Source organism: Chthonomonas sp., assembly GCF_035294505.1.
In the GTDB taxonomy this organism is placed as follows: Bacteria; Armatimonadota; Chthonomonadetes; order Chthonomonadales; family Chthonomonadaceae; genus Chthonomonas.
Window position 1 is genome coordinate 1 of record NZ_DATGKU010000078.1, and the last position, 48,442, is coordinate 48,442.

Annotated in this window: 39 protein-coding genes and 1 tRNA gene; 17 read left to right on the top strand and 23 right to left on the bottom strand. The window is 54.5% G+C overall.

Annotated features, from left to right (window positions below; all coding sequences use genetic code 11):
- Window positions 1–225 precede the first annotated feature (225 nt).
- From VKV18_RS04110 to nadB, 3 genes are all read left to right on the top strand, one after another.
- Window positions 226–1,296 (top strand): M42 family metallopeptidase, encoded by a 1,071-nt coding sequence (locus VKV18_RS04110; protein ID WP_324202957.1) that lies wholly within the window; start codon window positions 226–228, stop codon window positions 1,294–1,296.
- Window positions 1,297–1,360: 64 nt separating this feature from the next.
- On the top strand, window positions 1,361–2,296 hold the full coding sequence (hemC, locus tag VKV18_RS04115; RefSeq protein WP_324202958.1) for a hydroxymethylbilane synthase: 936 nt from the start codon (window positions 1,361–1,363) through the stop codon (window positions 2,294–2,296).
- Between the two features lie 90 nt (window positions 2,297–2,386).
- Window positions 2,387–3,982, top strand: coding sequence for an L-aspartate oxidase (gene nadB, locus VKV18_RS04120; RefSeq protein ID WP_324202959.1), 1,596 nt, complete (start codon window positions 2,387–2,389; stop codon window positions 3,980–3,982).
- Window positions 3,983–4,686: 704 nt separating this feature from the next.
- Here the strand turns inward: nadB and VKV18_RS04125 are convergent.
- Window positions 4,687–4,947: a hypothetical protein gene (locus VKV18_RS04125; protein ID WP_324202960.1), complete on the bottom strand. Its 261-nt coding sequence runs from the start codon at window positions 4,945–4,947 to the stop codon at window positions 4,687–4,689.
- Window positions 4,948–5,295: 348 nt separating this feature from the next.
- On the opposite strand from VKV18_RS04125, the gene VKV18_RS04130 reads away from it, so the two are divergent.
- From VKV18_RS04130 to VKV18_RS04160, 7 genes are read left to right on the top strand one after another with little or no spacing between them, the layout of a single operon-like run.
- Window positions 5,296–6,105 (top strand): hypothetical protein, encoded by an 810-nt coding sequence (locus tag VKV18_RS04130; protein WP_324202961.1) that lies wholly within the window; start codon window positions 5,296–5,298, stop codon window positions 6,103–6,105.
- 24 nt (window positions 6,106–6,129) lie between these two features.
- Window positions 6,130–7,392, top strand: a complete 1,263-nt coding sequence (locus tag VKV18_RS04135; protein ID WP_324202962.1) for a radical SAM protein — start codon at window positions 6,130–6,132, stop codon at window positions 7,390–7,392.
- 12 nt (window positions 7,393–7,404) lie between these two features.
- Window positions 7,405–8,346 carry a hypothetical protein gene (locus tag VKV18_RS04140; protein WP_324202963.1) on the top strand — a complete coding sequence of 314 codons (942 nt, stop codon included), beginning with the start codon at window positions 7,405–7,407 and terminating at the stop codon, window positions 8,344–8,346.
- Between the two features lie 14 nt (window positions 8,347–8,360).
- On the top strand, window positions 8,361–9,038 hold the full coding sequence (locus tag VKV18_RS04145) for a DUF1559 domain-containing protein (protein ID WP_324202964.1): 678 nt from the start codon (window positions 8,361–8,363) through the stop codon (window positions 9,036–9,038).
- A 13-nt stretch (window positions 9,039–9,051) separates the two neighbouring features.
- Window positions 9,052–10,107: a hypothetical protein gene (locus VKV18_RS04150; protein WP_324202965.1), complete on the top strand. Its 1,056-nt coding sequence runs from the start codon at window positions 9,052–9,054 to the stop codon at window positions 10,105–10,107.
- Window positions 10,108–10,115: 8 nt separating this feature from the next.
- Window positions 10,116–10,799 carry a DUF1559 domain-containing protein gene (locus VKV18_RS04155; RefSeq protein ID WP_324202966.1) on the top strand — a complete coding sequence of 228 codons (684 nt, stop codon included), beginning with the start codon at window positions 10,116–10,118 and terminating at the stop codon, window positions 10,797–10,799.
- Window positions 10,800–10,848: 49 nt separating this feature from the next.
- Window positions 10,849–11,430 carry a hypothetical protein gene (locus tag VKV18_RS04160; RefSeq protein ID WP_324202967.1) on the top strand — a complete coding sequence of 194 codons (582 nt, stop codon included), beginning with the start codon at window positions 10,849–10,851 and terminating at the stop codon, window positions 11,428–11,430.
- Between the two features lie 61 nt (window positions 11,431–11,491).
- Here VKV18_RS04160 and VKV18_RS04165 read toward each other — a convergent pair whose 3' ends face one another.
- Window positions 11,492–13,783, bottom strand: coding sequence for a GH116 family glycosyl-hydrolase (locus VKV18_RS04165; protein ID WP_324202968.1), 2,292 nt, complete (start codon window positions 13,781–13,783; stop codon window positions 11,492–11,494).
- Window positions 13,784–13,785: 2 nt separating this feature from the next.
- Complete coding sequence (locus tag VKV18_RS04170) at window positions 13,786–15,177, bottom strand: putative glycoside hydrolase (RefSeq protein ID WP_324202969.1); 1,392 nt, start codon at window positions 15,175–15,177, stop codon at window positions 13,786–13,788.
- A gap of 212 nt (window positions 15,178–15,389) precedes the next feature.
- Between VKV18_RS04170 and VKV18_RS04175 the strand changes: the two genes are divergently transcribed.
- Window positions 15,390–15,863: a hypothetical protein gene (locus VKV18_RS04175; RefSeq protein ID WP_324202970.1), complete on the top strand. Its 474-nt coding sequence runs from the start codon at window positions 15,390–15,392 to the stop codon at window positions 15,861–15,863.
- Between the two features lie 154 nt (window positions 15,864–16,017).
- Here VKV18_RS04175 and VKV18_RS04180 read toward each other — a convergent pair whose 3' ends face one another.
- The 9 genes from VKV18_RS04180 to VKV18_RS04220 all read right to left on the bottom strand — a co-directional run bounded on the left by VKV18_RS04180 (window position 16,018) and on the right by VKV18_RS04220 (window position 25,065).
- Window positions 16,018–17,346, bottom strand: a complete 1,329-nt coding sequence (locus tag VKV18_RS04180; protein WP_324202971.1) for a glucoamylase family protein — start codon at window positions 17,344–17,346, stop codon at window positions 16,018–16,020.
- 86 nt (window positions 17,347–17,432) lie between these two features.
- Entirely contained in the window at window positions 17,433–18,275 is an 843-nt protein-coding gene (locus VKV18_RS04185; RefSeq protein ID WP_324199898.1) for a DUF1559 domain-containing protein, read from the bottom strand.
- 54 nt (window positions 18,276–18,329) lie between these two features.
- Window positions 18,330–18,521, bottom strand: coding sequence for a hypothetical protein (locus VKV18_RS04190; RefSeq protein WP_324202972.1), 192 nt, complete (start codon window positions 18,519–18,521; stop codon window positions 18,330–18,332).
- Window positions 18,522–18,532: 11 nt separating this feature from the next.
- Window positions 18,533–19,594: a LacI family DNA-binding transcriptional regulator gene (locus tag VKV18_RS04195; protein WP_324202973.1), complete on the bottom strand. Its 1,062-nt coding sequence runs from the start codon at window positions 19,592–19,594 to the stop codon at window positions 18,533–18,535.
- 127 nt (window positions 19,595–19,721) lie between these two features.
- Window positions 19,722–22,976 (bottom strand): FtsW/RodA/SpoVE family cell cycle protein, encoded by a 3,255-nt coding sequence (locus VKV18_RS04200; RefSeq protein WP_324202974.1) that lies wholly within the window; start codon window positions 22,974–22,976, stop codon window positions 19,722–19,724.
- Window positions 22,977–23,028: 52 nt separating this feature from the next.
- Window positions 23,029–23,265, bottom strand: a complete 237-nt coding sequence (gene secG, locus VKV18_RS04205) for a preprotein translocase subunit SecG (protein WP_324202975.1) — start codon at window positions 23,263–23,265, stop codon at window positions 23,029–23,031.
- Between the two features lie 52 nt (window positions 23,266–23,317).
- On the bottom strand, window positions 23,318–23,554 hold the full coding sequence (tatA, locus tag VKV18_RS04210; protein ID WP_324202976.1) for a twin-arginine translocase TatA/TatE family subunit: 237 nt from the start codon (window positions 23,552–23,554) through the stop codon (window positions 23,318–23,320).
- A 78-nt stretch (window positions 23,555–23,632) separates the two neighbouring features.
- Window positions 23,633–24,106: a twin-arginine translocase TatA/TatE family subunit gene (locus tag VKV18_RS04215; protein WP_324202977.1), complete on the bottom strand. Its 474-nt coding sequence runs from the start codon at window positions 24,104–24,106 to the stop codon at window positions 23,633–23,635.
- Between the two features lie 17 nt (window positions 24,107–24,123).
- Complete coding sequence (locus tag VKV18_RS04220; protein WP_324202978.1) at window positions 24,124–25,065, bottom strand: 1-phosphofructokinase family hexose kinase; 942 nt, start codon at window positions 25,063–25,065, stop codon at window positions 24,124–24,126.
- 99 nt (window positions 25,066–25,164) lie between these two features.
- Between VKV18_RS04220 and VKV18_RS04225 the strand changes: the two genes are divergently transcribed.
- The 3 genes from VKV18_RS04225 to VKV18_RS04235 all read left to right on the top strand — a co-directional run bounded on the left by VKV18_RS04225 (window position 25,165) and on the right by VKV18_RS04235 (window position 27,399).
- Window positions 25,165–25,247 (top strand) — tRNA-Leu (locus VKV18_RS04225).
- Window positions 25,248–25,562: 315 nt separating this feature from the next.
- Window positions 25,563–26,582, top strand: a complete 1,020-nt coding sequence (locus tag VKV18_RS04230) for a PDDEXK nuclease domain-containing protein (protein WP_324202979.1) — start codon at window positions 25,563–25,565, stop codon at window positions 26,580–26,582.
- 43 nt (window positions 26,583–26,625) lie between these two features.
- Window positions 26,626–27,399 (top strand): class I SAM-dependent methyltransferase, encoded by a 774-nt coding sequence (locus tag VKV18_RS04235; protein WP_324202980.1) that lies wholly within the window; start codon window positions 26,626–26,628, stop codon window positions 27,397–27,399.
- A 94-nt stretch (window positions 27,400–27,493) separates the two neighbouring features.
- Here the strand turns inward: VKV18_RS04235 and leuS are convergent, their stop codons facing one another.
- The 10 genes from leuS to VKV18_RS04285 all read right to left on the bottom strand — a co-directional run bounded on the left by leuS (window position 27,494) and on the right by VKV18_RS04285 (window position 42,311).
- Window positions 27,494–30,151, bottom strand: coding sequence for a leucine--tRNA ligase (gene leuS, locus VKV18_RS04240; RefSeq protein WP_324202981.1), 2,658 nt, complete (start codon window positions 30,149–30,151; stop codon window positions 27,494–27,496).
- Between the two features lie 491 nt (window positions 30,152–30,642).
- Window positions 30,643–32,724 carry an excinuclease ABC subunit UvrB gene (gene uvrB, locus VKV18_RS04245; protein ID WP_324202982.1) on the bottom strand — a complete coding sequence of 694 codons (2,082 nt, stop codon included), beginning with the start codon at window positions 32,722–32,724 and terminating at the stop codon, window positions 30,643–30,645.
- 114 nt (window positions 32,725–32,838) lie between these two features.
- Window positions 32,839–33,573 carry a basic secretory protein-like protein gene (locus VKV18_RS04250; RefSeq protein ID WP_324202983.1) on the bottom strand — a complete coding sequence of 245 codons (735 nt, stop codon included), beginning with the start codon at window positions 33,571–33,573 and terminating at the stop codon, window positions 32,839–32,841.
- Between the two features lie 218 nt (window positions 33,574–33,791).
- Window positions 33,792–35,447 carry a CRTAC1 family protein gene (locus VKV18_RS04255; protein ID WP_324202984.1) on the bottom strand — a complete coding sequence of 552 codons (1,656 nt, stop codon included), beginning with the start codon at window positions 35,445–35,447 and terminating at the stop codon, window positions 33,792–33,794.
- Between the two features lie 2 nt (window positions 35,448–35,449).
- Entirely contained in the window at window positions 35,450–36,724 is a 1,275-nt protein-coding gene (locus VKV18_RS04260; RefSeq protein ID WP_324202985.1) for a tetratricopeptide repeat protein, read from the bottom strand.
- A 61-nt stretch (window positions 36,725–36,785) separates the two neighbouring features.
- Complete coding sequence (locus tag VKV18_RS04265; RefSeq protein WP_324202986.1) at window positions 36,786–37,772, bottom strand: tetratricopeptide repeat protein; 987 nt, start codon at window positions 37,770–37,772, stop codon at window positions 36,786–36,788.
- Window positions 37,773–38,062: 290 nt separating this feature from the next.
- Window positions 38,063–39,691: a CRTAC1 family protein gene (locus VKV18_RS04270; protein ID WP_324202987.1), complete on the bottom strand. Its 1,629-nt coding sequence runs from the start codon at window positions 39,689–39,691 to the stop codon at window positions 38,063–38,065.
- A 43-nt stretch (window positions 39,692–39,734) separates the two neighbouring features.
- The gene (locus tag VKV18_RS04275) at window positions 39,735–40,979 is read right to left on the bottom strand and encodes a tetratricopeptide repeat protein (RefSeq protein WP_324202988.1); all 1,245 of its coding nucleotides are present in this window, start codon (window positions 40,977–40,979) and stop codon (window positions 39,735–39,737) included.
- Window positions 40,980–41,078: 99 nt separating this feature from the next.
- Window positions 41,079–41,972 (bottom strand): DUF1559 domain-containing protein, encoded by an 894-nt coding sequence (locus tag VKV18_RS04280; protein ID WP_324202989.1) that lies wholly within the window; start codon window positions 41,970–41,972, stop codon window positions 41,079–41,081.
- Between the two features lie 111 nt (window positions 41,973–42,083).
- Window positions 42,084–42,311: a hypothetical protein gene (locus tag VKV18_RS04285; RefSeq protein WP_324202990.1), complete on the bottom strand. Its 228-nt coding sequence runs from the start codon at window positions 42,309–42,311 to the stop codon at window positions 42,084–42,086.
- Between the two features lie 389 nt (window positions 42,312–42,700).
- On the opposite strand from VKV18_RS04285, the gene trpE reads away from it, so the two are divergent.
- Window positions 42,701–44,209: an anthranilate synthase component I gene (trpE, locus tag VKV18_RS04290; RefSeq protein WP_324202991.1), complete on the top strand. Its 1,509-nt coding sequence runs from the start codon at window positions 42,701–42,703 to the stop codon at window positions 44,207–44,209.
- A 1,196-nt stretch (window positions 44,210–45,405) separates the two neighbouring features.
- Window positions 45,406–46,305: a prepilin-type N-terminal cleavage/methylation domain-containing protein gene (locus tag VKV18_RS04295; RefSeq protein WP_324202992.1), complete on the top strand. Its 900-nt coding sequence runs from the start codon at window positions 45,406–45,408 to the stop codon at window positions 46,303–46,305.
- A gap of 13 nt (window positions 46,306–46,318) precedes the next feature.
- Here VKV18_RS04295 and VKV18_RS04300 read toward each other — a convergent pair whose 3' ends face one another.
- A complete protein-coding gene (locus VKV18_RS04300) occupies window positions 46,319–47,635 on the bottom strand; it encodes a hypothetical protein (RefSeq protein WP_324202993.1) in 1,317 nt (438 codons plus the stop codon).
- Window positions 47,636–47,771: 136 nt separating this feature from the next.
- On the opposite strand from VKV18_RS04300, the gene VKV18_RS04305 reads away from it, so the two are divergent.
- A complete protein-coding gene (locus VKV18_RS04305; RefSeq protein ID WP_324202994.1) occupies window positions 47,772–48,329 on the top strand; it encodes a nitroreductase family protein in 558 nt (185 codons plus the stop codon).
- Window positions 48,330–48,442: the final 113 nt, after the last annotated feature.

The following is a 48,442-nucleotide window of genomic DNA, read 5'->3' on the forward strand; positions in this document are numbered from 1 at the left end:
ATGGCTTCCGGGCCAAGCTCGTTGCGTATCTGCGTGAGACACTCCTTTAGGGAGTTGGCTTCATACTCTCTAATGAGCATCGAATGGGATCGCCTCCGTGGGAGGATTCAGGCCAGAGATGGCTTTCCCCTCTATTATCGGCGTCCTGAAGGGCAAACTATAGGGCACATCGGTTGAATGCGGGTACTATAGTTCAAATTTTCAAAGAAAGGGAGGAAAAAGCCCTTGAATTTCGAACTGCTAAAAACGCTATGCGAAACACCGGGAATTCCAAGTCGTGAGGAGCCGATACGGCAAGTGGTTGCCGAATCGCTCAGGCCTCTGGTAGACACTCTCGATGTGGATGCCATGGGCAATCTCATCGGTCATAGACTCGGTGAGGATGGAGGGCCGCGCGTGATGATCGCGGCACATATGGATGAGATAGGCTTTATGGTGAAGCATATTGATAACCGTGGCTTCCTGAAACTACTGCCGGTAGGCGGTTGGGACCCTCGTAATTTAGTGTCGCAACGTGTCTTTGTGCACAGTCGTTCAGGGCAGCGGTTGCCGGGGGTACTGATGCCGGGCACCAAGCCGCCCCACCTGCAGACACCGGAGGAGAGCAACAAAGCCTTGAAAATAGAGGATATGTTCGTGGATTTAGGTCTCCCCGGTGAGAAGGTGAAGGAGTTGGTGGAGATCGGCGATATGGTGACGATGGACCGCACCTGCACGCAAATGGGCGACATGGTCGTGAGCAAAACCTTAGATGATCGTCTCATGGTTTTTGTGATGATCGAAGCTCTTCGTAAACTGGAAAGGCGCGTGCCTGCCCATATCTTCGCGGTAGCCACCACGCAAGAGGAGGTGGGTCTGCGAGGCGCCACCACGGCGGCCTTCGCCCTAGAGCCGGATATTGGGATCGCTTTGGACGTTACGCTGGCCGTTGATTTTCCAGGCGCTCCCGAATCGGAGCAGGTGACCCGTTTGGGCGAGGGGGTCGCCATCAAGATCGTTGACTCCTCCCTGATCTGTCATCCAAAGCTCGTGCGCCATTTTCGGGATGTGGCCGAAAAACGGCAAATTAAGTATCAGCTGGAGATGCTACCGAGAGGAGGAACGGATGCCGGTGGCATACAACGCAGCCGAGGTGGAGTGCCTTCCTTTACGCTTTCGGTGCCGGTGCGCTATGTTCACACGGTGAACGAGATGGCGCATGTGGAGGACATTCAGGGTGCTATCGATCTGCTGGCCGCTTACCTGGAGGAAGCGCATACGCGCCACTACGACTATCGTGATGAGTTAAACCGTTAGTTGTCTCTCTCCGAAGCTTCCGAGCTAAGCGATGCGTAGTAAAAGGTAAGGTGGAAGAAGTCCGGTGGAAACGCCCGTTCAAAAGGTGCGGTTTGGCACTCGTGGCAGCCTCTTGGCACGAACACAAACGCGGTGGGTGGCGGATAGGTTACAACAGCTTCATCCTCAGATTGAGGTAGAGTTGGTTGTTATTGAAACCACCGGCGATAAGCAGCGTGACCGACCGTTTACGCAAGTGGGCACCAAAGGGATGTTTGTGAAGGAGATAGAGGAGGCGCTGCTGCAGGGTGCGATAGATGTGGGCGTGCACAGCGCAAAAGACCTACCGTCCGAACTACCGGACGGTCTTTCTCTTATCTGCGTTCCGCCTCGGGAGGCCGCCAACGATGTGTTGATCGCGCGGGAGGCCTGCCGTTTAGAGGCTTTGCCGAAGAACTCCGTTATCGGCACAAGCAGCGCACGACGGCGGGCACAACTGGCTTACATGCGGCCTGATCTTCGGTTCGTGGAGCTGCGCGGCAACCTCGATACGCGCTTGCGTAAATTGAAAGAGGGGCAGTGCGATGCTCTGATTTTGGCCTACGCCGGCCTCCATCGGCTGGGAGCGGAATGGGAGGGCTTGATCACGCAGATTCTCCCTAAAGAGGTCTGCCTGCCGGCCCCTGGACAGGGGGCTTTAGCCGTAGAAGCGAGGACAGATAGAGCAGACCTTATGGCTCTCTTTGCCTCGTTGCACTGCACCGACTCGGCCTGCAGCTTAGAGGCGGAACGGAGCTTCCAGGCGGCTTTGGGCGGCGGCTGCACGGTTCCGATGGGCGCCTCGGCCTATCTTGATGGGGATCGGGTAGTGCTCGACGCGGTTGTGATAAGCCCGGATGGAAGGCAGCGGCTCTTTGATACGCATGCCGGGCGTCGCTCTCAGGCCAGGGAGGTGGGAACGACGTTAGCTCGTCGGATGCTCGAACACGGGGCGAAGGCTCTGATGGAGGGACACGACTGATTTTTTCAAAGAGAGGGCGAAGGTGCTCTTGAAAGGCGCCCGATTCGAAGAATGATCGGGGCCGTGGAATGAGGTTTAGGAGAGAGGACGATGAAGGTTCTTGACACGGATTATCTGGTGATCGGCAGCGGTCTGGCCGGGCTAACCTACGCTTTGCGGTTGGCGCCCTACGGACACGTTACCCTATTGACCAAGAAATCGCGCACCGACGCCAACAGCAGCTGGGCGCAAGGGGGTATCGCGGGCGCCTTAGGTGAGGACGATTCTTTGGAGCTTCATCAGCACGATACGTTGGTGGCCGGGGCCGGCCTTTGCCATCCCGATGCGGTTGAGATTTTGGTGTGCGAGGGGCCGGAGCGCATTCGTGACCTTATTGCCTTAGGAGCTCACTTCAATACGGAGATAGGCCCGGATGGCGAGGAGATATTGGCGTTGGGTCGAGAGGGCGGCCACTCTCGGAATCGCATTGTACATACGGCCGACTACACGGGGTGGGAGTGTGAACGGACGTTGCTGGAGGCCGTGCGCAAGCAGCCCTCGGTGGAGATACTCGAACACTACTTTGCCTGTGAGTTGCTGGTACGCCGCCTTAGAGAACGCCGAGTTTGTGTTGGCGTATTGGCTCTGGATGAAGGGACTGGGAATTATGTTGCTTTCCGCGCTCGGGCCACTCTTTTGGCGACCGGTGGATGCGGACGAGTTTACGAACACACCACCAACCCGGAGGTCGCAACGGGCGATGGGGTGGCGATGGCATGGCGCGTTGGGGCGCCGATAGCCAACATGGAGTTCATCCAGTTTCATCCTACCACGCTGTATCACCCTAAGGCACGCGCCTTTCTCATTACCGAAGCGTTGCGTGGAGAGGGAGGAAGGCTTTGCCATAAGGATGGAGAGACGTTTATGGAGCGCTACCACCCCCTGAAAGAGTTGGCACCGCGCGATGTGGTGGCGAGGGCTATTGTCAGCGAGATGCAGCGTCGTGAAGTAGACTGTGTCTATCTCGATGCCACGCATATTCCGGAGGAGAAGCTCAAGAGTCACTTCCCAACCATCTATGCGCGCTGTTTGGAGGTGGGCATTGACATCACCCGCGATCTCATTCCCATAGCGCCGGCTCAACACTACCAGTGCGGTGGGGTTGTCACCGATCTGCACGGTGCCACGCCCATTAAGCGTCTCTATGCTGCCGGCGAGGTGGCCTGTACGGGCGTGCATGGGGCGAATCGGTTGGCCTCTAACTCGCTATTGGAGGCGATGGTTTTTGGGCATCGGGCGGCAACCCATAGCCTTCAATTTGCCTCTGAACCGCTGACGGAGGAGGAGAAGAACGAGGCTTTCGCGGAGATAGAGGGGCGGCTAGGGGGGCCGATGGCGGCGTCGGAGGGGCAAGAAGTCGTTCGACGCATAAGGAAGATCATGCAACGCAATGTGGGCATCGTGCGCACGACTGCCGGGCTGCTGCAGGCACGGGAGCAGATAGAGGCGATCTTAAATCGGCTTAAGGTGGGACTAGGTTCCGACATGGCATTGTGGGAGGCCCGCAACATTGCCCAGGTCGCTTGGTTAATTGTGGAATCGGCCTTGCAGCGGCATGAGAGCCGCGGTCTGCACTACGTTTTGGACTATCCGGAGCCTGTGGAGAACGAACGCCACGACACGGTGTTGGTGAACAACACAAACTAAAAGGTTCATCCACTTTGGAGTTTGAGCCGCAGCTGCGTATTAGATAGCAAAAAGCTATGTTAACAAGTTCTCGTCTGCTTCTGCAAAAAAGTTGTTGACAAGACTAGCTTGCCGTGTTATAATAGGTATAGTTCTAGATAGTTCCGATAGACTGCCTACTACGGAAAGTGGTAGAAAAGATGAAACTGGCGTTTTGGGTCGCAAAAAGCTCTCTAGAACAGGCGCGTACTAACTCCATTCGCCTGAGAGAGGCTTTTGTGTCGCCCAAATTGTCCGTTTTTGTTACCCCCCCCCCCCCATTTATAGCAACTATTTCGTCACATCCTACATCTAACCCTTGCCAGGGCTTCCTTCCTTACTCTATGTGCTCAGGGCTATTTGTGCCTGAGGGCACGAGAAGCGTTCACCTTTTTCGTTTTCATCTACTCCCGCTACTGCATTCGGCACATCACTTCATTTTCCACCGTTCCAAAGAGAGGGGCAGTGGAGATACCATTCTCAAATACATTACGAAAGGAGCTTAAATCATGTCTGATCGCAAACCGAAGTCGCACAATGATGAGCCGAATGCCCCCTCACGAGAAACTCGAGCAAGCCAAGCATGCGTCCCTATAAACAGGCGCGAACTTTTCTGCAGGTTTCTCGTCACGGTTACCGCCATCGTGGGGTTTGAAAGCTTGGCAATGGCCAAATCGGTAACCACCCTAGATAATGTGCCACTTCACAATGATGAGCGTTGGCACAGTGATAAGCCGCATCAGGATAATTCGCCACATACTGATCACACTAACCACACGGATCAAAATCCACATACAGACGTTGGGAGTGGAGCTCTTCATGTGGACACGAATCATGTGGATATACCCACCCCCATTGGCCATTCTGATTCGCATAGTGATCATACCGATGGTCACACGGATAATCATAACCACACCGATATAGGGCATACCGACAGCTATCCACATACGGATAGTAATCCTACACCGTATAGTAATCCCACACCGTCACGGTCTCAATAAGCTTGGCAGCAGAGTAAGATGGGGGGATACGAGCGGGAGAGGGTGTGCCTCTTTTCCCTCGTATCTCCTCTCTAAAAAACATTCAGGAGCATTTGAAACCCATTGATTAGAACCACGTCTATAATTTAGCTTCGTTCAGAGGGATAAAGCGACATGGCTTCTGGAAAGGTTATCAATGTTCATAAAGAACCTAAGTCGTTTCCGTTAGCCCTAAAAGACATTATTTTAGCAGTAATGCTGGGTCTTGCATTCTATATACTACCTGTAGTCACAAAAAGAGAAAATATAGGCCCCTTGCACCTACAGCTAGAAAATATCCTCTATGCGTACCTTGCCTACAGGGCCTATAAGAACTATGAGAAGGCTGGAGGGCGCCTAGATTTTCAAAACAACACAAGCTTCAGCCTGCTGCTTGCTATTATCCTTGCCTTCTATAGCTATTGGCTCTACTTTCACTGGATGTCCGACAAGCTCTTCCTCCCCGGCGCGGCGATCTATCTCTATTTGTTGGCACGCTACACTTTCTCTATTCGTAAACCGCATCTTCTGCCCTTTAGCCTGGCTGCAAGCTTCTTGATGCCGGTCGTTTCGACGCTCTTGTTCCTAAGAACCTTTTTCCCTCAGGTTTCCTACGAGTTTGCTGGAATACTTTACTTACTGGGGATGGTAGGGGTAGGCATTGGAGCGACGGCGGCTCTTTTAAAGGCCGTTGAGGCGAAGGTCGTAGAAGAAAAGCCCCGTTTGGTCTATCTGCCGGCAGCGGGGGTGGGTTTGGCCACGTTTTTGGGAGTGAGTTTGTTTGGAGCGGTGTGGAACTACCACGATGCGCCTATCCCGGTCTTTTACGACTATGTTTATTGGGGCATCTTGGCCTTTTTGGGTATGGTTTTAGCCGTTGTATTGCGTGGACGCATCTTGATAAAAGGGCTTTGTGTTGTGCTGGGGACGTTACTGATTTTTGTGGGATATATTCACTTAAACCTTCCGAAGATGGGCATAGAATATTATATTCAGACTTGGCTTAAGATGCTGTTGCCGGCGCTTCTTTTGTTGGCGTGGGCCGTATGGAGGGAATTGAAGCACATAGAGTGGAATGACCTTTAGGCGCAGCAAGGAGCAAAGTAGGAAATGGGAGTGGAATTACGTCCGTTAGGGGTAGCATGCAATATTATGTGCACCTACTGCTACCAAAATCCGCAGCGAGATGCGGGGGATATAGGTGCCTCCTACGACATGGCAAAGATGTTGGAGGCGTTAGAGCGGCTAAACAGTCCGTTTACCCTGTTTGGCGGGGAGCCGCTGCTGGTGCCTATAGAGGACTTAGAGGCGCTCTTTGCCTGGGGCTATCAAAAGTTCGGGCACAACACCATTCAGACCAACGGGACGCTCATTACCGAAAAGCACATTGCGTTGTTTAAAAAGTATCGCGTCTCTGTGGGAATCTCGATTGATGGCGATGAGGAGCTGAACGATGTTCGGTGGAACGGCACCCTCCCGCGCACGCGCGCGGCGACGCGCAAAACGATGGAAGCCATTGAACGGCTTTGTGCGGAGGGGCTGACGCCAGGCCTCATCATCACCCTGCATAGGTTCAATGCCAGCCGCCGACGTTTGCCCCGCCTTTTAGACTGGCTGAAACGTCTGGATGCGTTAGGCATTAAAAGCAGCCGGCTTCATCTGCTTGAAGTGGAGAACGAACTGCAGAAACGACTCTTGCAGCTCTCCACGGAGGAGTATGTTGAGGCACTTATCACCCTTTATCGGTTTGAGAAGGAGCTTCACTCCTTACGCTTCGATATCTTTACCGAGATGCGCAATCTGCTGCTGGCCCTCGATCAGAAAACGACCTGCATTTGGAACGGTTGCGACCCGCTGACCACAAAGGCGGTTCAAGGGGTTGAAGGGGATGGAGCTACGAGCAACTGCGGTAGAACCAACAAAGACGGTATAGACTTCCTAAAGGCGGAAGAGGAGGGGTTTGAACGCTACATTGCGCTCTACTTCACGCCCTACGAGTACAATGGCTGTAGAGGCTGTCGCTTTTTCTTGATGTGCAAGGGGCAATGCCCGGGCACGGCCATCGGGCACGATTGGCGCAATCGCTCCGAACAGTGCCCGGTGTGGATGCGCCTGTTTGAGGAGATCGAAAGCGATATGTTGGCGGAAGGGCTTGCCCCGCTCTCTTTACACCCATTGAGGGAGGTGCTGGAGAAAGCCCTGTTGAACGCTTGGATGCAGGGAACCAACAAAAACCTGTTTTCCTTGCTGTTTTCACGGGAACTGTCGAAGCCGGAGCGCCAGATAGTGCATGATTTCCTCCAAGCCAACGGAATTACCCACCGCTGGTGTGGCGAAACTTTGGAGCATATTGACCACGTTGGAACGCTTTAGGAGGGCCGCAGGGTGAGCAGATCGTCAAAGTTGAGTGGGCGATTACAGCCCTATCTTGAGGCTCGCGGCAGCTTTGTCCTACCTCCTTTTGTCCGCTATCACTGGGTGAGCCTATCGGCGCGCGATTTGTGGGAGCCGCGTTTCTTGAAAATAAGGGCGGCGCTCAAGCAGATGGAGATCGAATCGGTTCATCGCGGCCTGAAGGCTGTATCGGTCTTAACGGTTTTGCAGGCAGAACTGCCCTGTCTGTCCAGGATGTGTGTGGAGAGGCGGTTGGGGCTTCTCATAGACTACGAGGCGCCTATGGGAGAGGTGCGTGTTGTCATCGGTTCGCCGACGAGTTTAGAGGCTTATCAAAGCGCGCTTCAAAGCGACGACGCCACGCGGCTGGCGGGTTTGCTTGGAACGCCTGCATGTTGTCTGCGGTTTGCAGGGGAGGTGTATACCTCGATGGGGCTTTCCGATCTCACCGTACCGCTGTTTCTGAGGGGTGGCGCTCTGGATGAGCAACAACGCTGTACGGTACCGCAAAGTTGTTACGAGGTTGAGTTAAACCCGCTATGGCGATGTGTGGGGCTGTACACAACCCCTATGTACCCGTGCCGTCTGAAATGTAAACGGGCAAAACACCGCGCCGTTCGCTTTTTGCAGCTAGGACGTGAGCTGGGCTATGAGCGCGAAATGGAGTGGCTTGTTGCCATTCTCTCTTGGCCTCTGCTTTGGACGGCTCTGCACGGCATTGCGGAGATGAAAAGTCCGGTCATCAAAATTATCCACGCAACCGATGTCAGTCATCGTAAGGTCGAACTCGCGCTGGAAGGCTCGCTGTTTCCAGAGCAAGGAGCCGCGGGGCTTCAGTTTCCTTTTTATCTGTCGAAGCAAACCATCTCACACTCTCGTGCCTACCAGAAGGGAGTAGAGCACCTGGAGGAGGCACGAAATTCCATGGTATGAAGGAGAAGAGGACGATGTCCTACGCGCATCAAAAACGGGTTGCTTTCACCCTAATCGAGCTGCTTATTGTTATCGCCATCATCGCGCTGTTGGCGGCCCTGCTGTTTCCCGTGTTCAGCCGCGCGCGTGGAAAGGCGCGTCAATCGGCCTGCCTCTCCAACCTGCATCAGATAGGGTTGGCCGTCTCTATGTACTTGCAGGACTACGATGGCTACTTTCCGTATGCCATCAGCCCGATGGAGGTCTATCACAATTTCTGGCCTACATGTTCGCCCACTTTCGGTGCCCAGGTGCCCTATTTACCGCAGTTTCACGTGGTGCTTCAGCCCTACACGAAATCGCACCTGGTGTTCGACTGCCCTTCAGATACGGGATACGACATTCACGGGTTTGACGGTTGCATTTCGCCGAACTGCCCTTTACTAGACAGGCCGGCGGAGGCGCATCCTTCGAGTTTCATTCAGTGGGGCACGAGCTACTACTACCGAACGGAGTTGGCAGAAGGGCACTATAGCCTTGGCTCACTGACGGCGCCATCGGCGATATTGGTCGCTGCAGATGGGGCAGGAACATGGCATGGCCAAATGCCGGTGCAAGACAACTGGTACGACTGTCTGTTTGCAGATAATCATGTGAAAGTCATCAATGCGGTTAAGGTAAGAAGCTACCAGGCCAGTCTGGTCTGTAATTAGAAGGAGGGGTTCAATGAATTATTCAGAAGATATAAATCGGTGCCCATTCGGCCCGTTGCGTCACAACGGAGATGCTATGACGTGGTTCTTTATCAAAAAGCAGAGGAAGCCGATGCCTCAACCGATTTCGACCGTTTCGCAACAAAGGACACAACAGCAAACTCCCATCTTTCTGGAGATCATCTACGCTGTTCTATTTGCCGTCTTGACCGAGATAGGCCTGCAGTTTGATGAAGGATTAGACATTACCGGCCATCACCCGGTGCCCTTGCTCTCCATTGCAGCGGCCATCGCTGTTTATCTTCTCTTTAATCGCTCTGTGCAGGAGGGAACCGATGCGGTAAGCCTATCCCAAACCGGCCTCTTTCGCATAAGCCTGCTCTTGCTGGCCTTTTCGCTCTATAGCTGGGTGGGTAAAGACCCGGGTTTTGCCGCCGTTCTCTTCTTGATCATGCCGGTGGTCTATGCGCTTAGCGGGCCGTTCGCGCGCTCAAAGTCCGGAGGCAGCCTGCTCCCGCTCGGACTAAGCACTATGATGGTGGTGGAGTTTCTCCTATTCGAGATTCAAAATCCGCTGCCCATTCTCCATAAGACCTTTGATAATCTCCCATACTATTTTCTCATCGTGTTGATGATGCTGTTTGCCTATATCGCGGCAATAGGATGGGCGAAAGCATGGGAGGGGAAAAAGGGGGTGGAACTGCAGTTGCCTGGCCTGCTGCAACCGTTTGCCCTGAATGTTCTTTGTGGCCTCGTGGCCGGTTTAACCTACGTGTTATCGGGGCAAAAGCTGGATTCCATCACCCTCCAAAACGCCTTGTGCATCGGCCTATGGGTGTTCGCTATAGCGCTGGGGGTCGGACAACTCTCTGTAAAAACAAACTGGTTGTGGTGGGCTGGGCCGCTTCTCTCCGTTCTCTTTGTCCTTTTCATCGGCCGCCCTCAATATCAGCAGTTGGCTCAACCCTGGTACGCATTCGGAGTCCTGTTTTGGGGCGCCTCGCTATTGGGTGCTCTCGTTTTGCTGGCACAGCAAAACGAGGACAAACGTCTTAATGACAGGAGATGACTGAAGAGATGAGACGATGTGAAAGAACCGATCGGGGCTTTACGTTAATAGAGTTGCTCGTAGTCATAGCCATTATCGCGCTATTGGCGGCTCTGCTGTTTCCCGTGTTCAGCCGTGCGCGTGAAAAGGCGCGTCAATCGGCCTGCCTCTCCAACCTGCATCAGATAGGGTTGGCCGTCTCGATGTACCTGCAGGATTACGACGGCTACTTTCCGTATGCCATCAGCCCGATGGAGGTCTATCACAATTTCTGGGCGGAATTCTCTCCTTCCTTCGCCGCCCAGGTGCCCTATTTACCGCAGTTTCACGTGGTGCTTCAGCCCTACACGAAATCGCACCAGGTGTTCGACTGCCCTTCAGATGCGGGATACGACAAATACAGCTTGTCCGCATGTTCCCCCTCCGACTATTGCCTGTTAGACAGGCCGGCGGAGGCACATCCATCGAGTTTCATCCAGTGGGGCACGAGCTACTACTACCAAACGCAGTTGGCGGAGGGGAACTATTCGATTAACAGTCTCGACAGAAGCCCTGCTGAGGCCCTGGTTGCCGCAGATGGGGCGGGGATATGGCATGGACAGATGCCCGCCAAGGACAACTGGTACGACTGTCTGTTTGCAGATAACCATGTGAAGCCGGTGAACGCCACCAAGGTGAGAGCGTACCAAGTCTCTTATATCCACAAACCGTAGGTTTTTCCACGAGGAATGATAGCTCTAGAAATCTAAAGGAGATAACGATATGAGTTTTATATCGGATGATGAACAGAAAGATGAAAAGGCTTTGGGGGCTGGGGTATCGAACGAAGCCTCTGAGGACAGACGGGAGCCGGCTACATCAAGCCGCCGCACCTTTTGCAAGCTGCTGATCGCGTTGAGCGCTGTGACCGGATATGAGCTACTGAGCGCAGGCTCACAGCCGTTAGAGGCAGCGCCTCCATCCAAAACACATCATACCGATGGTCACAGCGGTGGAAAGGGGAAGAAGACTCCATCGAAGCAACATCTGCGGCACACCGACCTGCATTCCGATACAAGGAAACAGAAGGCTCACGGGCCTCATAAAGATACGCCTCACCAAGATCAACATCATAACGATAAGCCGAGTGTACATAGCGACACACCCGCCAAAACGGGCGAAGGGGGTTACGTTCCGCATCAAGATAGCTACCCAATCCCGCATACCGACGTCGAGCATAAGGATATAAACCACGTAGATAGTGGCTTCACCGATAACCACACGGATACTACCTACTATCTACCTCATCAATCGTCTGAGGCTCATTCTGAGAAGCAGCCACATAATCGAAAGCGGTCGCAGTGATCCTCTGCCACAGATAAGGCTTAAGTCAGCTCGTCTGCGCGACTTGCAGATGGGCTGCTTTTTATTTGTTCGACTGCTCCCAAGCTTTTAAAAGCGCCCAGGCGGCCATGCTGCGGGCGTAGTAGCTGCCGCATTCCGGCTCGTTGAAGGGGTTGCGTTTTTTGCCGTCATGCCGATTACGTACGGCCTCCACAACGCGTACGGCTTCATCGCGCATTCCGTAGTCCAGAAGCAGGACGGCAAACTGATATTCGAAGCCCGTCATGCACTCTCCAAAATAGGGGAAGGGGCGTTCCGGCCGATGGCCGAGAGGGTAGGAGCAGATAACCGTTCCGGCCTCCTCCGGCGTGGCGAAAGTGCGCATGTTGTTGTAGTGATCGCGCAAACTCTCATGGTGATTGTACCGAAAAATGGAAGCGAGCGTTTGGCGAATGTGGAAACGATCCAGCAGATCGCCCAGCCCACAGCGGTTTGCGCGGTATTGACCCACAAGCTGGTCAATAAGGCAGCCTTCACCGAGTTGAAACTGCGGGTGGGGGTTATGATACTCGCCGGTGACGGCGGTCATGGGGGCTGGCTGCGCAGGAGGGGTTGCGATCTTTTGTTGATAGTATTGGCCGTTGTAGAGGTTGTTATCTACCCAATAGGCGCCCTTCTTGCGCAGTTCGCGGCAGGTGTTGGCAAAATCGGTATCGCCGACGATCTCGGCCATGCGCGCTGTGGCCTCTAAGGCGGCAAGATACCAGCCGGTGCAGAGCGGGTTCGGACCGAAAAACTCGACGTCATAGGTGTTGTGTTGGGCGCCTTCCATTACGCCATCTTTATCCGCATCCCAGCCTCCGGGGAGCCACGCAAACGCCAGCATGCGTTTTACGGTGGGGTAGACCTTTCGCAGCCAGGCTTCGCCGTCGTGCTCCTTATCGTTGAGATATTGCGAGTAGACGCGAACGATAAGCCCCATCTGTCCATCGGCAGCGGCGCCATACCAGGTCGGGTTAATGAGGGGCAGGGAGAGACGAAATCGCTCTCCTCCATCCTGCACAACACCGTAGTTAAGATGCGATTCGAGCATGCTGCGATGGAGATCGGGGAAGAGGCTAAGAGTTGCTACCTCGTAGTTCCAAACATGCGTGCAGCTGCCGATGCAGCAGCCACTTTGGCCGGCGCAACCCTCCCAACCGAGGAAGGTGCCGTCGGCAAGCCGGAAGCAGGTATGGGTGCGCAGGGGGGTGAGGTTGAAAAGGGCTGCTTCACGCAGCGCATGAGGGGCAGGATGCTCCACAACGCTCTTCACGAACGCGATGGTTTTCTCGCGTAAATCCGTCAGGCGCGGAATCACGCGACGCGCCACATCCAGCGCATCCTGAAATTGGGTGGCGTACCAGTTGGTTTGGATGGGGTCTTGGCCCGCTTCAGGTGACCACCAGCCCTCCTCTTGAAGGTTGCGCAGCGGAAAGTGCCAGGTAATGAGGAGATGCACGGTGCGACTTTCGTTAGAAGCGAGAGGTGGCAGCACCATAGTGAGGGAGCTGTGCCAGGTGTCGTTAGGCGACGGCGGGCAGGGCGCGTTCGGATCGGCATCGGGTAGCCGGCCGGTTTGAAGCAGCGAGTCGATAATTCCCAATGCCTCGCCGTTCCATGGGCTACCCTGGAAGGGCCAACGGCGTGCAATGTGCACCTCCTGTACGTCGGTGAGGAAAGCCATGGTGCCGTTTTGGGCAGTGCGTAACTCGCGAGCTTTATAGAACTTCATCCCGCGCCAGCCGGCGGCCTCGGCCGTTTCCGTAACATTGTCTTTTAGGTCGGATACGATGCCGTCGGTGCCGATGATGTTGGTCATCAGGAGGGTGAGCGTAGTATGAACGGGCAGGGGAGTGATATTGGTAAGCCTGATGGTGAGAAGGCCGAAGGGGAGGCTGGAGCTGGGGGTGTCGTGGGGAATAAGCGGGTTAAAGGCCTCGATGACTGCGCGCACCGGCACATCGCTCTTATCTTCCAAGATCACGCGGCCGAAAGGATAGGCGGCTTCAAAACGAGCGCGAGGAAAGCGAGCAACGCCCATAAGCGTGCCGGGTGCGCCGAAATCGGCACCGAGATCGGCGTCGCTTTGCGCCTCCAGTACCCGCAGTTTGATCTCCTCTTTCTGCCCAATGTTGCGCTGAGTGCAAAGCAATAGGTGGGCATAGGGTGGGCGCCAACCGCGGTTGGGGCGGCTCATAAGCTGCCATTCGGTCAGCTGTCCGCGGCCACCGAGGGCGAAGAAGCCGGTGCCGATGCCGCCGACAGGCAGGGCAATAGCTTGTGTGTGTTCGTGATCATAACGAGAGAGAACCGGCCAAGCGTTGTTGTCCATTGTCAGTCTCCTGGAGGTTGGTAGAGTAGAATGGCGCCGCTGTGGGGCGGAAGAACGATTTTGCGTACGAGGCGGTTGTTGAGCCTACGCATCGGCGAGCCGAAGTTGAGGGTTACGGTGCGCGTGTCAGAGGGGTTCACATAGACGGCTCCGTTTTGGAACGTTCGGCGCCACACCATGCCACCGGTAGTAGGCACCTTGTGACGCTCTTGCAGTGGAAGCCCGAGGGGCACGTTGAAGTAGTTTGAATAGTGTTCCACTTCGTGGCGCATAATGCGCAGGCTAAAGCCGGCGTCGTTGCGTTGGCCTGGGTAGAGCGGCATCGGCTGAAAAGCGATGCGGCCCTGCCGATGCTCGATCAGCAGAAAGCTGGCCAAAGCGTACTCCAGCTCGGCAGGGTTATGGTAGGCCCCGGCAGCAATGAAGAAGAGGGTGTTCAGAGAGTAGCGTTCGGCGGCCTCCTGCTGGCGTTCCCATTCCGATTCTGAGAGCGGTTTGCCCGTCCAATAGGGTTCAACCCAATCTTCTACCCAAGCCCCATCAATATAGGGGAAGTAGTCGTCCCAGAGGCGATTTTTTAGGGCCGGTGCGTCGGCTTGGAGAGGGGGTGGAAGAGTGGGGTGACCGGCCGGCCTATCGAAGCCAAGGGCCTCCGGCACCATAAAGAACCTCCCTTTGGCACGAGCTGCCTGAAGCCAACGGAGGGTGGCTTCGGCGCGGGCGGCAAAATTTGGATATTTGCCGGGTGTTTCGGGTAGGAACGTGTTGTTGATGGGCAGTTCGGCCGCCACCACGCCATCGGCCCCATACTGGCTAACGAGCTGAAGCACCCGATCCCTCCACACGTGCGCCCAGGCGATGCTGCCGAAATCCATCCAGTGACCGCCTGGCGTAGGGTAGGGAATCTCTTTCCCTTTCGCGTCGGTAAGCACGTGCGCCTCCATCGTCGGCGTCCATCCGCCTACATTGCCTTCAGCGTTGGGGTTTTCCGATAGGCAGGAGGCGTAGACGTAGAGAAGGGGGCTAAAAAGCGGGTGTTCTTTTCTAATGGCAGGATAGGTATTCGGCTCTAAGCAGTTAGGGCTGATGGCCACAACGTCGCAGTTGTCCCCGATCCATTTGGCGTTATCCGGCGAAAGCTTTGTGCCGTTTTGTGCGGACGCCTCCAGGGAGTCTCGTGCTGTACCGAGACCCATGGTGAAAACACCTCCAAGTCGCACAGGGCAGGCGGAACGCACCGGGGTAAGGGGCTGAAAGCCGTTTTGAGCCTGCGCCGTGTTTTGAGAGAAGGGCGCCTCATAGGTCAGCCCCAACAGCAAGAGACCACCGAAAAGGCAGGCGCAGAATGTTCTTCTGGTGCTCTGAGCCTGCATAGAAGCATACTGTCTCAACATTTCTCTCCTCAATTCGGCAACCCGATGAGGAACTCCTGCCGGTAATGAAACCGCATTCCGATGGGGGCAGGGCACGCGAATCGCCGCTGTTTTGGCGGAACTTGAGGGAAGAGAAAATTTTTCCGAAAACTACTAGACAAAAAAAGACTTTATATTGTATCCTTCTCCTGTCGCTCTGAGGCGACATATATCCCTTTAAAAGGAATACACACATGCCGACGATCCAAGAACTGTTTGCCAAACTAGTTCAGCAAGGGGCCGATCTCCTCATCCGCCATGTCGAGGCCACCCCATCGGACAAACAAACCTGGAGCCCTCTGGATAAAGGCCGCACCATCCTCGATCAGGTTCAAGAGTGCGCGTACTTGAACGGCTTTGCCGCCAAAACGCTTACGGAAAGACGCCAGCCCGAATGGAGTCAGGTGCAGTTCGACCGATTTCGTGCGGAGTTTGACACCATGGAGAAAGCCCTAGCGCGCTTACGGGCCGAGACCGAGTCACTTGCCCATGCCATTCTGGCTTTCCCCTCAGAACACCTCGACGATCCGGTACAACTGCCGTGGGGAGAGAATGGCACCTTGACCAACTGGATCACCATTCCCTACTGGAACATGTGCTACCATCTCGGTCAGGTGTGCTACATTCAGACCCTCTATGGGGATCAGGGGTACTATTACGGCTTCTAGAGTCGTAAGCTCCCCCAAAATGGAGTAACGGGTAGGACACCTCATCCTACCCGTTCTTTTGCGCAAGCGATAGCTTTGCAGCAGACTATTCGAGCTTGACCTCGCATTTGGGAACAAAGTGACCGTCACTTCGCCTTTGATATGGAGGTAGAGCCTATTTGCCTTCGGTAATGTCGCTTCGGCTGAAGCCGATGCGCTGCCACGCTCGTTTCGTGGAGGGCAGTGCGGCAATACGTCGCCACTCAAAACCGGTGCGTGCATCTTCAATACCTAAAAGTGCCATGCCCAAGTCAATACCGATGACATCTTTATCAAACCAGTCTCTGTCCAGATTGAAGGCGTTGCTAAAACCGTAGCGCCCCCAAAGTCGCTCATGAAACTGCGAGTACATGGCGTGAGCGATGGCGCAGGCCTGGTCTGGCTCAAAAAGAACGGCGGCGATGGCCCCGGTCGGCGAGACCGTCCCGTCTTCCGGCTTAGGCACGCCGTAAGCATTGTAGCCGTCCGGGCCGTCGGAGGCGTTTAACCCCCACATGCCGGCGGCATAGGTTTTGCGCTCCGTCCTATGGTCAAAGCAAAACAACCGATTGATCTTCACGCCATTAGCGGCGTTTCTCCAATAGTCCCACCCATCGCGGTCGCGCCAACCGCGAAAATCGAAAAATTCATAGGGCATTTCGTGTAGGAAGATAGGCCCTCCTACGAAGGAGGTGAGGCCATGATAGGTATATCGTGGGCGTTTCCACGCCCACCAGCAGGCGGCCGGTAGCGGGTTCTTCGGGGCGCCGATTCCCAGGAGGTAGAGCATGATGCCCTCGGAGTAGCTATCCCAGTTGGCGTTCAAAAAACCGCTTTCTGGCTTCCAGCCCATGGAGAGCACCTGTTTTTGTGGATCCTGCCCTCCATTGGTCAGCATCCAATGCCAGTCGAGCCGGGCGTATAAGGTATTGGCAAGGTGCTGCACTTCCGTTCCCGGCCACTGCGCCCCGGCCGACAGGGCGCCAAGCAGCAGCAGTGCCGTATCTATGGAGGAAAGCTCACAGTTCCAGACCCGATTGCCTGTGTGCACATCCACGAAATGGTAGTACCAGCCGTGCACATTGGGCATGCGATTCACTACAAAGCGCAGCGTCGCCAAGGCGCGTTGATAGCCCTGCTGAGGTGTTATCCAGCGGTGTTGCACTGCGATGGGCAGAGCGGCGAGTGCATAGCCTGTGCTGGCGATACTGGCAACGGTATAGGTATCTGTAGGGCCTATGTTGGCGGCGCGATCCTTCACCAAACCGGTGTTCGGATCGGCCTGTTCCCAGAAAAAGAGAAAAGCCCGGTGCTCTACCTGCGTCAGGAGCGGATCGGAAAGTGAGAGGCTAATGCTCCATTGCTTCGTCGCTCTGTTGGGTTGATCGGCGGGGAGCGATTGCGCTTGCAACAGCAGGTTTGTGACGAAGAAGATGGCGACAAGATATCCTTTTGGAACTCTCAAAACGTTTTGCCCTCCTTATTTTTTCGTAGTGAAGGCTCCCTCGTTTCCCATAAACGAGGGAGCCTTCCTGAATCGCCGGTTTCCTTTTACTGCAGTTGACCGCTGCTTTCCGTCTGCTGCAAGGTGGTGCAGAAGGTATTGAGCCAACTTAAGTCCATCCCACCGAAGTTCATGTTGGTTGGGTTGTAGGCCCACATGTTGGTGCCGTCGGGATTAGATTGTTGGCAGGTAGCATCCCATGTGGTGAACTTGGCATGGCCGTCCATAAAGGTAAGGTTTACCGCCCGGTCGCTGCCACGGTGTTTAGCACCCCAGTTCGAGCCGCTCGGCCCCCAGGCATTCGGCCCCACATTGGGTATTACCGCCATCCACGGGCCATAGTCTGGATAGACATCCTTGTTCTCGCCCACAATGAGCGTATTGGCCGGATAGTCGAAAGCGACCGAGCTGTACTGGTTGCCTGCCCACCAATCGCCGGAGCCTATAGGCGCGGAGGATTTGAAGAAGGCTCGATAGTAGAAGTAGCCCCTATAGGTTTTTGGCAGGTTGGGGTTGTAGGGTGGAGTGGTGGGACCGGCCGATTCGTCATACACTTGAGAGGCCGGGTTGGAGGGACAACGGAATATCTGATAGTTTTTGATGTAGGGGTTGATGAGGTGTTTCCAGTTTCCCTCGATGTAGGTGGAGTCGACGTCACGCACGAGCGGTAAAAACTCGTCGTAGTCCTGCGAGTACATGGTTATCCCCAGCCCGATCTGTCGCATATTCGAGAGGCAGCTTGTGAGTCGGGCCGCTTCGCGCGCCTGGGCAAAGACGGGGAAGAGGATCGCCGCCAGAATGGCGATAATGGCGATAACCACGAGAAGTTCGATCAGCGTAAACCCATATCGCCCGAGCCTACGCTGCCTAGCTGTAGAAACGACTTTCATTGGTTTCATCTCCTTAGAGTTTGATTTAAGTTACGCGTAGAAGAAGTTTTTGCTTTAAGGTTGCCCTGTGCGGGCCGGTTGCGGCGGAATAGAGGGCAAAACCGGTTTGCCCAATCCGGCTTGTTGTGGTGTTAGCGCCTTGCCTGCCGCAGGGCTGTGAAACATGCGAAGCGCCAAAAACCCGATAACCACAACAAGCACGATCACGACGGCGGCAACAATGCCGGGATGTATCTCTTTTTGCATCTCTCACTCCCTCAGGACATCAGGTAGGCCCCGCACGACCTGCGAACATCGAGCGTAGGGGCTACCCGGATTTGAAACTGTTTTACACGCACTCCACGCAAGCGCGCATGCAGCAGCTCAACCGCCTTATGCGCCATATCGTAGACGGGTTGGCGCACGCTGGAGAGAGGCGGTTCCACGTGGTCGCACATGCCGGTGGAGTCGAAGCCCACAATGGCAACGTCTTGAGGTATCCGTAGTCCCAACGAACGCAGAATCTGCATGAGACGTACGGCCACATCGTCGCTCCAGGCGAACACTGCCGTTGGGCGCTCTTGGGGAGAGAGCTGAAAGAGGGCGGCAATCGGCGAGAAGTCGGCTGTTGGCGAAGTCGCCTCTTGAATCCACTCCTCTTTTATGGCGATACCGGCTCGTTCCATGGCGCAACGGTAGCCTTCGATGCGCTCTTGAGCGGCACCGGAATGGGGCGATCCAGATACGTGGAGAATCCTGCGATGCCCTAAACGTAGCAGATGCTCGACGGCTAAAACAGCGCCCGTTGTGTTGTCACAATCCACATACCAGATGTGCGGCTTGGTGGTGTGCGTAAACATGAGGACGGCAGGGAAGTTGTGCGCATAGAGAATCTCCGCAAGCGGGTCGTCTACATCCCGCAGCAAAAGTGCCCCATCCACACGACCGTCCATGAGACGAGCGGCCTCGGAGGAGACGGTATCTTGCTCTTCCCACTGCCAATCCGGTGTGGTTTTGCGCGTATGTAGCATGAGGTCGTACTCCAGAGTGATGGCAGCGTCTGTAACCCCGTGCAGCAGCTCATTGGTGAACCCTGACCACCCTGCGAAGAGGAGGGGATATTGCATCACCACGGCGATGGTGTAGGTTCGTTGGTGGGCCAGTCCGCGCGCCAAGGCGTTGGGGTGATAGCCTAACGAGCGTGCCACCTCGAAGATGCGTTTTTGAGTCTCCTTAGGAATGCGCACCGCATCTCCACGGCCGTTGAGCACATAGGAGACGGTAGATTTAGAAAGGCCTACCTTCTCCGCTATTTCTTGCATTGTGATTCTTCGTGCCATTGCTTTTTAAGCGTCCCTCCGAAGTCGCTTAACCGGTTGAGCTAACTGCATTATAACATACCGGCGTTCCTGTTGTCAACTTTTTCGGCATCATTTTGCAAAAATTTTATCTGCGCGCCAAAGCAACCTAATAGAGGCGGCGTAGAAAGTTGTGACAGACAACGGCCGCGGCCGAACGACCGTAGCCACCGTTTTCGATCACACAGGCAAAAGCATAGGGACGAACAAAACCGATGAACCAGGAGTGGGGCTTGGCGCCCGCAATACCCGTTTGCGCGGTGCCGGTCTTTCCGGCTACAGGCTCTGCGATATCGTTAAAAATTCCCGCTGCCGTGCCGTTTGTCACCACGCCTCGCATTAGCCCTTGAAGAGTGGCTGCGGTCTGGGGTGTCATAGCCTGTCCCACCTGCATCGGCGGCAGCTCCTCATTTTGCTCCTCTTGGTGAAATGTCTTGAGGCTCGCCACCAAGCGGGGTTTCATGCGCTTTCCCTCGTTCGCCACCGAGGCGGCCAGGACGGCCATCTCCATCGGAGAGGCCAACATGCGCCCCTGACCGTAGCCGAGGTCGGCCAAATCGGCGTAAAAATCGGTCAGTGGGGGCACGTGGCTGAACCCCATATCCTCTTGCAAACTATCGTGAAACATCTGCGGCCCGATGCGAGTGGCCAGGGTGGCGAAATAGATGTTGGACGACACCCGAAACGCCTCAGGCATGGTGATGGTGCCGAAGGCAGGGTCGTGCGGATCATCGTGAACGACTCGGGAATACACCTTCTTCCCCACGTGCCACCGAATTGTAGCCACTCGATTGCAAGGTATGGCGATGTGGAGGGCGTTTGGAAGATGATCCAACGCGCAGGCCGCTGTGGCGACCTTTAGTGTAGAACCCGGTGGATAAAAGCCGTCGAGCGCCCTATCGAAGAGGGGGCCTCCCGTCCCTCCGGCAAGCATCTGATGATAGGAGGTGGGCGTGAGCGCATTGGGGTTAAACGAAGGGAGCGTTACGGCCGCAAGCACATCGCCGGTTGTCGGCTGTAATACCACCAAAGCCCCCTTACCGCTCAACTTATCGGCCACGGCGGCCAGTGCGTTATAGGCGATGCTCTGCAGCGCCGCATCCACGGTGAGGTGCAGGTCACCGCCTCTGCGAGGCCGGTAGCCCGGAAGGTCTTTGGCACGATAGTCTTGGATAAGGTCTGAGAGATGGTTATAGCCGCGTAATACGGCGTCGTACGCCTTTTCCAAGCCGGATGGGCCTCCTATTGCCGGATTCACCACACCGATGAGGGAGGCCGCACACGGCCCAAGCGGGTAGAAGCGGCGGTGTTGGGCGATCAGCTGCACAGCGCGCTGCCGGTCGGGCACAAGCTTCAATATCTCGGTGGGGCGAGAGGTGGCCAAAACGCGGCCTTGCCGGTCGTAGATGGTACCTCGCGGAATGCGCTCGGCAATGGCCAACAGGCGTGGATTGTAGTGGGCGCGCACCACGCCATCTCGGTCGGGCGTGTAGATGGGGTGGGTCGCAAACCGATCGGCCTGCAACACCATTGTCTGCCCTAATCGTCCCAAGCCGATGACCCCTAGTAGCAAAAAGGCAACGCCTCGCTCCAGCTTTTTGGAAACGGAAAGCAGTGCAGGCCGCAAAGGCTCGGCCTCCTCGGCACGGCGAGGCGTTGCCGAGATGCCCAACAATAGCCCGATGAGGACAAAGCTGGAAAGGAGGGCGCTATCGCCATAGCAGAGGAAGGGAAGCGAAATGCCCGTGAGCGGTGTGAGGCCGGTGACCCCTCCTAAAATAAGCAGCACCTGCATGATCAGAATCGCGGTAAGGCCACAGGCAAGCGCCCGATCGGTGGAGTTTGCGACCTGGCGGGCGACGGCCAGTCCCCGCGCAATGAGCGCATAAAAGATCAGCACCACTAAGAAAGCCCCGATGAAGCCCGCCTCTTCGCTCCAGGCCACGAAGGCCAGATCGTCTTCCCCGCGAGGCAACACGCGCGGCATGCCAAGCCCCAAGCCGGTGCCACTCCATCCTCCGGAGCCGAAAGCCCATAGTGCCTGGCCGAGCTGCATTCCTTGAGGGTGTGTGTTTTTCCAGGGATGCAGCCACATATCCACCCTTACCGGAAAAACCCCAATTCGGAAATGATAGCCGATATAGCTACCGATGCCCATAAGGATAAGACCACTCCAAAGGTAGCCATTGCTTCCGGTAGTGAGCATCAGCATGAGAATAAAGGCTCCGAAGAGTAAAAGCCCCGGCCCGAGGTCTTTAATAACCAGGAAAAGAACCAGCGTGAACCCGAACAGCACCACAATGGGGCCGAGGTCGGCCAACGAGGGGAGTTGCCAGCCTCTTTTTTTAGAGGTCTTTTCCGCTAGATCGGTAGCGCGTTCGCCCAGATAGCTTGCAAGAAAGAAGACGACAAGCAGCCGCACGATCTCCACGGGTTGAAACCCAAACAAGGTTACCCTAACCCCGCCCGGCCCCCCTCCGAAGAGCCATAGGAGCAGCAGCAATAGGGCCGCCCCAAGCCCCCACAGATAGCGGTAGCGCTGCAGCCATTGGCGGCGGTGCTCTGGCGCGATTCGAGCGCAGAGAACCAACAGAACTATTCCCAAGAAGATGCCATAGGCGTGGTGCAGATAGTCTTCCGAGTCGCGCAAAGGATCGCGCAGGCTAAACAGAAGGGCCACTCCGAAACCGGACAGAAGCAAGACCAGAGGCACAAGGAAGGGATCGCCGAACACTCGAGCGCGATTGCGTAGCCAAGGGGGCAGAAGAAAGAGAAGGAGACAGAGCAGCCCGGCCACGATCCAGAAGTGCCAAAAAACGGTGGAGGGACGCCTTACGAGATAGTTTTTTAGAAGCGGCTTGGTGGTGGGGTCTAATAGGGTAGCTTTTTCGATGAGAAACGGAGGGGTGAGGCGTCCCACACGCTCTGGGGAGAGTTGGGTAAGCAGGGAATCGCGAAAGGCTGCAAGTCGTGCCGCTTGGAAGAGGGGAATGTGGAGCACGGCGGCGAACTGTGTCGGGTTCGCCGTATGCCAATCGAGGTGGGAGGCCGAAAGTCGTTCCTCTAACGAGGGCCACTGGCTCTTTGGAAAAAGCGGTATACCCAGCAACGCGTTCACGCTCGAAAACCCGCGGTGTACCTCGCGGTAGGCTACAATCTGTTGGGCAACGCCGATGTCTACGTTCAACGAAATGGCGAGGGTATCCGCGCTAACCTGGTTGACGAGCAAAGTATTGGCCGGAATCTCGGCACGCCAACGGGCAAAAAACACCAAAAGGAAAACACAGAGCAGCAGCACGCAAGCCGATAGACTAAGCCGTCGCTCAATCTGGCGTTGACGGCGTCTGCTCTGCTGCCCCTCCATGTATAACGGTTCCTACGGAGCCACCGATGCGGCTTCACCCTATCGCTTTGAGCTAACGCCCAAGAATGGCATACATCAGTAAGCAGATGCACAAGACAGCTGCCAGCCGCGCCGTTATCGAGTTTAGCAGCTCCTCTTTGCCGGCTTTCCCTTTGAAGGTCGAGACGGAGGCCGAGCCTATCTGGCCCTGCAGTCCATCAATTTTGCTCTCCTGAATGGTGATGACGTAGATGAGGGCCACCGAGAGCACAAAGATAAGCACACCCAACAAACCATGCACAATGGCCATGTTTTCTTCTTCAATCTCCTATGAAGGCTTTATTTGGTGTATGGAAAGGGCTTTAACGCCCTTCACGTCGCATCTCTTCTTCAACGCGGCGTCGGATTTCGGCTTCTCGCTCGCGCTCTCGGCGCAGCTCGTCATCCTCATCTTCGCCGCGAAGACCTTTCTCGAACTCGCGCTTGCCCCGTCCCAGGTTTCGCATCAACTCTGGAATGCGGGAGCCTCCGAAGAGTACCACAATGACTACGAGGACGATGAGCCATCCCCAGTCATTCGTAAAGATATTGGCGATCATCTCTCTATTCCCCTCTTCACAACGTTTTTAGCCTATTTTGTTTACGGAATTTTGGCACATTTCGGCCACAAACCCGATCTACTCCTTGCGCGGCACCGTTCCTTCTGCCGGGCGAATGGCAATCTGAGGGCCTTCCTGAAACGCCGTTCCCAGGGTGCCCTCTGTGATCCCTTGAGAGGCGTTCTCCTCTTCAGTCGGCGCCAGTGCGGGCGCGGCGGCATCGCCTTTTGGCGGCTCATTAATGTTGCTGTAGGCCGAATACATGTTCACTCCGTCGTACGGTGGCCGATACGAGGAGCTAGAATAGCCGTTGTTGTTATTCTGTTGATCCGAAATAGGGTTGCCGTAGCTGTCGTATCGGGTTGGTTGGTAAGAGCTATCGTAGTAGCTCGTATTCAGCGTATTGCTCAGCTCGGAGGTATAGCGCCGAAACTCGCGCATAGCCTTGCCAAGCTGCCCCAGTATTTCCGGCAACTTGTTAGGCCCAAAAACGATCAGCAGCACAACCGCCACGGCAATGAGTTGTACCGGACTATCTAGAAATGCAAGCATCTTTCCTTATCTCCCCACTACGCTAGCCGCGAAACCTGCGCCTGTTCGGCACATCTCTGCACGGTGGCTACATTGCAGAAGCCAGCACCTAAACCCTCGGCGTTGGCAGCGCCTGCCCCTGCAGCCAAGCGCAAGGCGTTCTCGACGGAATCGCCTTTTTCTAAGGCCAATAGCAGGCCGGCTAAAAAACTGTCGCCGGAGGCAACGGCGCTCATCACATTCACCTGTGGCGCCTTTACGTGATAGGCCTCCTTTTCCGTCATCCAGAGAGCGCCCTCTGCCCCTAACGTGCACAGAAAAACGTCAACTTCATATCTCTTCCGCAGCTCGGTTGCCGCGCGTCGAGCCGTTTCCACGCTCGATATCGGATGCCCCCAAAGCTCCTCCAGTTCCACGCGGTTTGGCTTTACCAACCAGGGGCCGGCCAAAACCCCTTCCTGCAGTGCCGCGCCACTGCTATCCAGTACGGTTTTGGCTCCAGCCTGTTGCGCATTTCTCAAAATCGTTTTCACCAAGTCGGCTTCGATGCCGGGCGGCAAACTGCCGCAGAAGGCCACAACCGCAAAAGAATGGCTTGCTAATAGCCATTCAAAACGTTCCATAAAACGGAGCATCTCCGATTCGGAAACGGGAGGCCCTATCTCGTTGATCTCCGTCTCTGTTTTGTGCAGAGGGTCCACGACTTTGATGCAGATTCGGGTCTCCTTACTGATCTCTACGAAATCGTGGGCGATGCCTTCACCCGCAAGGGCGGTTTGAACGATATGCCCGTTGTACCCGCCTAGTAGGCCGGTTGCGAGCGCCTTGCCACCCAGACGGGTGTAGACCCTGGCCACGTTCAGGCCTTTGCCGCCGGCAACGGTAAGCGCTTGCGAAGGCCGATTGAGCTTATGGATGGCAAAGTCCTCTATCAAATAGGTCTTATCCACACAGGGATTGAGCGTTACAGTGAGAATCAAACGGACTTTGCCCTCCCGGCCACCGATATTCCACTTGACAAATTTTACCCTATCTGGTTATACTAAAAACGTCTTCGGTCGTGCTCGTCTTGATCTTGTGCCCAGGTGGTGAAATGGTAAACACGCTGGTTTCAGGTACCAGTGCCCGAAAGGGCTTGGAGGTTCGACTCCTCTCCTGGGCATTATTGTAGTTTGCTTGGCAGCTCCATCGAACCGCTGCAGATAGGTTTGTTTCGTTCCCGTAGTAGCTAAATATCGGCCTCCTAACGAGGCGAGCCTGTTTGCCTTTTCCCTGTTATAGACTCTCTTCTCTTTCTAACGTTTGTTTCCGCCGTGAAAGCATGGCGTACTATGGGAACCTTTTGTGTTTTTGTGCACCCCTTACCAAAGCGGGCACAATGCCATGTAAGTCCCGATGGGACACTACAGGTCTTAGAGTAGGCCGAAAAGATCGTCTTTTCTGCATTCTACAGTGCGAAGCCACAGAAAGGAAAGAGATGGATAACGAGATCGTCCCGGCGCATTATCAGCAGCTTAAACAGCAAATCGGTACGTTGTTACGCCGGGGGAGAGAGCAGGCAGGCCGAACGGTCAACACGATTTTGCTGCAGACCTATTGGCATATCGGACGCCATATCGTGGAGTTTGAACAGAACGGAAATATCAAGGCCGAGTACGGTAGCGAACTTCTCGACCGTCTCTCTAAAGACCTCACCCTTGAGTTCGGCAAAGGGTTCAGCCGCTCTAACTTAGTCTATATGCGCAAATTTTACCTCGCCTTCCCAAAAAGTGAGACACTGTCTCACCAATTGACCTGGAGCCACTATTTTGAGATTCTGAAAGCCGACAGCGACCTGGAGATAAGTTTCTACGCCAGGCAATGCGAGAAGGAGAACTGGAGCGTGCGGGAGCTAAAGCGCCAGATGAAAAGCATGCTCTTTCATCGCTTGGCGTTGAGTAAGGACAAGGCGGAGGTGTTAGAGATCGCCCAAAAAGGCAGCGAGGTGCAACAGCCAGAGGACCTAATCCGAGACCCTTATGTGTTCGAGTTTCTGGGCATACGGCCCCAACAGCCCTATGTGGAGGGCGATTTAGAACAGAAGCTTATTCAGAACCTAGAGCTGTTCCTGTTGGAGCTGGGTAAGGGTTTTGCTTTTGTGGGCAGGCAGTATAAGATCACACTGGCGAACCGGCATTTTTGTGTGGACTTGGTGTTCTATCACCGCATTCTGAAGTGTTTTGTACTTATTGACCTCAAGAGCGGTGAGATAGAGCCTGCCGACATCGGGCAGATGAACATGTACTTAAACTACTTTGCAAGAGAGGAAAACGTCGAGGGCGATAACCCGCCTATTGGCATTGTGTTGGGAGCTTACCGAGACCACATTCTGGTAGAATATGCCACCGAGAACGTCAACAACCAGCTCTTCGTAAGTAAATATCAGCTCTATCTGCCCGACAAAGCGCAGCTACAGAGTGAGTTGGAAAGGCTTTTATCGGACGATCAGAATGGCTAAAAGAGAGGGTTCCTCTCCAAACGCCTTGCGGAGATTCACCAAAATGCCGGTCAACTTTGATCGCGTTGCCGAAGATTACGATGCCAGTCGCTATCTGCCTGCGCATGCCGCTCACCGTATTGCCGCCTTCCTCTGCCGCGCCGCGTCTCTCTCCCCACAAAGCCTGCTGCTCGACGCCGCTACCGGCACGGGACGCTTTGCACTGCCTTTGGCCGTACACGGAGTGCGGGTGGTTGGAGTAGACATTGCCGAACGAATGCTGGCCAGACTGCGCTCTAAAATGCCCTCTGCCTCCCTGCCCATTCGCCTTCTTCGTTCCGATCTCACCGCCCTTGGGCTAACCCATCAGGCTTTCGATGCTGTCCTCATGGCCCACATTCTACATCTTATTCCAAACTGGCAGCAGGCGCTGCAGGAGGCGTTTCGCGTGCTCAAGCCCAACGGGGTTTTGCTGCTCGTTTGGAACCAGGGGGAGCATTCGCGTATTCGTCATCAATACCATGAGCTGCTTAGAGGACGCTTTGAGATTCCAGGCTATCAGGGGGCCCATTCCAGTGAAATTGCACGGTGGCTGCAAGAGCAAGGAAAGGTCGTTGAGGTGTTGGACACCCGACATTTACACTGGCAGTGGCAAGCCCCGATTGCCCAAACTGTTGACTTCCTGCAAAAGCGTGTCTGGTCACGCTTATGGCGCGTTCCCGATGAGGTTCACGATTCGGTGATGAAGGAGCTACATGCTTGGGTGCTTGCGACCTACGGCTCTTTTGATGGTTTTGAAGTGATTGAAGGTGGGATAATGGTGCAGAAAGTCTCCTAAGGTCGCCTCGCCCTCCTCTGCCCATGGTCAGCCCCCGCGCCGTTCGCCTCAATCAGAACGACCCTATCGGAAGCCGCGATTTGTCTGCAATGTTCTATTTGCTTACCACGATGTTGACGAGCTTTTGTGGCACCACGATCACTTTTTGAGGAACGCGCCCATTCAGTTCGGATTGCACGCGGGCAGAGGCGAGCGCCAGGCGCTCTAGCTCGTCAGAGGGGGTTTCTGGGGCAACCTGCAGCTTGTCGCGAATCTTTCCGTTGATCTGCACCACCACCGTGATCTCCTCTTCTTTGGCGACTTCGGGATCGTATTCGGGCCAGCATTGGTTGAAGGTAAACCCTTCTTTCCCCAAACGTTCCCACCATTCATCGGCCATATGGGGGGTGATGGGAGAGAAGAGGATGGGTAGAGTCTCTAAAGCCTCCGATATAAGATAGGCTTGGACCGGGGTTGGCTCTCGATTCGCCACTGCATTGCGGTAGGCAGAAAGCTCATTGGTGTATTCCATGAGAGCCGCAACCGCCGTGTTAAAGCGGAAATGCTCGATATCGGTTTCAACCTTCCGAATCGTTTGATGCAGTTTCCGACGCAGAGTGCGATCGGCGGGAGACAACTCGCTTAATGGCGGCATATGTTGGCGCCAGTCAGCGCGATAGTGGGGGCGCAGTTCGTTCCAGATGCGCCAAATGCGGTTGACGAACCGATGGGCGCCCTCCATGCCCTTATCGGACCATTGCACGTTCTCCTCATAGGGAGCCACGAAAAGCAGGAACAGACGCAGGCTATCGCTTCCATAGCGCTCCGCCATCTCGTCGGGCGTTACCACGTTCCCTTTGCTTTTGCTCATGCGTACCCAACGCCAGACCCACTTTTCTGGGGGAATCGTCTCACGCTCTTCCGGCTTGAGGACTTTCCAGTTCTCAATGGGTTCATCGGCGCCGATCTCCTCTTCCTCACTGCTCTCCTCTTTCCCCACCTCCCGACCGGGCGTGTAAGCCAGTACGGCCCCTTGATTACGATAGGTGAGGAACGGCTCGTCGAAGTGCAGGTAGCCCATATCGTGGAGCGCCTTTGTCCAGAAACGGGCGTAGAGGAGATGGCCTACGGCGTGCTCTGCACCGCCGGCGTAGAGATCAACAGGAAGCCAGTAGCGCACAGCCTCTTGACTAAAGGCCTCCCTATCGTTATGCGGGTCGGCGAAGCGCAGATAGTACCAGGACGAGCAGGCCGAACCGCCCATCGTATCGGTCTCTCGACGGGCAGGCCCCTTACAGCGCGGGCAGGTGGTATTGACAAACTCCGGTATCCCTGCCAACGGAGATTCGCCGGTACCGGTCGGCTCGTAGCGCTCCACCGGAGGCAGCAGCACCGGCAGCTGGTCTTCCGGCACAGGCACCTCGCCACAGGTAGGACAGTGGACAATGGGAATAGGTGCTCCCCAGTAGCGCTGGCGCGAGATCAGCCAGTCGCGGAGTCGGTAGGTGACAACGCCGCGGCCGATGCCCTTCTCCTCTAGGTAGGCAATAACACGAGCAATAGTCTCCTTGGTGTTAGGCAAGCCTTCAAAGGGGCCGGTGTTTACCATCGTACCGCCGTCGGGCAGGGCCTCCGTCAAGGTTTCCGCCGTCTGCTCCTCGCTGATGCGATAGACCAGCCTTATAGGCAGCCCATAACGCTTGGCGAACTCGAAGTCGCGTTGGTCGTGAGCGGGAACGGCCATAATGGCTCCCGTGCCGTAGCCCATAAGCACATAGTCGGCAATGTAGATGGGAATACGTTCGCCATTGATGGGATTGATGCAATAAGACCCAATGAAGACCCCTGTTTTGGCCCGCTCGACGTTTTGGCGGTCTATCTCGGAGGTACGCTGGGCGCGTTCTTTATAGGCTTCTACTTGGGCGCGATATTCGGGCGTAGTGAGTTTATCTACCAGAGGATGTTCCGGCGCCAACACCATAAAGGTGGCGCCCCACAGCGTATCGGGGCGTGTTGTGAAGACGGAAATAGTCTCCGAATGCCCCTCCACAGGGAAGACGATTTCGGCCCCTTCGCTGCGCCCGATCCAGTTGGCCTGCAGCGCTTTTACCCCTTCGGGCCAGTTCACGCGCTGAAGTCCCTCGAGCAGCTTTTCGGCATAGGCTGTGATGCGAAAGAACCATTGGGGCACCTGGCGTTTTTCCACCGGGCTGCCACAGCGCCAACAGCGACCGTTCACAACCTCTTCGTTGGCCAGCACCGTTTTGCATTGCGGGCACCAGTTGACGGGCGCATTGGCCCGGTAGGCCAAGTTGTTTTTGTAGAGCTGCAGAAAAATCCATTGCGTCCAACGGTAGTATTCCGGGCTGCTAGAGTTGATCTCGCGGCTCCAGTCGTAGGAGATGCCAACGAGTTTTAATTGACGGCGGTAGTTAGCCGCATATTCCGGCACCATCTCTTTGGGGTTGCGGCCGCGTTTAATGGCTTCGTTTTCTGCTGGTTGCCCGAAAGCATCCCAGCCCATAGGGTGCAGCACGTTGTAGCCCTGCAGCACTTTGAGACGGCAAGCGACATCCAAGGGGATGTAGTTGCGGCAATGTCCCACGCTCAAGCCGGCACCCGACGGGTAAGGAAACATGTCAAGGCCATAAAATTTGGGGCGGTCGTGGCGAATCTCAACGCGGAAAAGCTGGGCCTCTTCCCAGCGCTGCTGCCACTTGCGCTCTATGGCTCGAAAATCGTACTGGCTGACACTGTTGTTCTCTGCGCTCATAGTGTCTATTATACGCGACTTGAGAGCGGTCTATCAAGCGACATGAAAACTATTTGGCGGCGACAGAGGTTCTGGCCTCTTCATGCATTCTATTCAGCTGTAGGTTCGCGTCGTGCATGGCGGTGGCTAAATCCCATCGTGGGCGGTCGGTAACATCTACGATGCCGAATGCATAGTTCTCTCCTTAGACCTTCCCCCTCAAAAACGATGCAGGGGCCCCAGAAAATCGCAAGATTTTCTGGGGTAGGGCGCCCTCCCCCTCAAGGCCCAACAGTCGAACAGCAAACGGTATCCAACTTGGTCGCCGGCCTGCACATACAAGACCGTATCAAGGCGACCGAGACCGTCAAGTCCGCCCTGACGCGATTGCGACAAGGACGAATGGTGAGATGTCCTCACAGCAAGAGGGCACAACCTATCAGTACGGATGCATAAAGCGTTCCTCTGAGTGCGTTTCGCCACATAGACCAAAACCTCTACGTTTAAGCCACCTATCGAGCGCGACGTCGGCCATTCTGTGGATAGGCAATGGAGTGCGAACGCTCTTTTGAAGGCGTGTCGTGGGTGAGTTTTTGAGCGGGCAGCAGTTTTTTCAGCGCGGCGATCTCGTCACGAAGTTCCGCGGCATACTCGAAATTAAGAGCACGCGCGGCCTCCTTCATCTCCTTTTCGAGCTGAGCGATTACCGTTTCAACCTCTTCCAGGCTCATGGTGTCGGCGTCCTTTTGGAGGCGGCTCAAGGCGTTTTGATGGGAATACTCCGCCTTCTCTTCCGCCAATCGCTCGGCTGCAATCAGCTCACGGACGGCCTTTTTCACCGTTTGGGGGGTGATGCCGTGCGCCTCGTTGTAGGCAAGCTGTTTTTGGCGGCGACGGTTTGTCTCCGCGATGGCGCGTTCCATAGAGCCGGTGATGTTATCGGCATACATGATCACCTGGCCCGATACGTTGCGTGCAGCACGGCCGATGGTCTGGATAAGTGAGGTTTCACTTCGAAGGAAGCCTTCCTTATCGGCATCGAGAATGGCCACAAGGGAGACCTCCGGCAGGTCTAGGCCTTCTCGAAGCAGGTTGATGCCCACTACCACATCGTGAACTCCGAGGCGGAGGTTACGTAATATCTCGTTGCGCTCCAACGTTTTGATGTCGGAGTGGAGGTAGTTCACCTTAATATTGAGGTCTTCAAGATACTGGGTAAGGTCTTCCGCCATGCGTTTGGTGAGGGTGGTTACGAGCACGCGCTCACCGAGCGCTACGCGTTTGCGAATCTCTCCGATAAGGTCATCAATTTGACCTCGTGTGGGGCGCACGATCACTTCGGGGTCTACCAGGCCGGTGGGGCGGATGATCTGCTCCACGATCTGCTCGCTATGTTCTCTTTCGAACGGACCCGGGGTTGCCGACACAAAGATGGCCTGATGGATACGGCTTTCAAACTCATGCCATTTTAACGGGCGGTTATCGGCCGCGGAGGGGAGGCGAAAACCGTAGTCAATCAGCACATCTTTGCGGGATTTATCGCCGTTATACATACCGCGAATTTGAGGCAAAGTCTGATGGCTTTCGTCTATTACGAGCAGGAAGTCGTCTGGGAAGTAGTTAAAAAGCGTGTTCGGTGGGGTGCCGGGTGCGCGGCCGTCGAGATGGCGGCTATAGTTTTCAATGCCGGAGCAGTAGCCAAGCTCCCGAATCATCTCTAGGTCGAATTTGGTGCGCATCTCGATGCGCTGCGCTTCAAGCAGTCTGCCCTGGCTCTTAAACCATGCGATGCGTTCGGCAAGCTCCTCTTCAATGGAGTGGATGGCCTTTTCAAGGCGTTCTCGCGAGGTAACGAAGTGGGAGGCCGGAAAGATGGTGATTCCATCCCGTGTCCCTATGATCTCCCCCGTTACGGGGTCTACGAGGGCGATCTTCTCGACCTCATCGCCGAAGAAGGAGACGCGAATGATGATCTCTTCATCGGCGGGTTGGATTTCGAGGGTATCGCCGCGTACTCGAAAGGTGGCGCGGGTAAGTTCGAGGTTATTTCGCGTAAACTGCATATCAATAAGGCGCCGAATGGCCACGTCGCGGTCTATGCACTCGCCGACACGGAAAGAGAGGATGATCTGGCGATACTCATCTGGGGAACCAAGACCGTAGATACAGGAGACAGAGGCCACCACAATAACATCGCGGCGTTCTAGCACCGCTTGCGTTGCGGAATGGCGTAGACGGTCTATTTCGTCGTTGATCTGCGCATCTTTTTCAATGTAGGTATCGGACTGGGGGATATAGGCTTCAGGCTGATAGTAGTCGTAGTAAGAGACGAAGAACTCGACGGCGTTATGCGGAAAGAACTCGCGGAACTCCGAACAGAGTTGAGCTGCGAGGGTTTTGTTATGGGCGATCACGAGGGTAGGGCGTTGTACCCGTTGAATGACGTTGGCGATGGTAAACGTTTTGCCGGTACCCGTAGCGCCCAGAAGAGTTTGGTAGCGCATGCCTCTGTTCAGTCCCTCTACGAGCTGCTCAATAGCCTGCGGTTGATCTCCAGCCGGCGCGTACTCGGAAACAAGCTGAAACCCACCCATCGTCTCCTTCTCCTTCCTGTCGCTTGAGCGGCGAACCTTATATCCTATACATAATTATACTAGGGTTGGTTTCCTCTTTGCTTACGGGTTCTAGGCGGAAGGGTATGACGAAAGCTACTTTATCATGTCTGGAGCATTAGAGACAAACCGGCTTGCTTTTCCCGCCTTGATGTCGGCGACGAACTCGTTCCAAAGGGTGTCCACATCTTTGCCGGTCAATTTTTGAAAGAGAGAGATGTCGAATTTCCCCTCACGAAGCGCTTGGTTCAGTTGTTGCACGAGGTGTTTGTTGTAGCGTGCCGAAGCCCACGCGAGAAAGGCTGCCGTGGTGCGGTATGCGTCGTGATAGGTAGCTTTTTGAAGGTCAATATAGGGCCTGGGCGCTTTCGGCTCATAGAAGAAGAAACGCACGTAGTCGGCGATCCCTTCCACAAGCCAACCGGCGTTGGAGGGTGGGTAGGATTGCACGACGTGAGTTAGCTCATGAATCACCATCCCAAGGTCGTCCGGGTGGTGGCGCACATAGTCGGCAGAGATAGTGATGACGTTACCGGATGTGTAGGCCACGCCGTTCATTATATGCAGCCGCAGGGTAACATGGTCGGGCGGTGTGAAACCGGGGCTTGCCAGTAGTTTGGTGATTTTGGGATACCACGCTTCACATAGGTCTTTTGCCTGCTGCAGCCAGGGGCCGAGATCAGGCGCTTCGGAGGCATCCACAGAGACATGAAGCGTAATTTTGTGGGCGCCGTGGGTTTCGGCGCTGCCCAAAGAGGCCTGTTGTGCTGTAGTCAAGAGAGGGGCGGAAAGAAGCCACAATCCGATCAAAACACCCAAGTATCGTCGCAAGTTTCTTTTTCTCCCTGAGTGAATATGTATTATCTTACCACGCCCGGAGAAAATATGGGTTAAAGCGGTCGAGAAGGTTATCCTTTCTACCCTTTATTTTTGGAGGCGCTTGCCCGGCCGTAAGCGCTCTGTTCGATGGACAAAGGGGCAACTATCCTGACCTTTCATTCGCCTTTTCCCTTGCCGGAGAGAAAGGGCAGTAGCTCGTTGTTCCTACTCTAAACGGAACGGACGATGGTAACCCGCCGGTCTACGCGCTCGATGGAATTGTGTTGTGTTTTGCCATCAGGCCAGCGAATATGTAGGGTAACCGGGCCGGAGTAGTCGCCGAGGCCAAAGTGGGCGATGGGTTCCCTGGCAGAGAGCACGCTTCCACTTGTGCGAATCTCGGCAATGCGGCGCAGAGAAGGAGCTTCCAGTGTCACCATCGCCCCTAGTGCGGCTCTGTTCATGCCGGGTTGGCTTAGCACCACTTCAAGCCAGTGATGGGCTTCGGAGACGTTTCTAAGCAGCACCGATCTCCCTTCGAGGTTACAGATCAACACGTCCTGGCGCCCATCGTGATCATAGTCTCCAATCGTCAAGCCACGTCCTACCAGGCGCAAGTTACCAACGCCACACTCCTGAGATATTTCGGTGAAGTAAGCGTTCTGATTATGAAATACTTGGACGGGTTGCGCGTAGGTTTGGGCTGCATCGAAGCTATGAACGTTGTCTCTCACATGGCCATTGGTGAGGATGAGATCGAGCCAACCGTCGTTATCGAAGTCTACGAAGGCGGTACCGAAATTGACATAGGGCATTGTCGGAGGCCCTATGCCACAGAGGCTGCTGACCACATGAAAAAGGCCATTTCCATCGTTATGGTAAAGCGAGGCAGGCTGGGCGAAGTAGGTGGTAACGATGAGATCGAGGCAGCCATCGTTATCGTAATCGGCCGAGTCGACGCCCATCCCTCCCTGTAGATTACCTTGGGCGTCGTAGGCCGTACCGGTGAGCACCCCTACATTTCGCCAGTGACCTTCCTGGTTGGTCCACAGGTCTCCCGGCATCATGTCGTTGGCGAGATAGAGGTCGGGATGAGGGCCATCGAGGAGGCGAGAGGCGAGGGCTCCCCACGTCTTGCCGGTATCTTTCCAGGGAATAGCACGGAATCGCCGTCCATCCACGTTCAAAAACAGGTGTCCAGATAGAGGTTGATATATCTCCGGGCCGCAAGCCGAATGCGCCCTGCCGACAGTACAGATTTGCGGGGTATCGCGGTTAAAAAGGACGTACTGTCCAATAAAGAGGTCTAGACGTCCGGAGCCGGTGAAGTCGGCAAAGGCAGCGCTCATACTCCAATCCAGCCCTTCGATTCCGCTCTCGGCGGTCACCTCACGAAAGCGTCCTTTTCCTTCGTTGTGGTAGAGCGCGTAGCAATGATAGCCGGAAAGAAAGACATCCGGCAGGCCGTCTCCATCGTAGTCGCCAACAGCACATCCCATCCAGTAACGGTGCGGATCAAGCCCGCTCTGCGCCGTAACATCCTCAAAAGTCCCGTCCCGCCGATTGCGATAGAGGGCGAGATTATAGGGGCCGACAAGCAGAATATCGGACCATCCATCGGCGTCATAATCTAGAAAGGCGCAGCCACCACCGGCCGTTTCTAAGATGGTTAACGGGCTACGTCCGCCATGTCCAAGGGAGAAGTGAATGCCGGCTTGTTCGGTGACTTCGGTGAGACGAATAGATGACCGGGAGGGATTTTGTGTGTTTTTGAAGGGCGCAATAGGGGTAGGGTCCTGCTGGGTGGAGGGTATAGGACGATGTATTCCACAGCCGGTTAGCAGACCTGAAAGCAGGAATAGACGACGTGAGATGCGATGTCTCATAGCTAAGGACCCACGGATACTTGGGCGTTTTGTAGCTGCTGAAGTTGTTGAAGGTGAGCCGTGATCGTGGGATCGTTTGGCGCTAACTCATGGGCATTCTGAAGGCTTTCGATAGCCCCGGCAAGGTCGGGTAACTGGAGTTGCAGTTTAGCAAGTTGGACGTAGAGTTTGGGATTATTCGTATTGCTTCCCAACTCGATCTGAAGGGCTTCAATACGTCGGCGTAGGTCTTGACGTTTTTGGTAGAGAGCGAAAAGCTTTGCGGCATCTGCCGTACGCCCAATATGCTGGAAGGCCTGACCAAGAGCATAGTAGCCGGCATCATAGGAAGGATTAAGTTGGATAGCCTGTTCAAAGTCGTGTACGGCCTCTTGCCAATGCCCCTGTTGTTCCGCCAGCAGGCCCTCTTGGTAGGGCAAGAGAGGCGCTGTGGGGGCATGTTGCCGTATATAGTCCAGCGTCTGAGCTGCCAATGCGATATCGGAGGGGTTGCGCGGACTTTGGAGAAGGATAGTCAACAGGTTCGACTGGATAGGTAGGTTTTGAGGGGCAAGAAGGGCCGCCTGGCGGGCTTCGGCAACGGCTCGGTCTATCTTACCCACCGCCGCATCCACACTGCTTGCCAAGGCGAGATAGTCGGGATTTTTAGGATCGAGTTGGAGGGCGTGTTGTACGGCTTGCTCGGCGTTGGCGGATTGTTGCATTTGGAGGTAACAGATGCCCAGCTCGCGCCACGCCACCGAGTCTTTGGGGTCGAGCTTGACGGCTGTTTTGAACTCATCGGCGGCATGGAGATAGGAAGCTTTATGGGTATAGATGCGCCCTAAATCCACGTGGGCAAGCTCATAGTTTGGGAAACGACTCGTGACCGATTTAAGAAGCTCAAAAGCCTCTTTATAATGTTTTTTGGCGATGTATATCTCCGCTAAGGCCGTGGGTGGTTCCGGATCGTTTGGGTTAAGGAGGGTGGCCTGGATGAGAGCCGGCTCAGCGAGTTGCGCATCGCCGTCGCGGGCCAATCGAAGGCCAAGCTCTCTCCAGGCATAGCCATCTTTAGGATGGCTTTCGGTATACCAGTGAAGCTCTAAAAAGCCCATATGGCGGATATGGAATTTATGGCTCCACGGGCCAAACCACCAAGTAAGTCCGGCAGCAAGGATGCTTAGCATAATCGCGATCAAAACTGCTTGCCAAACATTGATAGGCCAGAGATGGGGCCATTTTTTTTGTTGTGTAGAGGGCACCACTTTTGTTGGTGTGTCTATCTGGGTTCGCATCTCTATCTTGGCTCCAACCTGGTAAACCTCTCGATTTTTCCTGGCTGACGGATAGGGAGCATCATAGCTTACCTTGTTTGACGGCTATATCTAAAGAATCCAGAGCATTTTGTCGGCATAACAACAGTTGTTGCAAAGCCTCTTCATCATGTGGATGCCGTTGTAACACCTGTTGATAAACCTCTGCCGCTGCTGCATAATTTCCATGTTGTTGGAGAGCGCGCGCTAGCTGGAGTTCTAGGCCGATATCTTGTGGGTTCTGTGCGACGCGCTTTTGTAGGATCAGAATTTGAGGCGTGAAGCCCTCTTGATAGGCGATTTCATCGGAGATTTGGTGTGCGAGTGTCTGCTTGTGTTGCGTCTGGTAAATAGTCTCTTTAAGCTGTAGCAAAGCGATATCACCAGGATGTAGGGACAAGCCCTTGTTTACTAGTTTGAGTGCATGCGTGAGGTCATGGCACTGAAACAAGATCACGGCGCCCGCATAATATCGCATGGGCGCCCAAACCTCCTGTTGCGCTTCTTTGGCGGCTGCTAGGTAGTCTTGTGGCGTCTTAGCTTGAGAAACTTTGATAAGTGCAAGGTAGGCATGTATTCTAGAAGGAGGTTCTTCGTTCCCGATCTGAATACGAGTATGGAAGTATTCGGCAGCTTCTTGCAGTTTACCAAGGTGTCGTGCGATTCGATAGACGTAGGGGTAGAGATCGTCATAGGTGGGATTAACTTTCAGTATAGGTGTTATCCACTGCCATGCTTCTAACCACTGCGCACGTGCGATGAGACAGGAAATGTAGCTGATCGTGTCCACAGAGGCTTTTGGGTTAATGGCAAGTCCTTGCTGAATATGGTGCAATCCGTCGGTATAGAGGCCAGCTCTTGCCTCGATCTGCCCGATTGCGATGAGGGCGTCGGCATTATGGGGGTCGAAAGAGAGGACTCTTTGATAGGCATCGAAGGCTTTATGCAGATGATTACAATTTGCAGCACACCGTGCATAGCCAATCCAATCCTCAATGGAGTGTGGATGATAGGTTAGGAGGCGAGCCATGCGAGCTTCTGCTTCGGTCGTACGACCTTCGCCGATAAGTCTGTAACAAAGTGCCCGAACGGTATCTTCATTCCAAGGTTGGTCGTTAGCAACTGTTTCTAACTCTGCGATGGAAGCCTTTTGCACCCATTCTGCATGCGCAGAGATATTTTCGATATGAATAAAGTAAATAATGCCAGTAGCAAGCAGGCATAGTGTTATGATGCGGACAATTTGCAGCGGAGTAAGTGAATGCAGCTTTGAACGGATATTGACTCGTGACATATTCTTATCGTGATTGGAATTTGAATTTAAGTTTCAACAATTGTAATATCTCTGTTAATACGTAGCGGAGTGACGATGCTTTGTTTCCCGCTAGGCCAGTGTACCTCGATTTTCTCGACGCTTTTGGCGGTACCAAGCCCGAAGTGAAGGCGAACATCACTCGCCGAAAGATAACTTCCACCTGTCGTGCACTCTTTGACCCACCTTTTTCCTTCGGCATAGACGGTTACACGCGCGCCGATGCCCATCCGATTGCTTTGTCGTCCCTCTAGAGTAATACGAATCCAGTTGCCGGGATTTGGAAACTGATTAATTAACAGTCTAGCCTTGCCCTCTAAGTCCACAGTGACGATATCCATACGCCCATCGTTGTTAAGGTCTCCTATAGCAAGGCCACGTCCCACCATTGGAGTTGTGAAACCCATACCGCCCTTAGCAGTTATATCTGCAAAAAGCTGCCCGTTTTGATTATGAAAAAGCAGCATCGGCTGACGATAGTGTTCCTGAGTATCTACAAGGTCTTCATTGTCATGAATATGACCGTTGGCAATAGCGAGGTCTAGCCAGCCGTCGTTATCAATATCGAGGAATTTGCATCCAAACCCAACGAGTGGACGGGTAATCGTTGCGATACCTAGGGGAATACTCATATCCATAAATATTCCTGATTTTGAGGCCTGATAGAGAACGTCGGGTTCATTTTCGAAAGTAGCAACAAAGAGGTCTAGTAATCCATCATTATCATAGTCTCCGAAATCTACTCCCATACCACCTTGCATTTGGCCTGCTCCATTAAGCGCGACTCCTCTAAGTAGGCCTTCATTGTGAAAGGCTTTTCCCTTATTGTTGATGAACAGGTCACCCGGCATCTCGTCATTAGCCAGATAGATATCAGGCCAACCATCGCCGTTTACATCTGCTACTGCCACACCCAGCGTTTTGCCGTGTGCGGCGGTAAGCCCTGCCTCCTGAGTGATCTCCTCAAACCTTTGTCCTTTGATGTTGCGATAGAGGCTGCCTATCTGCGGGTCATAAAAGATGGGGCCACAAGAGGATTTGTATTGTCCGTAGTTACATAGCTGGATCGTATGAGAGTTAAAAACCACATATCTGGCGACATAAAGATCGAGGTATCCATCTCGATCAAAATCGGCAAATATCGCACTTGAATGCCAAGACGTTGGTGATGGAGAATAAAGTCCAACATCTTTGGATACATCTTCAAACCGCCCCTGGCCTAAATTACGAAAAAGGCGCAGAACGCCGTAACCTGTTAGTAGGACATCAGGGCGGCCATCGTTGTCGAAATCGCCCACAGCACAACCCATGTACAAACCGGGTTGTTCTAAGCCAGACCCCCTCGTTACATCTGTGAACGTGCCGTTGCCGTTGTTATGAAACAGGCTACAGTGTGCCGTTTGCGTGCCGGTTTGTCCAATCAGAAGAATATCTGCGTATCCGTCCCCATCGTAATCGAAGATAGCACAACCGGTGCCCATCGTTTCGAGGATCGTAAGCGGAGAGCGACCTCCATGCCCAAGCTGGAAGTTTATACCAGAGGACAGGGCACGGTCTTCAAAATAGCTTGGATCTGGAGATAATAAAGGATTTACCTGCGATAGGTGAGAACGAGTTGAGCGACAACCAGATAGCATACTCACACTCGTTCCAACGATAAGACGCATTGCGTCACGGCGGCTAAGAATGTATTTCATCGTTCTGATGGAGCGTAGAAGAATGGAACTTCCGAATATGCGATTGTTTATTTAGAAGCCTAGAACAGGTAATAATTTCGTTCAATATGGAGGGTTGAAGATTTTTCACGAGAGATGCATAGACTCGATACTCAAAAAGAGCATCATCATAATCACCGTACTTTCGATAGGTACGCGCCAATCGCAGCCGTAAGTCGGGGTCTTGCGGTTGGGCGACAATTCTTTTGAGCAGGTAGTTAATATCTCGTTCTGCTTTTTGAAGCGCTTGAGCACCGCTGATCAGCTTTTGGCCCTGTTGTACTTGTCCCATACGTACGAGACATAACCCTAAATGATAGAGTGCCTGATCGTCTGAGGGGGCGAGATGAAAAGCTTTGCGGTAGTTTGCACTAGCAATTTCATACTGCCCATGCCGCTCATAAAGTTGGCCTAGTTGAAAGTAGGCGGAATTGAAATTCGGATTCCGTGTAAGTGCCAGAAGAAAGCATTTCTCTGCTAGCCCACGCAGTGCTGGAGTATCTCCCTCATTCGCGTAGACATACCCTAGCAGATAGTAACTCCAAGAGTCAAGAGGATCGCAGTGAATGGCCGCTTTGAGCTGTTTTTCGGCATCTGCAAAACGCGCATAATGAATAGACAATTGGGCAAGGTCTTGCCAGTATTGCGATTTTGTTGGATCGAGTTTTACGGCCTGCTGCATGGCGGTAAGGGCTTTGTCCGGCTCATGCGCATCCCCATAGGCTCGGCCTAACAGATACCAGTAGGTGGCATTGCGGGGTTTAAGCTGGACGAGTTTTTTCAGAGGGGTTTCAGAATGTGCGACGAGACCCAATGCATAGTCGGCCTGTGCCAAGGCCAGAAAGGGGGCTGTGTTGTTCGGCTGAAGTGCACAAGCCTTCTGAAAGTTGGTTTGTGCCGCTGCATAGTCACCCTCGTGCATCTGGATATCGCCGAGGTACATATAAGCCCGATACATAGTTGGATCGAGCTTTATTGTGCGCTGAAAGGCATACTTAGCATCAGGGATATCCCTATTTTTTAGTAATGAAATACCGTAGTACAAAAAGGCAAGAGGATCTTGCGGTCTATCGTGAACTAGGTAGGCGAGGTCTTCAGCGGAGAAACGTTTCAGCTCTCTTTCTTCAGCCCAACGACTGTGACGAATAAGAAGCCCACCGATTACTAAAATCGCACCACAACTTATTAGGAACAAAAATCTTCGAGACATTACCACTAACTCACTCCACTAAAAACAAATATAATATTGTCAAGATTGTCAGGTTATCGAGTATTAGACTCGATAACCTGACAGAAGAGAGTGAGCTAATTAAGGATTATCCCAGTTCTGACACCAGTGACTATTCGGCGGTTGATGCTGCATAGGGTCGGCAACCTTCCACCAAGGATAGGTCTGCTCGAACCATTTGTAGCAGCTTCCTCCAGAGCCACTTGTTTGGGAACCGAATATAAGGTTGCCCTGTGCTACACTCAAGCTAGAGGGATCTTGCGGACTTACCGGGAGGGATTTCACGTGCCCATCAGCATAGCAGATGTTCGCACGCCCTTGATGGCGAGGAAGTCCCCAAGTGAAGCCTTGCCAGCTCAACCAGCCATCAACAAGTGAGGCACGGTTACCCCAGATGGTGTCTTCGATGTTCCACACGGTATGGCGACGTCCCATCCAGTCTGTACCACCGCATGCATCGTGCGTAACATTATTACAGTTCCAGTCGGAATGTCCGTCGAGTACCATCCAGCAGTCGGCAGGGGCGTTCACCGCTGCTTCGGATAAGGGCTGGCGATTAACTCCAAGGTTATTGTTGTAGAGGTAGCTTACTGGATTGCGATTCCACTGCCAAGATGTTGGGTCATTTGGGTCCTCCAACGAATCCGTTGAATCCGGGCAGCGGAATATTCCTCTGTTCTTAATATAGGGGGCCGTGGAGTTTTGCCAATCCCAAGTACCGTCAGAAGCCCCATTGGTCGGATCGGCCGGACGCCAACCACCGAATGGATAGTGCTCGTCGTAGTCGGTGGTGTACATCTTAAAGGCGAGCCCTAGCTGTTTGAGATTACTAGCGCAGGAGATAGCGCGTGCCTTCTCTCTTGCCTGAGCGAAAACGGGGAAGAGTATCGCCGCGAGAATCGCGATAATGGCGATAACTACGAGAAGTTCGATCAGAGTAAACCCATTGTTCGATTTTGATTTTGTTTGTTGCATAGTGCAGCTCCTTTCATATAGCAGTTTTTATTTTCTGACAGTTTTCGTTACCTTGAACAATTATCAAGATAACTAGTTGGACAGTAAGTAAGATGCACAACGGTATGCCACTTACTGCTTGCCTCCAGTAGGCATATTGGCATAAGGCGAGCCACCCCCGGAACCGGCGCTAGAGTTATATGGAGGCGGGGTTTTTACATTTGCGGGAGCATTTGCATAAGGATTGCTTCCTGCACGTGCTGCCGGCCCTCGCAAGTAACGCCAGCCGAGAAAGGCCAAAATCAGCACAAGCACCACGATAGCGGCAACGATCATGGCCGGACTTGCTTCTTTGTTCACATCACTCCTCCCGATGAGTATATTTTCTCTACGAACTTCTCCATCCGCGGTTTGAGCAAAATCGGCTAAGCCCACTTCCTGCAGAGCACAATATCAATTGTGCTCTGAATACGAGAAGCATAGCCATTCGCCTACAGTTTCATTATATCACACTCTGCTCGAATTCGCAAATAATACTACGCCAGAAAAAGACAGAAATCCTTCTTTGTGAGGACAGCCAGAGCATCTTAAAATTTTCTGCATCTCGTTCTCAGCCGTCCCTTGTTTTTAGAATAGCACACAAGACACCGCGATGATCCCCTTCTCGGATGTCTGTAAGAAGAAAAAAGAGTACAATATTCTCGTGCTCTCATTGCATAAGGAAGACAAGAAGGAAATACAATCTGCCGATGCCTACACATATTCGGCCCGACCGTGAGACGTTTCACACGTTGGCGCAGAAAGGAAATCTGATACCCGTCTATCGGGAGATACTTGCCGATAGACTTACCCCTGTTTCTGCTTTTGAACGTCTTGTTGCCGAACTAGGAGAGGAGGGGGAAAACCCGCGCGCTTTTTTGTTGGAGAGCGTTGAGGGAGGGGAGCGCTTGGCTCGCTACTCCTACCTAGGGGTGAACCCCGGTCTTGTGTTGCGCACGAAGAACCGCCAGGTGATACTGCTTGAAGAGGGCCACGAGCACCATTTCCTGCTCGAAGAAGGGCAGGACCCGCTTCACGTTCTTCAAGACCTGATGGGGCGCTATCGGTTTGTTGCGACGTCCGATCTCCCGCGATTCTGTGGGGGCGCCGTTGGTTTTTTTAGCTATGACCTCGTTCGCTTTTTTGAGAAGCTGCCCGATACGAACCCCGATGAGCTTCAAGTAGATGATGCCTGCTTCCTGTTTACCGATACCCTCGTAATCTTCGACCATGTGCGGCACCGGATCCTCGTGCTCTGTAACGCTCACGTGGACGACGACCCCGATACAGCCTATGATGCCGCTATCGCGAAGATCGATTCTTTGGTGGCACGTCTGCAGGCGCCTTATACGCCTCCGCCGCCGCGTGCCTCCCATCAAAAGGTGGTGGTTGAGCCTTGTACTCCGCGGGAGGAGTTCGAGGCGGCCGTAGAGCGATGCCGGCAGTATATTCTGGCCGGGGATGCGTTTCAGATCGTGCTCTCGCAACGGTTTAAGGTTCCTTTCTCCGCCCGACCGTTCGATCTCTACCGGGCGCTTCGCTCCATTAACCCCTCACCCTATATGTGCTATTTCGACCTTGGCAAACGCAAACTGATCGGGGCCTCGCCGGAGATTTTGGTGAATGTGCATGGCGACACCGTGTGTGTTCGCCCGATTGCGGGCACCCGCCCTCGCGGCAAAACCCCCGAAGAGGATGCCCGATTGGAGGCGGAGCTGCTGGCGGATGAGAAAGAGCGGGCGGAGCATATCATGTTGGTCGATCTGGGGCGCAACGATATCGGCCGAGTCTGCGTTTTCGGAAGTGTGCGGGTGGATGAGTTGATGGTGATCGAGCGCTACTCGCATGTGATGCATATTGTGAGCAATGTGGTTGGCAAGCTAGCTCCCGGCAAGAGCGTATACGATGTACTGCGTGCCTGTTTTCCGGCCGGGACGGTCTCCGGTGCTCCCAAAGTGCGGGCGATGGAGATCATAGATGAACAGGAGTGGACACGTCGGGGGTTCTACGCCGGCGCTTTGGGCTACTTTAGCTACAGCGGCGATATGGATATGGCCATTACGATTCGCACCATGTTAACCGATGGGCAGGTGGCCTATATTCAGTCGGGCGGGGGGCTGGTTGCCGATTCGGTGCCCGCATCCGAGTATCAGGAGAGCGTAAATAAAGCGAAAGCACTGGTAGCCGCTATCGAGATGGCCGAGGATGGCCTCGAATAGGTGGCTTCTTTAGATCACGTTGTGACGGCTTCCCATATCAAAAATCGCGATATAGATAGGAAGCCTATAGAGCGACAGTCTTTATAAATCGGTCGGTCTCTGCAGCCCAACCCCACCCCTCAGAGCCGGTAGGGGCTGAAACACAAGATTTCTCGCCTTCGGCCCGAAATGACAGCTGTTTATCTCTACAGCCCCTCCCCGACCCTCAAGGCCGACAAGGAGTCCCCAGAAAATCGCAAGATTTTCTGGGGCAGGGCGCCCTTCCCCTCCCCCTACAGGGGGAGGGAGGGCAAGCTTCCCCCCGCGTGCTGGGGGATGAGAGGGGGGCTTTGGCGTCGCCATTCTACAGCCCCCCGCCCCTCTAGGCCGACGCCCTTCCCCTCAAAGCCCCCACCCCCCCGCCCCTCCCCCTATCAGGGAGAAGGGCACCTCGCGGTGGGCGTCCTCGCGGACGGCGCCTTTGCGGCCTGTGTCGTTCCCTTCATCGCCTATCTCCCTGGCCGCTGCATCGCCGTGCGCTAGCACCTCCCGAATCGGGGGAAAGGAAGGGATAGGGGGCGAGCGAGGTAGGCTTGCTCCACGAATTGGCTCTAGAACCTTGAGGTTGACAGTCTCTGCAGCCTCACCCCTCGCCCTCGGAACTGCTGGGAAGTGAAACGCAAGATTTCTCGCCTTCGGCTCGAAATGACAGGTGTGGTATCGGCTCGAAATGACAGGTGTCTATCTCGTCTTTGGCTCGAAAGGACAGGCGTAGCGCCGGCTCTTCAAGCCCCTCCCCAACCCTCCCCCTATAGGGGGAGGGGAGACCAGCAAGTTCATTGGCGGTTTGCTATGATAACCTTCTCAGCAGTAACTAGCCACAACCGCCCCCTTTCTCCCGAATCGGGGGAAAGGAAGGGATAGGGGGCGAGCAAAGTCGGCTTGCTCGGTGAACTGCCTCTAGAGCCGTGAAGCCGGCAGTCTCTGCGGTCTCACCCCAACCCTCTCCCCATTGGGGAGAGGAGCACCTTCCGAATAGGAGGCGAACAAGGCAGGCTTGCTTAGCTAACTGGCTCTAGAACCGACAGGGACGCATCCCCTTCAGATATGGGGAGCGCCGACTCCATCTCATGATGGGCGGGTGACCCCAATAATGAACCGATGTTCGGTATAATTACGGTCGAGTATCTTCCCGATGGGTAAAAGGAGTAACGCGGTTGAAAAGAGAAGGCTTCACATTAATCGAGCTACTTGTCGTAATAGCCATAATCGCTATTTTGGCGGCTATTTTGTTTCCTGTGTTTGCTAAGGCGCGTGAGAGCGCCCGCCAAACGGCCTGCCTTTCCAACGAGAAGCAGATCGCGATGGCGGCGCATATGTATATGGACGATTGGGATGGCGCCCTTTTTCATCATCACGAGGAGTGGGTGCTAGATGATGGCACCCAGGTGCCTAATCTGCCGCCGACGGTGGACGGATGTATCGGAGGCGGGCAGGGAAACAGTAATGCTGAAAAACCTTGGATGATCTTCTTTCAACCCTACATGAAGGGACGGCTTATCGGTTTTTGCCCCTCCGATCCGGAGCCACGATCTCAAATTTTGGCGACGAACCTGCAGGATTACAACGGCGGTATCACCGTTTTGGGCACCGAATGCCAGGCCGCACCGAACGGGGAGCAGTGCCAAGCGGAGATCCACCACTGGTGTATGTGGAGCTACCTTCTGAACTCCATCTTCACGCATAAATCGTGCCGATATGCAATGGAAGGCGTTCTCCCCGGCTTCGCCACAGAGGCCGTGATAGATGCCCTGCCCAACCCGAACATCATTATGTTCTCCGAACGCAACTCCACGGCGCTTGATGCCCCGGACAATCCCGACTACGGCTATGTGCCTCAAGACGATTACGATACGTGGGTAGGAGAGGCCGCGTTGGTGCGATGGGGCAGCGGAAAGTACGGCGATCAGGGCTGGATTAAGTATGACCGCCATAATGGAGGTTCCAACTATATCTACTTCGACGGTCATGTGAAATGGATGCGGTGGGGACGCGCCCGAGTGGACGAGTATCCCGATCACATTGTACGCAACCCGCTGCCTAACCCACCGCCGTAGGGCCAAAACCCGCTTAAAGTTTTTCCTCGTTGCGGTTTTGCTCGCCGCTTTCGGTGTCAAAAACAACCCTGCGCAGCAACAAGGTTTCATCGAGAGGACGCCGAACCGAGTCGTAAGCAGGTCTCAGCATCTCCTCTGTGGGAAGAGATGGCGCCGTGCTCGCCCTTAGAAGGGAGCGTTCCACCTCTTCCTGCTTCGCACACTCTTCAATGTGTAGGAGAACGCGATGAGCTTGTGCCCGTATCTCACGGGGAACCCATTCTTGGAACCCCCCATGTTGTACGAAGCGCTTCAAATAGGGTAGAGCGTCTGTATCCCCGACCTGGGCTATCTTATCCAGCACGGCGTGCGCATACTGCGGGCCGAGTCGGGAGAGATGCAGAGAGGCCTCTTGAGAGGTCACCGGCTCTCCTAGCAGATTCCAGTAGAGCGTTGCCCGATTGCGCTTGGAAAGCTGCTGAAACCTTGCCGGAGGGAGTTGCGGCAGCAGTTTACCGATGGCTAAGTAGGCAAGACCCATATGGCGCGGCTCGATCACGGCATCGGTCTGTAGAGAGTAGACGGTGTAGGTAGGGGCGAAGAGCATATTATCGAAATAGGGAGACGGGAGCTGTTGAATCCACTGATCTACGGCCTCCGGTACCGGCAGACCAAAGCGGAAGTCGAATGAAGTAAGCAGGCGCTCCAAGCGCTCTTTCGCCTCTTCCCATAGAATGTCCAACGGCCAAAGCGCGTCGGAGGCGACGAGGTCGGCCAAGGCGCTCACCACACGGGGGCTGGCGGGCACGGGAAGTCTCTGAAGAATCAGGTGCACCATCTCGAATTCGCCTTCAGCAACCAACGGCAAGAGATGGCTGCACAGCTGTTCCCAGTCGGCCGAAGTCAGTGCGGCCAACTCTTTCGAGGTATCTGCAAAAAAGCGCTTCAAGGTTTGGATGAGTAGGTGGTTGAGCTTGGGGTGATTGGAATCGAGAGAATGGATGAGAGGGGGAAGTAACGTTTCGTCGTTGATGTGGGCGAGTTGTTGGGTAAGCTCTCTTTGGGTAAAACGGCGGTTTTTATGGGCTAGCAGTTCGAGGCCAAGCAGTAGCCCAAAGGCAATAACCGGTAGAACGAGTGGGGCTAATGCAGTGCCGATGTCCTGCCCCGCACCCGGCTGCTCTTGAAGGATAGCAGAGAACGGTAGAAGTAAAAAGAGAGCGCAAAAATAACCCAGCCAACGCAAACGCGCGCGCTTCGCTTCGGTCTTCCAAGCTTTGATCCGCTGAAGAAGTTGCGTTTTTGCTTCAGGCTCCGAGTTCTGAACTGCTGACCGCTTTCTAGTCGCCATCTCTTGCCTCGATCTTATGCCATCATACTTCTCAGCGAACCGTTCGGATTCCTGCTTTTTTATGCAAGAGACACGGAGAGAGAGTATACTATTTGCGGAGCTTGTGTATGTCGTCTTATTTCGTCAGGAGTCGTGAATGTCGTTAGAGATTCACCCGTTATTGGCACAACGTCGCAGCCCCCGCGCCATAGACCCCAATCGGCCAGTTCCCCGCGAGGTGACGCACAGACTGCTAGAGGCGGCGCGTTGGGCGCCCTCATCCGGCAACTCGCAGCCATGGCGCTTTGTGGTGATTGATGCGCCGGAGGCGCTGGCACGCGCGCGTGAGGCGCTCCATCCCGGCAATCAGCGATGGGCAAACCGCGCTCCGCTGCTGCTGTTGATCTGTGCCAATCCCCAAGAGGATGGGGATATTAACGGGCAGCCGCTTTACCTTTTTGACTGTGGGTTGGCGGCAGAGAACCTTTTGCTACAGGGAACGGCCGAAGGACTGGTCGTTCATCCGATGGCCGGGTGGGACGAGGTTGCCATGCGGGCTGCCATGAACGTGCCCGAACCCTATCGGATTGTTGTGGTCATCGCGGTTGGATACCCTGGACGCCTCGAGGATTTACCGGAAGACTTGCAGAAACGAGAGACGGCTCCGCGTGCGCGCAAACCGCTGGTAGAGCTAACACACTATAACGGATGGTGAGGATTTAACAATGGAAGAGGTGCGTATCACGATCAAGCCCGATTCCCCAATCGGCACCATATCTCCGCGTCTATATGGGCATTTTGCCGAGCATCTAGGGCGCTGCTGCTATG

Bases quoted from the DNA above. Each gene is read 5' to 3' on its own strand.
- leuS (WP_324202981.1), bottom strand. From the start codon at position 30,151: ATGAGCGCAGAGAACAACAGTGTCAGCCAGTACGATTTTCGAGCCATA.
- VKV18_RS04215 (WP_324202977.1), bottom strand. From the start codon at position 24,106: ATGCTTGCATTTCTAGATAGTCCGGTACAACTCATTGCCGTGGCGGTT.
- VKV18_RS04165 (WP_324202968.1), bottom strand. From the start codon at position 13,783: ATGGACAACAACGCTTGGCCGGTTCTCTCTCGTTATGATCACGAACAC.
- secG (WP_324202975.1), bottom strand. From the start codon at position 23,265: ATGGCCATTGTGCATGGTTTGTTGGGTGTGCTTATCTTTGTGCTCTCG.
- VKV18_RS04235 (WP_324202980.1), top strand. From the start codon at position 26,626: ATGCCGGTCAACTTTGATCGCGTTGCCGAAGATTACGATGCCAGTCGC.
- VKV18_RS04145 (WP_324202964.1), top strand. From the start codon at position 8,361: ATGTCCTACGCGCATCAAAAACGGGTTGCTTTCACCCTAATCGAGCTG.
- nadB (WP_324202959.1), top strand. From the start codon at position 2,387: ATGAAGGTTCTTGACACGGATTATCTGGTGATCGGCAGCGGTCTGGCC.
- VKV18_RS04260 (WP_324202985.1), bottom strand. From the start codon at position 36,724: ATGCGAACCCAGATAGACACACCAACAAAAGTGGTGCCCTCTACACAA.
- VKV18_RS04125 (WP_324202960.1), bottom strand. From the start codon at position 4,947: ATGTGGATAGCTGTCGGTATGCCCTATATCGGTGTGGTTATGATTATC.
- tatA (WP_324202976.1), bottom strand. From the start codon at position 23,554: ATGATCGCCAATATCTTTACGAATGACTGGGGATGGCTCATCGTCCTC.
- VKV18_RS04275 (WP_324202988.1), bottom strand. From the start codon at position 40,979: ATGTCTCGAAGATTTTTGTTCCTAATAAGTTGTGGTGCGATTTTAGTA.
- VKV18_RS04300 (WP_324202993.1), bottom strand. From the start codon at position 47,635: ATGGCGACTAGAAAGCGGTCAGCAGTTCAGAACTCGGAGCCTGAAGCA.
- VKV18_RS04160 (WP_324202967.1), top strand. From the start codon at position 10,849: ATGAGTTTTATATCGGATGATGAACAGAAAGATGAAAAGGCTTTGGGG.
- VKV18_RS04170 (WP_324202969.1), bottom strand. From the start codon at position 15,177: ATGTTGAGACAGTATGCTTCTATGCAGGCTCAGAGCACCAGAAGAACA.
- VKV18_RS04135 (WP_324202962.1), top strand. From the start codon at position 6,130: ATGGGAGTGGAATTACGTCCGTTAGGGGTAGCATGCAATATTATGTGC.
- VKV18_RS04200 (WP_324202974.1), bottom strand. From the start codon at position 22,976: ATGGAGGGGCAGCAGAGCAGACGCCGTCAACGCCAGATTGAGCGACGG.
- uvrB (WP_324202982.1), bottom strand. From the start codon at position 32,724: ATGGGTGGGTTTCAGCTTGTTTCCGAGTACGCGCCGGCTGGAGATCAA.
- VKV18_RS04150 (WP_324202965.1), top strand. From the start codon at position 9,052: ATGAATTATTCAGAAGATATAAATCGGTGCCCATTCGGCCCGTTGCGT.
- VKV18_RS04265 (WP_324202986.1), bottom strand. From the start codon at position 37,772: ATGGCTCGCCTCCTAACCTATCATCCACACTCCATTGAGGATTGGATT.
- VKV18_RS04255 (WP_324202984.1), bottom strand. From the start codon at position 35,447: ATGAGACATCGCATCTCACGTCGTCTATTCCTGCTTTCAGGTCTGCTA.
- VKV18_RS04190 (WP_324202972.1), bottom strand. From the start codon at position 18,521: ATGCAAAAAGAGATACATCCCGGCATTGTTGCCGCCGTCGTGATCGTG.
- VKV18_RS04195 (WP_324202973.1), bottom strand. From the start codon at position 19,594: ATGGCACGAAGAATCACAATGCAAGAAATAGCGGAGAAGGTAGGCCTT.
- VKV18_RS04185 (WP_324199898.1), bottom strand. From the start codon at position 18,275: ATGAAAGTCGTTTCTACAGCTAGGCAGCGTAGGCTCGGGCGATATGGG.
- VKV18_RS04270 (WP_324202987.1), bottom strand. From the start codon at position 39,691: ATGCTATCTGGTTGTCGCTCAACTCGTTCTCACCTATCGCAGGTAAAT.
- VKV18_RS04280 (WP_324202989.1), bottom strand. From the start codon at position 41,972: ATGCAACAAACAAAATCAAAATCGAACAATGGGTTTACTCTGATCGAA.
- VKV18_RS04230 (WP_324202979.1), top strand. From the start codon at position 25,563: ATGGATAACGAGATCGTCCCGGCGCATTATCAGCAGCTTAAACAGCAA.
- trpE (WP_324202991.1), top strand. From the start codon at position 42,701: ATGCCTACACATATTCGGCCCGACCGTGAGACGTTTCACACGTTGGCG.
- VKV18_RS04175 (WP_324202970.1), top strand. From the start codon at position 15,390: ATGCCGACGATCCAAGAACTGTTTGCCAAACTAGTTCAGCAAGGGGCC.
- VKV18_RS04155 (WP_324202966.1), top strand. From the start codon at position 10,116: ATGAGACGATGTGAAAGAACCGATCGGGGCTTTACGTTAATAGAGTTG.
- VKV18_RS04305 (WP_324202994.1), top strand. From the start codon at position 47,772: ATGTCGTTAGAGATTCACCCGTTATTGGCACAACGTCGCAGCCCCCGC.